We start from the raw sequence: 57,302 nt of genomic DNA, 5'->3' as shown, positions 1-57,302 counted from the left end.
CCGCGGCGCTGCGCTGCGGCTCGCGCTGCTTCTTGCGGTAGGAGTTGATGAAGGTGTTGGTCAGGATGCGGTACAGCCACGCCTTCAGGTTGGTGCCCTCGCGGAACTGGTGGAAGGACGCGTACGCCTTCGCGTACGTCTCCTGGACCAGGTCCTCGGCGTCGGCCGGATTGCGCGTCATGCGCAGCGCGGCCGAGTACATCTGGTCGAGGTAGCCGAGGGCATCCCTCTCGAAGCGCGCATTGCGCTCCGGGGTCGTCTCCTCCGCGTGGCCTTCGTCGGTCCCAGCGACAGGACCCACCTCCTCCGACTGCGTGGCGACTCCGAAAGCGGACCCGCTCGAATCGGAGAATAGTCGACCATCCCGGCCCTCCGCCGCCCGAAGCGGGCTGCGCTTGGGCCCGGGCAGCACTGTCCAGTCCAGGTCAGCGGCCTGCGGACGGTTCTGGCTGATGACCTGGGTCATGCGCTCCCTCTCCTCCGACGAGTTCCCTTACGTACCGACATCCGAGACAACAGAAGGGCCGGGCGGCGCATTCCCGTGCGGGAGACGGGTTCGCGGACCCGGCCGGGGTACGTCAGGTCGGGGGCTCCGGCGCGCCGGCACTCCGCTCCGGGAGCAGGCCCGGGCCGCTCCGCCCGCCGCCCCGGGCCGCGCACGGGGCGCGCCCGGCCCGGCCGTACCTCCTGCCGCTCTCGTCCGGGCCTCGTCCGGGGTTCGTCCGGGAGTCAGGCCTTTCGGGGTGTGCGGCGGATCACCGCCGGGCCGGTGAGCCATTCGGCGACCGCCTCGGTGATCATCGCGAGGGCTTCTTCCTGGGTCAGCTCCGCCTTCTTCGGCACCGCGAAGCCGTGGTCCCCGTACGGGATCTCCACCAGCGTGTGGCCGCCCCCGGGGAACTCCTCCGGGCGCCCGAACGGGTCCCTGGCGCCCTGGACCACGAGGGTGGGCCGCCCGGCCCCGGTGAGCTCCTCCGCCCGGGAGCGCTCCGGCTTGCCCGGCGGATGCAGCGGGAAGGCCAGCGCCAGCACCCCGGCCGCGTCCAGCTCGACCGCGGTCCGGCAGGCCACCCGGGCCCCGGCGCTGCGCCCGCCCGCGACCACCGGCAGCCCGGGCTCCGTGAGGGCCGGCCACAGCGCGCGCCAGCCCTCGTCGAGCACCTTGGGCGCGGCGGCGACCTTCTTGCCGGCCACCCGCCAGGGCTGCTCGACCAGGGCCACGGTGATCCCGCGGGCGGGCAGCGCCGCGGCCAGGGCCTGCAGGTCGCGGGCCTCGATGCCGCCGCCCGCGCCGTGGCTGACGGCGAGGACGAGCTTCGCCTCCGGGGCGGTGTGCCAGGTGATGCGGGCCTCGCCCGGCGGGGTCGGGACGCTCTCGGTACGCGTGGTCATGCCCTCATCGTGCCGCGCCGCCCGGTCAGAAGAGGGTGCCCTCCTCCGGCGCGGCGAGCTCCTCCAGGAGCTCCGGCCCGTTGTTGCGCACGTTGCTCACGGCGGTGGACACCGGGTAGGCGCGCATCAGCCCGCCCGGCGGCGGTGCCAGCAGCTCCCGCAGCGAGCCCTCGGTGTCGGTGTCCGCCGGGTCCAGCCAGGCGTCCCAGCGGTCCGGGGTGAGCATGAGCGGCATCCGGGGGTGGATGTCGGCGAGGGAGCGGGGCCCCTCGGCGGGGGCCGCCCCCAGCGGCCCGGTCTCGGCCTCGGTGGTGAGCACCGAGCAGGTGACCCGCCAGGCGAGCGGGTGCGCGTCGGGCAGGGTCCGGTCGCGCCAGAACTCGTATATCCCGGCCATCGCGAAGACGGAGCCGTCGGAGGGGAGCACGAAGTACGGCTGCTTGCGCGCCCGCTTCTTCTTCCCCTCGACCTCCAGCTGCCGCTCGTCGTGGGCGGTGACCCACTCGTAGTACCCGTCGGCGGGGACGATGCAGCGGCGCTGCGCGAAGGGGCGGCGGAAGGAGGGCTTCTCGGCCACGGTCTCGGACCGCGCGTTGATCATCCGGGCGGCGCCGTCGGGGTTCTGCGCCCAGGAGGGCACGAGGCCCCACCGCAGGACGCGCAGCTGGCGAACCGGACGCGGGTCCCGCGCGTCTTTCAGGGGACGGTCGAGGACGACGTGGACCTCTTTCGTCGGCGCCACGTTCCAGTCGGGGGCCAGGGACTCCTCCGGCTCCCACCGCTCGACGCCGAAGGCCTCCACCAGGTCCTCGGGCTTACGGCTCGCCGCATACCTTCCGCACATGGCTGCCACACTGCCATGGCACCCGACCACCACCGCAAGGAGTCCGCCACTTCATGGACAGCAGCACGACGGCCGGCCTCTGGGACCGGCTCACGGGCATACAGACCGCCCCCGAGCAGTGGCTGGTGATCGCGACGGGGCTGGTCGCACTGGCTGCCGTGGGGCCCCGCCCGCTGTGGCGGGTGTCGCGCAACGCGGTCACCATCGCGCACGAGGGCGGACACGGACTGCTGGCGCTGCTGACCGGGCGGCGCCTGGACGGGATACGGCTGCACTCCGACACCAGCGGGGTCACCGTCAGCCGCGGCCGGCCCACCGGGCTCGGGATGGTCCTGACCGCGGCCGCCGGCTACACGGCGCCCTCGCTGCTCGGGCTCGGCGGGGCGGTGCTGCTCTCGGCGCACCGGATCACCCTGCTGCTGTGGGCGGCCACCGCCCTGCTGGTGGCGATGCTGGTGATGATCCGCAACGCGTACGGGGCCCTGACGGTGGTGCTCACGGGCGGGACCTTCGTGCTGGTGAGCTGGCTGGCCCCGGCCGAGGTGCAGGCGGTGTTCGCGTACGCAGCGGTGTGGTTCCTGCTGCTGGGCGGCGTACGCCCGGTCTTCGAGCTCCAGGTCAAGCGGCGCCGGGGCGGAGCGCCCGACTCCGACGCGGACCAGCTCGGGCGGCTCACGGGCGTGCACCCGGTGGTGTGGCTGCTCCTCTTCCACGTCGTCGCACTGTGCTCGCTGATCGGCGGCGGACGCTGGCTGCTCGCTCTCTGAGACTGCGCACTGATCAAGATCTGTGGCCATGGGAAGCCACTAAAGTGGGGCCATGACCGAGACCCCCGCGCTCCACGCCCTCTGGCCCGCCCCCGTCGCCGACGCAGCCGTCACCGCCACCGTCACCGTGCCGGGGTCCAAGTCGGTCACCAACCGCGCTCTGGTGCTCGCCGCACTGGCCGCCGAGCCGGGCTGGGTACGCCGCCCGCTGCGCTCGCGCGACTCCCAGCTGATGTCGGACGCCCTGCGCGCGATGGGCGTGGGCATCGAGGAGACCGTCTCGTCCAGCTCCGCCCCGGCCGCCGACGGCTCGGTGGGCGGCGAGGCCTGGCGGATCATCCCGGCGGCCCTGCACGGCCCGACGACCGTGGACGTCGGCAACGCCGGAACGGTCATGCGCTTCCTGCCGCCCGTCGCCACCCTCGCCGACGGCGACATCCGTTTCGACGGCGACCCGCGCTCCTACGAGCGCCCGCTCGGCCAGGTCATCACCGCGCTGCGCACCCTCGGCGCCCGGATCGACGACGACGGCCGGGGCGCGCTGCCGCTGACCGTCCAGGGCGGCGGGGCCCTGGAGGGCGGCACGGTCGAGATCGACGCCAGCAACTCCTCGCAGTTCGTCTCGGCGCTGCTGCTCTCCGCCCCGCGCTTCAACCAGGGCGTCGAGGTCCGGCACGTGGGCGGCAACCTGCCGTCGATGCCGCACATCCGGATGACGGTGGAGATGCTGCGCGCGGCGGGCGCGCAGGTCGACACCCCCGAGGCGGGTGGCGAGAAGGACGTCTGGCGGGTCGCCCCCGGCGCACTGCTGGGCCGCGACATGGTGGTCGAGCCGGACCTCTCCAACGCGCAGCCCTTCCTGGCCGCCGCCCTGATCACCGGCGGCACGGTCACCATCCCGGACTGGCCGCGCCGCACCACGCAGCCCGGTGACGCGCTGCGCCGGATCTTCACGGAGATGGGCGGCTCCTGCGAGCTGACCGACGCCGGCCTGGTCTTCACCGGCACCGGCAAGATCCACGGCATCGACGTGGACCTGAGCGAGGTCGGCGAGCTCACCCCCGGCATCGCCGCGGTGGCGGCCCTGGCCGACTCGGAGTCGGTGCTGCGCGGGGTCGCGCACCTGCGGCTGCACGAGACGGACCGGCTGGCCGCGCTCACCAAGGAGATCAACGCGCTCGGCGGTGACGTGACGGAGACGGCGGACGGCCTGCACATCCGGCCGCGCCCGCTGCACGGCGGCACCTTCCACACGTACGACGACCACCGGATGGCCACCGCGGGCGCGGTGATCGGCCTGGCGGTGGAGGGCGTACTCATCGAGAACGTGGCGACCACCGCGAAGACCCTGCCGGACTTCCCCAAGATGTGGACGGACATGCTCTCGGGCGACGGCGGGGACCCGACGGCGCCCGAAGCGGGTGCGGGAGCGTAGGGCCCGTCATGCGCAGGTACGGCAAGCACACCGACGAGGACGACATCCGCCAGCGGCCCAACCCCAAGGGCAACCGGCCGCGGACCAACATCCGCCCCAAGCACGAGGACGCCTCCGAGGGTTTCGTCCTGACCGTCGACCGGGGCCGGCTGACCTGCCTCGTCGGGGACCGCACGGTCCACGCCATGAAGTCCAGGGAGCTGGGCCGCAAGGCGGCGGTCGTCGGCGACCGGGTGTGGATCGTCGGGGACCTGTCCGGCAAGAAGGACACCCTGGCCCGGATCGTGCGGATCGAGGAGCGCAAGTCCGTCCTGCGCCGCACCGCCGACGACGACGACCCCTACGAGCGCGTGGTCGTCGCCAACGCCGACCAGCTGGCCATCGTCACGGCCCTGGCCGACCCGGAGCCGCGGCCCCGGATGATCGACCGCTGCCTGGTGGCGGCGTACGACGCCGGGCTGGAGCCGCTGCTGGTGCTCACGAAGTCCGATCTGACCTCCGCCGACAAGATCCTGGAGATCTACTCCACGCTCGGCGTGAACTACGTGGTGACCAACCGCGAGGAGCTGGCCACGGGTGACGCGGCCGCCAAGGTGCGCGAGCGCCTGGAGGGCCGGATCACGGCGTTCGTAGGACACTCGGGCGTCGGCAAGACCACCCTCGTCAACTCCCTGGTGGCGCCGGACCGCAAGCGGGCGACAGGGGTGGTCAACGCGGTCACCGGGCGCGGGCGGCACACCACCACCTCGGCGCTGGCGCTGCCCCTGCCGGGGATGGAGGGCTGGGTCATCGACACCCCCGGCGTGCGCTCCTTCGGTCTGCACCACGTGGATCCGTCCCGGGTGATCCTCGCCTTCCCGGACCTGGTTCCGGGAACCGAGGAGTGCCCGCGCGCGTGCAGCCACGACGAGCCGGACTGCGCGCTCGACAAGTGGGTGGAGGACGGCCACGCGGACCCGGCGCGGCTGTATTCGCTGCGGCGGCTGCTGGAGACGCGGGAGCGGCGCGAGGGCGACTGACCGTCCGGCGCCGTGCGGCGGGGTTTGCGGAAGGCCGTGTCTGGTAAATGGATAGTCGCACCAAGTGGCGCGCAGGTTCAGGCCGGGAGTCGTCGGGCCCAGACCGTGTCACGTGACGCGGGGAGGCATTCGACATGGCGTGGCTGCTGGTCGTGGTCGCGGGAATCCTGGAGACCGGCTTCGCGGTCTGCCTCAAGCTGTCCCACGGCTTCACCCGGCTGTGGCCGACCATCGCCTTCGCGTGCTTCGCGCTCGGCAGCTTCGGTCTGCTGACGCTGGCGCTCAAGAAGCTGGACGTGGGTCCGGCGTACGCGGTGTGGACGGGCATCGGGGCGGCCGGGACGGCGATCTACGGCATGGTCTTCCTCGGCGACCTGGTCTCCACCCTCAAGCTCGTGTCGATCTCGCTGGTCATCCTGGGGGTCATCGGGCTCCAGCTGTCCGGGTCCGGCCACTGACCGGCCGCAGCAGCTCGGCGAGCGCGGGCCCGGCCGGGCCCTCCGGCGGGGCGATCACGTAGGAGAGCGCGAGCCGGACGGCGAGTTCGCACCGCTGCGCGCCCTCCTCCGGTGTGAGCGCGGCGGCCGCCCGGTCCCGTACCTCGCGGGCCAGCTGGCCGGGCCCGGGAGGCCCGGCGCCCGGCCGCGGCGGCAGCCCCGGGGCGGGCAGGCCGGTGTTCCAGGACCCGGTGAGCAGGGCCCGTACGAGGGGCTGCGCGCGGGCCGCCCGTACGGTCCACTCGGCGACGGCCAGCAGCCGGTCGGCGGTCGTGGCCGGGGCGCCCAGGGCCCGGTCGACCCCGTCGAGGTAGCGGTCGGCCTCGCGCCGGACCAGGGCCCGGCCCAGCCCGGCCTTGCCGCCGAACTCGTTGTAGAGGGTCTGCCGCGACACCCCGGCGGCGGCCGCGACGTCGACCATCCGCACGGCCGGCCAGGGGCGTGCGGCGAGCGCCGCTCCGGCCGCTTCCAGCAAGGACTCCCGGGCTGCCGGCATGGTCGCCTCCCCACTGGCCTGGCCGCTGGGCTTCCCCGCCAGAGTTGACGGGCCGACAGATCCTGTCAAGGGCGCCTCCCGGCCGCACTGTGGACCTCATTGGTGGGGGTGCGGGAGTCTCGATACTGTTCGGGCATGCCCGAGTATGACGATGACCTGCGCCTTGCCCTCGAACTCGCCGACGCGGCGGACGCCGTCACGATGCAGCGGTTCCGCGCCCTCGACCTGGCGGTCGAGACGAAGCCGGACATGACTCCGGTGAGCGAGGCGGACACGGCCGCCGAGGAGGTCATCCGGGCCGGCATCGCCGCCGCGCGGCCCGATGACGCGATCCTTGGCGAGGAGTACGGGCTCAAGGGCAGCGGCCCGCGCCGCTGGGTGGTGGACCCGATCGACGGCACGAAGAACTACGTGCGCGGGGTCCCGGTCTGGGCCACGCTGATCTCCCTGATGGCGGAAGGCGCGGACGGCGTCTTCGAACCGGTGGTCGGCGTGGTGTCGGCGCCGGCGCTGGGCCGCCGCTGGTGGGCCACGCGGGGCGGGGGCGCGTACGCGGGCGGGGCGCTGGGCGAGACCGCCGCGATCGGCGTGTCCAAGGTGGCCGGGCTGGGCGACGCCTCGTTCGCCTACTCCTCGCTGAGCGGCTGGGAGGAGCGGGGCCGGCTCGCCGGGTTCCTGGACCTGACCCGCGCGTGCTGGCGTACGCGCGGCTACGGCGACTTCTGGCCGTACATGATGGTGGCCGAGGGCTCGCTGGACCTGTGCGCCGAACCGGAGCTGAACCTGTGGGACATGGCGGCCATCGCGGTCGTGGTCCAGGAGGCGGGCGGCCGTTTCACCAGCCTGAACGGGGTGGACGGAGTGCACGGCGGGAACGCGGCGGCCTCCAACGGACTGCTGCACGCGCGGATGCTGGAGCACCTGCGGCCGCGCGCCTGACGTCCGGCCGGTGTGCGCCCGCGCGCCGGAAACGGTGAACACCCGTTCTCCCGCGCCTTCTTGCTGCCCTCCCGCGTCCGTGGGAATCTGAGAGTCCCCCCGCTTGTGCGCTTGTGAATGCCTTCTCAAGTGCACCCACCCAAGCGGCGGGACTCACCCAGGAGGTGGCTCTCTCCATGCTCGTCCGTGACGCCATGAGCACCGTGATCCTCACCCTCGGACCCGCGCACACCCTCCGGCAGGCGGCCTGCCTGATGTCCGGCCGGCGCGTCGGCGCGGCCGTCGTCCTCGACCCCGACCACAGCGGAATCGGCATCCTGACCGAGCGCGACATCCTCAACTCGATCGGCGCGGGCCACGACCCCGACCGGGAGTCCGTGGGCGCGCACACCACCAACAACGTGGTGTTCTGCACACCGGACGCCACCTTGCAGGACGCCGCCGAGGCCATGGCCCACGGCGGATTCCGGCATCTGATCGTGCTGGAGCACGGCGGCCCGGTGGGCATCGTCTCCGTACGCGACATCATCCGCTGCTGGGTCCCGGCCCGGCGCCCCTCCCCTGCCGGGCTGGCGAGCTGAAAGCGGGAGGGGCCGGACCCTCTGGACGAAGGTCCGGCCCCTCCCGTTCCGGCGAGCAGCCATCAATCGATGCACCCCTGGGGCGGGGCCACCACCTCCGCGAGAGCGGCGGCGGCGGTTCAGCCGCGAAGGGGAGGTCAGCCGCGAAGGGCCTGGACCGCGGCCTCCAGCCGCTTGCCGAAGTCACCGTCCGCCTGGCGGAAGTTGTTGATCGCACGCTCGACGATGTCGTCACGGGAGACCTTGGCGATGAAGCCGGACAGGTTCTCGATCAGACGCGACTTCTCGTCCTCGGAGTACAGGCGGTAGAGGTTGCCCGCCTGGACGAAGTCGTTGTCCTCGCTGTGCACCGGCGCGGCGTGGTTGCCCGTGCCGCCGGTGACCGGGGTGGAGACCCACAGCGGACGGTCCGTCTGGTGCGGGCCGCCGAAGCTGTTCGGCTCGTAGTTCTTCGCACCCTTGTGGCGGCCGTCGTACAGGTAGCCGTCACGGGAGTTGGTGCGCGCCTCGGTGGCGTGCGGGCGGTTCACCGGCAGGTGGTCGGCGTTGATGCCGACGCGGTAGCGGTGGGCGTCGCCGTATCCGAAGAGGCGGCCCTGGAGCATCTTGTCCGGGGAGGGACCGATGCCGGGGACGAAGTGGGCCGGGCTGAATATGCTCTGCTCGACCTCGGCGAAGACGTTCTCCGGGTTGCGGTTGAGCTCCAGCTTGCCGATCTCGATCGGCGGGTAGTCCTCGTGCGGCCACACCTTGGTGAGGTCGAACGGGTTGAAGCGGTACTGGGCCGCCTCGGCCGCCGGCATGATCTGGACCTGCACGGTCCAGCTCGGGAAGTCGCCGCGCTCGATGGACTCGCGCAGGTCGCGCTGGTGGGAGTCCGGGTCCTCGCCGGCGAGCTGGTTGGCCTCGGCCTGGGTGAGGTTCTTGATGCCCTGGTCGGTCTTGAAGTGGTACTTGACCCAGAAGACCTCGCCGGCCTCGTTGTTCCACTGGAACGTGTGCGAGCCGTAGCCGTTCATGTGACGGTAGGACGCCGGGATGCCGCGGTCACCGAAGAGCCAGGTCACCTGGTGGGTCGACTCGGGGCTCAGGCCCCAGAAGTCCCACACATTGTCGGCTTCCTGCGAGCCCGTGTACGGGTCGCGCTTCTGGGTGTGGATGAAGTCCGGGAACTTGATGGCGTCCTTGATGAAGAACACCGGGGTGTTGTTGCCGACGAGGTCGTAGTTGCCCTCTTCGGTGTAGAACTTCAGCGCCCAGCCGCGGGGGTCGCGCACCGCGTCGGCGCTGCCGAGGTTGCCCGCGACGGTGGAGAAGCGCAGGAACGTTTCGGTCTGCTTGCCGACCTCGGACAGGAACTTGGCCCGGGTCCACTGGGAGACGTCACGGGTCAGCGTGAAGGTGCCGTACGCACCGGCGCCGCGGGCGTGCACCACGCGCTCCGGGATGCGCTCGCGGTTGAAGTGGGCGAGCTTCTCCAGCAGCAGCTGGTCCTGGACGAGAACGGGCCCGCCGACGCCAGCGGTCTCGCTGTTCTGGTTGTCGGCGACCGGAGCCCCGGCCTCCGTGGTGAGCGGTCCCTGCGTCACGTGCGCCTCCTGCGTCATTCCTGCGAGTCCTGTCCTTGGCCTGTGCCGTATTCGATCCTACGATGGACTTTGTCTAAGTCAAGTAAGCATCCAAGTCCACACTCGTTCGGGAGTTACACGGAGTCCCCGCGCTGTTAGGCTGGCACCCATGAGTGACCTGCTGGAACGACTTCGCGGACGCGGATGGCGCATGACCGCACAGCGGCGCGTCGTGGCCGAGGTGCTCGACGGTGACCACGTTCACCTGACGGCGGACGAGGTGCACGCACGAGCGGTGGTCAAGCTCCCCGAGATCTCCCGGGCGACGGTGTACAACACGCTCGGAGAGCTCGTCTCGCTCGGCGAGGTCCTGGAAGTCGCGACCGATCGCCGGGCCAAGAGGTACGACCCGAACGCCCACCGGCCGCACCAGCACCTGGTCTGCGCCCAGTGCGGCGCGATCCGCGACGTCCACCCGGCGGGCAACCCGCTGGCCGACCTGCCCGACACCGAGCGCTTCGGCTTCGTGGTGTCGGCGGTCGAGGTGACGTACCGCGGGGTGTGCCCGAACTGCGCCGCCGCCTAGGGCGCGCCCGAGAAGACCTGACAAGAACGTAAGGCCGGGAGCCGAGGCTCCCGGCCTTACGCGTTCCCGCGCACCTGCTCGTTTTGGTACCGCAAACGACTCGAGGCCCGGATCCATGGGATCCGGGCCTCGGGCCTTCAGTAGCGGGGACAGGATTTGAACCTGCGACCTCTGGGTTATGAGCCCAGCGAGCTACCGAGCTGCTCCACCCCGCGTCGGTAAACCTGACTTTACGTGAGGGGGCACGGCAGATGCAAATCGCTTAACCGGCCGACCCCCTCCAGCCCCGCCGGCGCTTGGGGCGCAGGGTCCAGGGCGGAGCCCCGACCTCCAGCCCCGCCGGCGCTTGAGGCGCGGGGTCCGGGGCGGAGCCCCGACCTCCAGCCCCGCCGGCGCTTGAGGCGCGGGGTCCGGGGCGGAGCCCCAGCAACGGCGCCTCACCCGCAGGCACGGCGGAGCCCCGGCCCGGGAACCGGCGGAGCCCCCGACCAGGGGTCAGGCCGAGAGCTCCTCCGCCAGCGCCTCGCGCAACCTGGCCGCCCGCTCGGACACCTCCGCCGGCCCCAGCTCCATGGCCCGCACGCACCACTTCTGCCCCTCCGCCAGGTCACCGTGGCGCGCCGCCAGCAGGCCCAGCCGCAGGGCCGCGCGCCCGTGGCCCGCCACCGCAGCCCGGGTCCACCACAGCGCCGCCTCCGGCTCGCTGCCCTCGCGGGCCAGCAGCAGCCCGAGGTTGAAGGCACCGTTGCGGGACCCGGCCTCGGCCGCCTCCCGGTACCAGCGCGCGGCGACCGCCAGGTCTCCCCGGGCCGCCGCCAGCATGCCGACCCGGACCTGCGCCCGCCGGTGCCCCAGCTCGGCGGCCCGCTCGTACCACTCCTCGCTCTCGGTCCGCGGCGCGCCGCCCACCGGCTCGCCCAGCGCCACCGGCTCCGCGGGCGGGGCCAGCGACTCCAGCAGCGAGGCCAGCCGGAAGGCCGCCTCCGCGCTCCCGCCGCCCGCCGCGCACCGCAGGTGCCGTTCGGCGGCCCGCTCCTCGCCGTCCCGCACCAGCGCGATCCCGACCTGGAGGGCCGCGTCCGTGTGGCCCGCCGAAGCGGCCCGCTCGTACCACTTCAGCGCGGTCCGGTCCTCGTCGCGGCTGGCGAAGAGGATGCCGAGGTTGAAGGCGGCGTCCACGCTGCCCGCCTCGGCCGCCTTGGAGAACCACGGCTCCGCGCCCGCCGCGTCGCCGCCCTGGAGCAGCAGGATGGCGAGCGCGTTGGCCGCCTCCCGGTGTCCGGCGTAGGCCGCGCGCCGGTACCACTGCTCGGCCTGCGAGGTCCGGTCCTGTGCGACGCACAGCAGAGCAAGGTTGTACGCCCCGTTTTGGTCGCCCGCGTCCATGGCGGTCCGGTACCAGCGCTCCGCGGTCTGGGTCTCCCCGCGGGCGGCGTGCAGCGCGCCCAGGGCGTTGGCCGCGTTGGCGTCGCCGTCCTGGGCGGCCCGGTGCCACCACGCGGCCGCGTTGTCCTCGTCCCCGGCGTCGCGCAGCAGGAAGCCCAGCGCGCACGCGGCACGGGCCTCCCCCTGCTTGGCGGAGGTCAGGTACCAGCGCCCGGCCTCCTTGAGCTCCCCGCGCGCCTCCAGCAGGGCGCCCAGGTGCAGCGCGGCCCGGCGGTGTCCGCGCGCGGCGGCCTGCCGGTACCACTGCTCGGCCTCGGTGGGGTCGCCCTTCCGCAGGTGCCGTGCCAGCCGGTACGCGGCCTCGCGGTGCCCCTGCTCGGCGGCGGCGCGGAACCACCGCTCGACACCCTTGTCACCCCGGTGTTCCAGCAGGTCGGCCAGCCCGTACGCACCCAGGGCGTGGCCGGATTCCGCCGCCTGGCGGAGCCAGTACTCGGCGGCGGGCTCGTCGCCCCGCTCGCGGAAGTGGCGGCCCAGGGCGTGCGCGGCCGGAGCGGATCCGGCGACGGCGGCGACCCGCCACCAGCCGGCCGCCTCCTCGGGGTAGCCCCGCTGGTGCAGCAGCACGCCGAGGTTGTTCGCGGCGGCACGGTCCCCCTCGCCGGTGGCTCCGCGCAGGTACGGCTCGGCCCCGGACAGGTCGCCGCGGCGCAGCAGCAGCGCCCCGAGCACGCTCATGGCACCCGGGTCGCCCTTGTCGGCGGCCACCCGGTGCCGGGCTTCCAGCTCGGCGTCGCTCGCCGCGTCGGTCTCGGCGAACATCTCCTCCGCACTGTGCTTGTCCAAGAACTCCGCATCGGTCAGCACGGTCTGCGCGTTGACAAGGGGAGCCGTGTCACCGGCTCCCGTACCCGGCTCCGACTCCGCCCTCACAAACCGCCCTGTCTCCAGCAGAGTTGACCTGTCCCCCATAAATCCCATCGTCGCATCACCTGCTACCCGCGTACACCTGGTATGTCGCAGCCAGTGAGGTCACTACAGCGTTTTGTCGACATGCCCACAGAGAGATAAGTCAAACACGCTCCCGCCCCAACTCACCCTTCCCAGCTACCGTGTGTCCGCTCCGGACATGACGAAGGCCCGGATCCCATGGATCCGGGCCTTCATCTTCAGTAGCGGGGACAGGATTTGAACCTGCGACCTCTGGGTTATGAGCCCAGCGAGCTACCGAGCTGCTCCACCCCGCGTCGGTGAAACCACAGTATCACGACGCGGGAGGGAGCCTTTACCGACTGACGGCGCGGACGGCTAGCCTCCCGGCTTGGGCGCCGTCAGCTTCGCCTCCGCGTCGACCGCCCGCTTCAGCGCCGCCTTGATCTCGTCCTGCGCCTTGCCGAAGGCCGCCCAGTCTCCGGCCTGCCTGGCCTTCTCGGCGTCCTCGACGGCCTTCTGCGCGTCGGCGAGCGCCGCCTTGACCGTCGGGTCCGTGCTGGGCGGTGGCGTGGTGGTGCCCTCGCCCGGCGGGGTCGTCGGCGGGGTGGTGCTCGGCGCCTCGGCCCCGAAGACCACGTTCAGTGCCTTCTCCAGGGTGTCCTCGAAGGCGGTCTGCTCCCCATAGGTCACCAGGACCTTCTTGAGCAGCGGGTACTTCAGCCCGCCACCGCGCACGTAGACCGGCTCGACGTAGAGCATGCCCTTGTCGAGCGGGACCGCGAGCAGGTTGCCGTACTCCACCTGCGAGTCGCCCCGGCTCAGGATGTTGATCTCCGTGGCGATCTCCGGCTTGGAGTTGAACCGGGCCTGCACCAGCTTGGGTCCGTCCACCGGGTTGGTGGTGGGCAGCTTCAGCAATTTGATCTTGCCGTAGTCGGGTGTTCCGGGGTCGGCGTTGACCTGCATGAAGGCGCTGAGGTTGTCCCGGCCGTTCGGGGTCATCGTGGTGGTGAGCGAGAAGGCCTGGTTCGGCTCCTTCTGCCCCGGCATCTTCAGGGAGAGGTAGTACGGCGGGACCGCGTTCCCCTCCTTGTTCGTCGGGTCGTCCGGCACCGCCCAGACCTCGCTGCCGCTGAGGAAGGTCTGCGGGTCGGTGACGTGGTAGCGGGTCAGGAGCTCGCGCTGCACCTTGAACAGGTCCTGCGGGTAGCGCAGATGGTCCATCAGCGCCTGCGGGATCTCCTTCCGGGACTCGACCGTGCCGGGGAAGGCCTTCATCCAGGTCTTGAGCACCGGGTCCTGGGTGTCCCACTGGTACAGCTTCACCGTGCCGTCGTAGGCGTCGACGGTGGCCTTCACCGAGTTCCGGATGTAGTTGACCTGGTTCTCCTGCGCGACGACCGCGCGCTGGGAGTTGGTCAGCGAGTCCGCCGTGGTGTCCCCGAGCGTCGTACGGGAGGCATAGGGGTAGCCGTTGCTGGTGGTGTAGGCGTCCACGATCCACTGGATCCGGCCGTTGATCACCGCCGGGTAGGCGGCTCCGTCGATGGTCAGCCAGGGAGCGACCGCCTCGACCCGCTCCTTGGGCGTCCGGTTGTAAAGGATCTTGGAACCTTCGCCGATGGCTCCCGAGTAGAGGATCTGCGGCTCGCTGAAGGCGAGGGCGTAGGCGGCCCTGTTGACCGGGTTGCCGAGGCTCACGCCGCTGTCGCCCTTGTAGGTGGTCTCCTTCTCACCCTTGTCGTCGGCGTAGTCGAGCTCCTTCTGCGGGCCCCCGACGATCGAGTACTGCTTGGTCTGCTCGCCGTAGTAGATCCGCTGCTCGTACTCTCCGAGGTCACCGGTGGAGGGCAGGCCCGATTCGTTGAAGACGGGGGTGCCGTTCGCGGCGACCTCGGTGCCCTTGGCGGCAACCGCTCCGAAACCATGGGTGTAGCGGAAGTGGTCGTTGATCCAGTTGTTCTTCGGGATGCCCCCGAGGTTGAGTTCGCGGAGGCCGATGACCGTGTCCTGGCCCTTGTACCGGTCCACCGCAAGGGTGGACGGGAAGCCGTAGTAGCCCCGGTTCTGCTGGAGCTGCTGGAAGGCCGGGGAGACGATGTTCGGGTCGAGCAGCCGGACACTGGCTGTGGTGTTGGCGTCCTGGCGGAGCTTGTTCTTGTCCGCCTTGGGGTCCGGGATGCCCGCGTAGTCGCTGACCTCAGTCTTGTCGATGCCGTACGCGTCACGCGTCGCCGCGATGTTCTTCTGGACGTACGGCGATTCCTTCGCCTGCTCGTTCGGCTGGACCTGGAACTTCTGCACGATCGCCGGGTACAGCCCGCCGATCAGGATCGCCGAGAGCACCATCAGGCCGAAGCCGATGACCGGCAGCTGCCAGGTGCGGCGCCACAGCGTCGCGAAGAACAGCGCGGCGCAGATGGCGGCGATGGCGACGAGGATCGTCTTGGCCGGCAGGTACGCGTTGGCATCGACGTAGCGCAGGCCGGTCCAGTTGTCCGCCGCCTTGAAGTCGCTGGACTTCACGGCGAGGCCGTACCGGTCGAGCCAGTACGCGATCGCCTTGAGCGTGACGAAGAGGCCGAGCAGCACCGACAGGTGTCCGGTCGCCGCGGCGGTGGCCCGGGCGCCCGGGCTGGTCACGCGCAGTCCGCCGTACAGGTAGTGCACGACGGCCGCGGCGATCACCGAGAGCACGACCGCGGCGAAGCCGAAGCCGAGCAGGAAGCGGTACCAGGGCAGGTCGAACGCGTAGAAGGACACGTCCAGGTTGAACTGGGGGTCCTTCTGTCCGAAGGGCACCCCGTTGACCCACATCAGCCAGGTCTTCCACTGGCCGGCCGCGGAGGCCCCGGCGATCAGGCCGACCAGCACGGAGATACCGAGCAGCAGCCACTTCTTGTAAGGGGCGATGCTCATCCGGTAGCGGTCGAGGCTCTGCTGCTCCATCGACATCGCGCTGAGCGGCGGCCGCAGCCGGTACGCCAGCCAGATGTTCAGCCCGACGGCACCGGCCATCAGCAGACCGAAGACGGCGAACAGGCCGATCTTGGTCCACAGCGTGGTGGTGAAGACGGAGGAGTACTTCACGGAACGGAACCAGAGCCAGTCCGTCCAGAAGCCCGCGAACATGATGAAGAGCATGGCCAGGACGGCCAGCACGCCCAAGGTCATGAGGAGAGTGCGGGCTCGCCGGGACGGGCGGCCGACTCTCATCCGTGGCCCGGAAGGGCCTCCGCCGCGGTCCGGCATCTGGAAAGCCAAGGTGCGCACCTCGAAAGTCGCTGAGTCTGGTAATGAACGGGCCCCCGATCGTAGAGCCCACTCATGCAACTTACGGAGGCTTTAGTCAGTTCCCGGTATCCGGCGGAAAGGAGGCAGGATGTTGTCCATGTCCAACCTTTCGCCTTCCCCCGGCACGCCGATGGCGGCCAGCCCGCTGACCCGCGCCTGTCTCGAGATCGACGAGTACGCGGCCGGCCTCGGCTGGGACAAGCCCGCACGGCTGTTCGCCCTCGTCGACACCGCCCGGCTCAAGAAGCAGGAGCCTCGGCTGGCCGGCCAGCTCGGCCTCGACCAGGACGACGCCGGCAAGTCCTCCCTCACCCCGATCGAGCAGGACGAGGTCCCGGCCGGGACCCCGCTCGACAAGTTCCTGGGCACCATCGCCTGGCCCGACGCGGTCGTCGGCTGCGCGCTGACGGTGGAGCGGCTGATGCTGCCGCCGTCGGCGGAGGCCTCCGTACCGGAGGGGCTCAGCGACAAGCAGCTGGCGAAGTGGGTCGCCGGGCACCCCGAGCGGCAGGAGGTCCGCATCACGGTGGCCGTGCTGCGCGACGGCTCGCGCGAGTCGGCCGTACGGCTCCGCGAGAAGGACTCCTCGACCGAGGTCCTCACCGGCGGGGGCCTGGTGCCCGGGCTGGCGGAGGCGCTGGCCGCGACCTTCTCGTAGGGCCGGAGGGGTACGCCGGCCCGCGGGGCGGACGCGGGCCGGGGCCGGAGCCGGGGCGGAACGGTCAGGGCTTGCCGCACTGCGGCAGCCCGGCCGTGTCCCCCTTGCTGATCTTCTCCAGGGCCTTCGTGGCGTCGTCCATGGTGGAGACCTTCACCAGGGTCAGCCCGTCGGGCACGTCGGAGGCCGCGGCCGCGCAGTTCTCCGCGGGTGTCAGGAAGTACTCGGCGCCGGCTTGACGGGCGCCGATGGTCTTCATCTGGATGCCGCCGATCGGGCCGACCTTGCCCTTGTCGTCGATGGTGCCGGTACCGGCGACGAACTTGCCGCCGGTCAGGTCCTCGGGGGTGAGCTTGTCGACGATGCCGAGGGCGAACATCAGGCCGGCGCTGGGGCCGCCGACGTCGGCGAGCTTGATGTCGATCGTGAACGGGAAGGTGTGGTCGGTTCCGGCCCGGATCCCGACGATGGCGTGACCGTCGTCCTCCGCCTTGCCCGTGGTGATGGTGACCTTGGAGGAGCCGGTGGGCTCGCGCTGCGCCTTGGCCGCCTCGGCCGCCTCCGCGGCGGGGATGACCGTGAACTCGACCGGCTCGCCGGCCTTGTGCTTGGTGACGAGCTTGGCCACGTCCTCGGGGGCGGTGACGGGAGCGCCGTCCACGGCCTGGACGACGTCACCGGCGTGCAGCTTGCCCTCGGCGGGGCTGGCCTTGACCACGGAGGAGACGATCACGCGCGCGGTGACCGGGATGCCGAGCTGCCGCAGGGCCGCCACCTTGGCGCTCTGCTGCGACTGGCTGAACTCCTCGGCGTTCTCCTGCGTCGACTGCTCTTCCGTCTTGCCGTCCGGGTAGAGGTTCTCGTGCGGCACGACGATGTTGTCGCCCGCCAGCCACCCGTACACCGCTTCCAGCAGGTTCATGTCGTAGTCCGCCCCGGTGACGCGGACCGTCGTCATGTTGAGGTGGCCGCTGGTCGGGTACGTCTTGCGCCCTCCGATGTTGAGGACGGGCTCGCCGTGCGAATCACCGAGCGTGTTCACGGTCGGGCCCGGGCTCATCTCGGAGTACGGGACCTTGAGGAACACCCCTGCGCAGAGCAGCGCGAACAACATCAGGGTGGAGGCGAGCATCGTCGCAGTGCGGCGTGGCATGGATCCGACAGTACGGGACGGCCCTGGCGGGCGGCCCCTGGGGCCGGTCCGTACGGGGCCGTGCGCGGAAGTCTCAGTACCCCCGGCGGTCCGGGGGAGCCTCACGGGACGCGTCAGACGGCGTCAGAACCGGAGTGGGCCTCTGCTTTCGCCCTGCCCTGATCGGACCTGTCCATGGCTTCACGGAACCTTGCGTAGCCCGCGAGCTCGGATATGTCTCCTTGAGTACGGTCGCGTGCCGCCCAGCTGCCCCATATCGCCGCTCCGATCGCGGCGAACAGCGGAATCAGCAACCACGCCAATGACGCCATGCGCGTGCCTCCCTGCCCCGAAAGTACGTGTCGTCGGTGGCTTCAACGCTCGTGCCCGGAAGGGGGTTACGCAAATCGAGGGCGTGTTGCGCGGCCGAACGGGTGCGAGGCTACCCCCCTCCGGGGGCCACCTCGCACCCGGGGGTTCAGCAGGCCCCGACCCACTCCTCGGTGCCGTCCGCGAAGGTCTGGTGCTTCCAGATCGGGACCTCGTGCTTCAGGTCGTCGATCAGCATCCGGGAGGCCTCGAAGGCCTCGCCGCGGTGCGGGCAGGAGACGGCGACGACGACGGCCAGGTCGCCTACGGCCAGGTCCCCCACGCGGTGCACGGCGGCCAGGGCGCGGACGGGGTACTTCGCCACGACGCGCTCGGCCACGCGGCGCATCTCCGCCTCGGCCGTCGGGTGGCAGGAGTAGCCGAGCGAGTCGACGTCCGCCCCGCTGTCGTGGTCGCGCACCGTGCCGACGAAGAGCGTCGTACCGCCCGCCGCGTCGTCGCCGACGGCCTGGAAGACCTCGTCGATCGAGAGCGGGGTGTCACGGATCTGGAGCAGCCGGATCGGGTCCGGAGCGGCCTGCTCGCCGGGGTGGTCGAAGTGCGGTGCCATGCCTTCATCGTGCCCTAGTGGCTGACGAGGCGAAATAGCAGTTTCGCCCGTGCCGGACCCGCCCCCTTGGGAGCCTCCTACCAATCCGGCCCCGCGGGCACGATCCGGCCCCGCCGGCGTTTGAGGCACGGGGATCCGGGGGCAGCGCCCCCGGCAACGGCGGCGCACCGGACCGGACCGACAGCCGACCGCAGGTCAGATGCCGCGCCGCTTCCGCGCCCGGCGGACCGCGGCGGCCGCGCCCAGCAGCGCCACCGTCGCACCCGCGGCGCCGGCGGCCGTGGCGGCGTCCTTGCGGCCCAGGCGGCGGCCCGCGACCGTGTGGCGGCCCGCGACCTCCTGGAGGAGCTCGGCCAGCACCTCCTCGTTGGTCCAGCGGGGCCGCCAGCCCGCCGCGTGCAGCCCGCTGACGCTGACCACCCAGGGGTGCATCGTGTACGCGAGGTCCCCGGCCGGGGACGGGGTCAGGCCGATCCGGTGCAGCCGGGCCGCCGCGCCCAGCGCGACCGCCGAGGGGAGCTCCATGCGGCGGATGCCGCTCAGCTCCTCGACCTCCTCCTGCTCCAGCCAGCCCTCGCAGCCCACGGCCAGCTCGCCCTCGACCTTCTCCAGGGCGGCGTACTCCAGGGCGCTGACCAGGTCCTCCACGTGGCAGAACTGCCAGGTGGGCCGGGATCCGGCCACGACCAGCAGGCGCGGGGACTCGAAGTAGCGGGTCAGCGCGGTGTCCGTGCCGCCGACGAGGACCGCGGGGCGGACCACCGTCACGTTCAGGCCGGGGTGGGCCCGGGGGGCCCGCCGTCCCAGCCGCTCGATCTCCAGCAGGTCGCCCACGCCGGTGGCCTCGGCGGTGGCCCGCAGCTCGGAGTCCTCCGACAGCGGGATGTCGTTGTCCGGCAGCGCCCCGTAGACCATCGCTGAGGTGCACAGCACGACGCGGTGCACCCCGGCCGCCGCGGCGGCCGTCAGCACGGTCTGGGTGCCGCGCACGTTGTACGCCGTACGGGCCGCCGGGTCCGTCTCCAGGTCGAGGTCGAGCGCCAGGTGGACCACCACGTCCGCGCCGCGCAGCTTCTCGGCGATCGCGGGGTCCCGTACGTCCAGCACGTGCCACTGCGCGGCCGCGCAGTCCCCGCGCCGCTCGTCGATGGCCACGACCTGCTTGACCTCGTCGGATGCCGCCAGGCGGCTCACCAGGGCGGCGCCGACGCCCGACGCGGCGCCGGTCACGGCGATCACGGGGCCCCGCACCGCCGGGTTTCGCGGCTGGCGAACGCCGTCGGCGCTGTCGCCCTGGTTTTCGGCGTCGTGGGCCGCGGGGAAGTGCTTGTCCGAGCTGTGCTTGCCCAAAGCGTGCGGATCCGGGGAACTCACCAGGCGTCTCCAGCGGTTGTCTTCAGTAGGGACGCGCCGTGACGCGTACCCACCAGGTGATGTCCATCCTGCCGCAGCCCAGGAGTCGGCGGAGCACCGAGCCCGGAAGCGGGTCTGGTGTCTACGCTGGGTGGTGTTGTCGGACCATTGCCCGTCGGCACCCGCCGGCGGCCCTACGAGCCGAGGAAACCCGTGAGCGACACCCCATTCGGATTCGGCCTTCCGCCGGAGGAGCCGGAGAACGGCGACGATGGCAAGAGGAAGGGCGATCAGGGCGGTCAGGGCGGCCCGGCGAATCCGTTCGGGTTCCCGGGCATGGGCATGCCGGGCGGCCCCGGCGGCGCGGACAACCCGTTCGCCGCGATGTTCGGCTCGATGAACCCGAACGACCTCGGAGCGGCCTTCCAGCAGCTCGGCCAGATGCTCAGCTACGAGGGCGGTCCCGTGAACTGGGACATGGCCAAGGACATCGCCCGCCAGACCGTGGCGCAGGGCACGTCGGACGGCGTGAAGGACACCAGCGTCGGCATCGCCCAGAAGTCCGCGGTCGAGGAGGCCGTCCGCCTCGCCGACCTGTGGCTGGACGACGTGACCTCGCTGCCCTCGGGCGCCACCACGGCCGTGGCCTGGAGCCGCGCCGAGTGGGTCGAGGCGACCCTTCCGGTGTGGAAGGAGCTCGTGGACCCGGTCGCCGAGCGCGTCGGCGCGGCCATGGGCAGTGTCCTGCCGGAGGAGATGCAGGCCATGGCGGGCCCGCTGCTCGGCATGATGCGCTCCATGGGCGGTGCCATGTTCGGCCAGCAGATCGGCCAGGCCGTGGGCGTGCTCGCGGGCGAGGTCGTCGGCTCGACCGACATCGGGCTGCCGCTCGGCCCGGCCGGCAAGGCCGCGCTGCTGCCGCTGAACATCGAGAGCTTCGGCAAGGACCTGGGCGTCCCCTCGGACGAGGTGCGGCTGTACCTGGCCCTGCGCGAGGCGGCCCACGCCCGGCTCTTCGCGCACGTGCCGTGGCTGCGCTCGCACCTGTTCGGCGCGGTCGAGGGTTACGCCCGCGGCATCAAGGTCGACACCTCGAAGCTGGAGGACGTGGTCGGCCAGCTGGACCCGTCCAACCCGGAGCAGCTCCAGGAAGCGCTCCAGGGCGGTATGTTCCAGCCGCAGGACACCCCCGAGCAGAAGGCCGCCCTGGCCCGCCTGGAGACGGCCCTCGCGCTGGTCGAGGGCTGGGTCGACGCGGTGGTGCACGCGGCGGCCAAGCCCCGGCTGACCTCGGCGGACGCCATGCGCGAGACCATGCGCCGGCGGCGCGCCTCGGGCGGCCCGGCCGAGCAGACCTTCGCGACGCTGATCGGTCTGGAGCTGCGTCCGCGCCGGCTGCGGGACGCCTCGCGGCTGTGGGCCTCGCTCACCGACGCGCGCGGTGTGGACGGCCGGGACGGGCTGTGGGAGCACCCGGACATGCTGCCGACGGCCTCCGACCTGGACGACCCGGACGGGTTCGTGCACCGCGAGCAGCTGGACTTCTCCGAGATCGACAAGATGCTCGGCGAGGCCGCCCGCAAGCGGGACGACGAGGACGGCGAAGAGAAGAAGTGAGCCTGTACGACGACGCGGTCCTCGTCCTGAAGGGGTACGAGGACCAGCCCGAGCTGCGCGATCTCTACCTGGACCACCTGGCCGCGCATCCGGACGGGGTCTACAAGCCCTGTCAGGCCGGGCACATCACCGGCAGCGCGCTGGTGATCGACCCGGAGCGGGAGCGGGTCCTGCTGACCCTCCACAAGAAGCTCGGCATGTGGCTGCAGATGGGCGGCCACTGCGAGCCCGGTGACGCCACGCTCGCGGGGGCGGCGCTGCGGGAGGCCGTCGAGGAGTCGGGCATCGCCTCCGGGCTGACCCTGCTGCCGGGCGGCCCGGTGCGCCTGGACCGGCATCCGATCCCGGCGCCGTGCAACTGGCACCTGGACGTGCAGTACGCGGTGCTCGCACCGGCCGGAGCGGTGGCGGAGATCAGCGAGGAATCGCTCGACCTGCGCTGGTTCCCGTACGACGAGGTGGCGGCGGTGGCCGACGCCTCGGTGGTGCGGCTGGTGGAGGCGGCCAGGGCGCGGCTCGGCGGCTGAGCCACGGCGGACGTGACGAAGGGGCGGTCCCGGGTGGGGCCGCCCCTTCGCCGTGCCGGAAGTGTCGATTCCAGGCGTGTCAGTTCAGGCGTGTCAATTCCAGGCGTTGTTCTGGTTCTGCGCGTGCGCGCCGTGCTGGCCCATCCCGAACTGGGCGGCCGCGCCCTGGCCGAGCTGGGCGTTCTGCGGCGGCAGCACCTCGCTGGGCTGCACCAGCGCGAAGCCGGTGCCGAGGAAGCTCAGCTCCCAGCCCTCGCCGGTGTTCCCCCGGCGCCGCCAGACGCCGGTGGAGTGCGTCTGGGCCTGCATCTGCACGCGCAGCGAGGTGGACCAGGCGACGATGGCGTCCGCGTCGGCGTTGACGTACTTGTCGGGGGTGACCTGCATCATCAGCGGCTGCCCGGAGGTCATCAGCGCGACCTTGCCGCGGCCGGTGATGTTGAGCTGGTACTTGCCGGAGCCGGAGATCCCGTACTGGCTGTCCACCGCGATGGCCTCGGTGTGCAGGGTGGAGTCCAGGGCGAGGACGTAGCTGCTGTCGACCGTGAGGCCGTCCTGGTCGACGTCCACGACGTGGACGTACTGGGCCAGGTTGGCCAGGTAGACCGTGCCCTGCCCGGAGCAGCGCATGAGGTCGAGGCCCTCGCCGGTGCGGCGGCGGGCGTTGCGCTGGTTGCTGCTCTGGTACTCGCCGTCGAAGTCGATGAGGCCCTGGTAGGCGACCATCGCGCCCTTGCGGGCGAGCACGTCGTCGGAGCCGGCCAGGGTGACCCGTAGGAGCTGGGGGTTCTGGACGGTGTACCGGTCCTGGGACTGCGCTTCCGCGTAGCCGAAAAGTGCGCTCTGCATGATGTGTCCGCTCCCCCTCAGCCCCGGGCCCGGAGCCGGTCGGTGCTGTCCTCGCTGGGCTGTACGACGACGATCCCCTGGCCGGAGAAGGCCATCTGGTAGGCCTCCCCGCTGCCCCGGCCGATCATCGACGAGGCCTTGAAGCTGCGCTTCCCCTTGACCTTGAGGTTCGGGGACCAGGCGACGAGCGCGTCCGGGTCCACGTACGTCTCGTCCTCGCCGCGGCCGCAGTCGACCACGATGGGGGTGCCGCGGGAGGTGATCGCGACCCATCCGGTGCCGGCGATCTGCACGTTGAACAGGCCTTGGCCGGCGAACTTCGCCATGCCCTTGACCCGCTCGACGCCCCACTGGAGGTGCGCGTCGAAGGCGAGCAGGTTGGTCCCGTTGACGGAGAGGGCGTCGTTGTTGAGGTTGATGACGACGACGTCGGCGCCGTAGTCGGCGAGGTAGAGGAGCCCGTCGCCGGTGCACTTCATCAGCGGGGCGCCCTCGCCGGTGAGCCACTGCGAGGCCATCTGGCGGACGGCCGGCGGGTTGGGCTCGTACTGGACGAAGCCCTCGTAGGCGACCATCGAGCCGGTGCGGGCGAAGAGGTCCTGGCCGCTCTGCATGGCGACCTTGAGCATGGCCCGGCCGTGGTTCTCCATGCGGGCCGTGACGGGGGTCGGGGCGTAGCCCGCGAGCTGCTGGTTCATTGCGTTCATGTCGGGCTCCCTCAGACCTCGTACGGCTGGACGACGATGAAGTTGCCGGGAGCACCGCGGAACTGGAGGTTCACGGTCTCCCCGCTGTGGCCGGGGTAGGCGTTGCGCCGCAGCCGGACCTGGCTGGACAGGATCACCTGCGAGGCGGCCGACCACGCGACGATGGCGTTGCTGTCCGCGAAGGTGGTCGGGGTGACGGGCAGGACGACCGGGACGCCGTTGGTCTTGACGATCACCGTGCCGGAGCCCTGGAACTGCATGGTGAACAGGGCGCCGCCGGGGATGCCGTGGCCCTCGATCCGGCGGACCTCGTGCTGGAGCGACTCGTCGAAGGCGAGGACGTTCTCGGCGGAGACGCAGATGGCGTCGCCCTGGAGCTCGATGGCGTGCAGGTGGGCGCCGTTCTCCGCGAGGAAGACCTGGCCGCGGCCGGTGCAGCGCATGAGCTGCATCTCCTGGCCGGTGGCGTTGCCGACGATGCGGCCGGCGAAGCCCGCGCCCTTGTAGCTGAAGTCGACCTTGCCCTGGTAGAGGACCATGCTGCCCTGGCGGGCGAGGACGGCCTGGCCGCCCATCGAGAGGTCCACCCGCATGAGCTGCTGGTTCTGCGGGGTCCAGCGGGCGCCGGTGGGGGCTTCCTTGTACGGCTGGAGCGCTGCGGCGAGACCCGCCCCGGCGCCGGCCGCCTGGGGGGCGTAACCCGGCTGCTGGCCGGGGTACTGGCCCGGGGGCTGGCCTTGGCCCGGCTGCTGGCCGGGGAACTGGCCGGGGGGCTGGCCCGGGACCTGGCCGTAGCCCGGCTGCTGGCCGTACGGGGCCGGGGCCGGCGGGGGCACCTGGCCCGGGTACTGGCCGGGCACCTGCTGGCCGTACGAGGGCTGCGGGGCCTGCGGGGCCTGCGGCGGCTGGCCGTACGAGGGCTGCGGGGCCGGCGGGGCCTGCGGCGGCTGGCCGTACGGGGCCGCGGGAGCCGGCGGGGCCATCGGGGCGGCCATGGTGGGGGCCGCGTGCACCGGAGCGGGCGCGGCGGGCTGCTGGTACGGCTGCGGGGCCGGCGCGGGGGCGGGCGCGGGCGCGCCGAAGGACGGTGCGGGGGCCGGTGCCTGGGCCTGCGGGGCCGGGGCGCCGAAGGAGGGCGCGGGGGCCGGTGCCTGGGGCGGCGGGGCGAACCCGGGCGTGGCTCCGCCCTGGGCCGGGACCTGCTGCTCCGGCTGCGCCTCCTCGGCGACCTCGCCGCCGAAGTTCCTCAGCAGCGCGTCGAGACCGCCGTCGAAGCCCTGGCCGACGGCGGCGAAGCGCCACACGTCCTTGAGGTAGAAGTCGCCGAGCATCACGGCGCGCTCGGTGGTGAACTCCGAGCCGGTGAAGGCGTACCGCACCACTTCCTCGCCGCCCGCGACGATCCGGATGTAGCCCGGGCCGACCTGCGACATCTGTCCGGCGCCGTCGATGGTGGCGGTGAAGGACAGCTTGTGGATGGACGCCGGAATGCGGTCCAGTGTCACCCGGAAGGATTCGGTGTCACCGGCCTGCGCGCCGAGCTGCTGAATGGACTCTTCCGGCGACTTCGGCTGGTTGAAGAAGACGAAGTAGCGGTCGTCGGACAACTGCTCGTTCGCGTCGAGGCCGAAGCAGCTGATGTCGAAGGCGAGTCCGGGCCCGCTGATCTGCACACCCACGTACAGATCGGTGCCCGCCGTCAGATCACTGATCTTGGCCTTGTGGCCGCGTTGGAATTCCCTGGCCATACGTAACGACCGTCCCCCATCCCGACTGTGAATGCGTGCCGCTCAGGCTAACGGCAACTGCCGACATCCGGCCAAGTCGGTACCGACCCGGTACACATCACGGTCAGTGACATCACGGTCATTCGTCGCGCGCCGCGGGCACCTTCGGAAGACGCTCGGCCGCGACCACTCCCTCGAGGTACCCGCGCGCCCGCTCGGTCCGCGGGTAGGACTCCAGCAGCTCCCAGAAGCGCGGGCCGTGGCCGGGGACGAGGAGGTGGGCGAGCTCGTGAAGGAGCACGTAGTCGACGACGTACTCGGGCATGCCCTGGAGGCGGTGCGAGAGCCGGATGCTGCCCTCGGCCGGGGTGCAGGAGCCCCAGCGGGTGTTCTGGTTGGTCACCCAGCGGACCGAGCGGGGGCGTGCGCGGCCGCTGAAGTACTGCTCGGACAAACGCGCGGCGCGTTCGGTGAGTTCCGCGTCCCCGAGGGTGCGCTTGCTCTCCTGCGCGGCGAGCTTGTCGAGCATGACGCCCACCCAGCGCTGCTCCTCGGCCTCGGACATCCGGGCAGGGATGAGCACGACCGTACGGTCACCCTCGCGATAGGCGGATACGGTCCTGCGGCGGCGCGCGCTCCGGCGGACTTCTACGGCGCGCTGCGGGGGGTCGGCGGACACGCCACGACCGTACCCGGAAGGCGCGGCCGAAGTCGCGCCCCTCCAGGGTTCGAACATGATCGATTCACAGCCGGCACCCAAGGCATCCACTTTCTCCATCTCATATGCCTGATACCCCCTGCCTGTGGACAAATCCCCGCACCGAATCCGGCGGACGGGCACTGTTGCGGGAGAAGGAGAAAGAAGGCGGACGGGAAGCGGCACAGGAATCGGGGGGACGGCGATGTATCCGAAGGTGAAGCCTGCTCTGGCACGGGCCTGGCGGGACCGGGAGACGGTGCAGTTCGGGGTGACTCCCGCCCACGCGGTGGTGCTCGGCCCGGTGGACACGGCGACGGGGTCGTTCATCGACCGGATCGACGGGACGCGGGGGATGGAGCTGCTGAGGGCCGAGGCCTCGGCAATGGGGCTGCCGGAGGGTCAGGCCGACGCGCTGGTCCGGCGGCTGGCCGGGGCCGGTCTGATCGACGACGCCACCGCGGGCGGGCCCCGGGCCCAGGCCGTGCGCGGACGGCCGGAGACCCTGGAGCGGCTCGGTCCCGATCTGGGCTCCCTCTCCCTGGTGAACCGGGAGCCCGGCGGGGACTTGCGGGGCATCGCCGCGCGCCGGGCGATACGGGTCCAGGTGCGCGGGAGCGGCCGCGTCGGCGCCCTGGTCGCCGCGGTCCTGGCGGGAGCGGGCGTGGGCAGGGTCGAGGTGCTGGACGGGGGACGGGTGGAGGCGGCTGACGTGGCGCCGGGCGGGCTGGGGCCGGGGAGCGTGGGCCGGCTGCGGGCCGAGGCCGCGGGCAGGCTGGTGCGCGAGTCGGCCCCGGGGCGTGCGCCGCGGGCCGGGGATGGCGAGGGCCCGGAGCCCGGGCTGGCCCTGGTCGTGGTCGCGCCCCGGGACGGGTTGCAGGCCTGGGCCCCGGATCCGGACACCGCGGCCGACTGGGTCGCCACCGGCACCCCGCACCTGTACGCGGGGGTGCTGGAGGGCACGGGGCTGGTGGGGCCCCTGGTGCTGCCGGGCACCACGGCCTGCGCGGGCTGTATGGAGCGGGACCGGGTGGAGCGGGACCCGGCCTGGCCCAGGATGCTGGTGCAGTGGAGGTCGGCCCACCGCCGCCGCGCGGCGGGCGCCTGCGACCTCGGGCTGTCCACGGCGGTGGCGGGGCTGGCCGCCGCCCACGCGCTGTCCTTCCTCGACGGGGAGCTGCCCGCCTCCACCGCGTCCCGCTGGGAAGCCGCCCTTCCGGGCCTGCACTGGGAGCACCGCGCCGTGGCCGCGCACCCCGGCTGCCCCTGCGGCGCAGCCGTACCTCAGGTGCCGGAAGCGGCGGGACGAGGATCGGGCTCGGGGCGGGAGGGAGGGCCATGACAGGATGCCTCTGTCCGAGGGGCCACCCCAACCGCCGCTTGCGGCGCGCTGTCTGGGAAACGGAGGGGCGTATGTCTGATCTTCCCCGGAAGGCGGTCACGCGTACCGTCAAGCTCGCGGCGCTGCCGCTCGGCATAGCGGGCCGGGCCACGTGGGGACTCGGCAAGCGGATCGGCGGCAAGTCCGCGGAGATCGTGGCGCGCGAGCTCCAGCAGCGCACGGCCGATCAGCTCTTCCGCACGCTGGGCGAGTTGAAGGGCGGGGCCATGAAGTTCGGGCAGGCCCTGTCGGTCTTCGAGTCGGCCCTGCCCGAGGAACTGGCCGGGCCCTACCGGGCGGCACTGACCAAGCTTCAGGAGGCGGCCCCGCCGCTGCCCGCGGCGACGGTGCACAAGGTGCTGGCGGAGCGGCTGGGCGAGGACTGGCGGGACCTGTTCGAGGAGTTCGAGGACAAGCCGGCCGCGGCGGCCTCGATCGGGCAGGTGCACCGGGCGGTGTGGCACGACGGCCGCGAGGTCGCGGTCAAGGTCCAGTACCCCGGGGCCGGTGAGGCGCTGCTGTCGGACCTCAAGCAGTTGAGCAGGTTCGCGGGGCTGCTGGGGCCGCTGATGCCCGGCATGGAGATCAAGCCGGTGATCACGGAGCTGCGCGAGCGGGTCACGGAGGAGCTCGACTACGAGCTGGAGGCCGAGGCCCAGCGGTCGCACGCGGACGCCTTCGAGGGCGACGCGGACGTGGTCGTCCCGGATGTCGTGCACCAGGGGGACCAGGTGCTGGTGACCGAGTGGCTGGAGGGGACTCCGCTGTCGCAGGTGATAGCCGACGGCACCCAGGAGGAGCGCGACCGCGCCGGACAGCTGCTGGCCCGGTTCCTCTTCTCCGGTCCTGCGCGCACCGGACTGCTGCACGCGGACCCGCACCCGGGCAACTTCCGCCTGGTCTGCGGGGCGGACGGCAGGACGCGGCTGGGCGTGCTGGACTTCGGCACGGTCGACCGGCTGCCCGGTGGCTGGCCCAAGCCCATCGGCAGGTCCCTGCGGATGACGCTGGACGGTGACGCCGAGGGGGTCTACGGGCACCTGTGCGCCGAGGGCTTCGTGAAGAAGTCCATCGAACTCGACCCCGACGCGGTACTGGACTACCTGAAGCCGATCATCGAGCCCGCCGAGGCCGAGGAGTTCACCTTCACCCGGCCGTGGCTGCGCGGCCAGGCGGCGCGGATCGCCGATCCCCGCTCCCCCGCACACCAGTTGGGCCGGCAGATCAACCTGCCGCCTTCGTACGTGCTGATCCACCGGGTGACGCTGAGCACCATCGGAGTCCTGTGCCAGCTGGGCTCGACGGTGCGGCTGCGGGACGAACTCGAGGCCTGGCTGCCGGGGTTCCTGCCCGCGGAGTGACCGCCCGCGGGACGGCGGCCTGGACGGGGCTCCGGGGTTCGGGCGCAGCGTTCAGGCGCAGGGCTCAGGCTTCAGGGGTCAGGACTTCGGGTGGCAGGGCTTCGGGTGGCAGGGCTTCAGGGGGCAGGGCTTCAGGGCTCACCACCAGGACGAGTCGAGGCGACTCTCGATCGCTCTGAGGTTGGCTCGCGCGCAGACGACGCAGAAGTACTCTCGGGTCCCGTTCTCCACCGAACAGGTCCAGGTGGGCGGGGCGCCGTCGGGGGCCTGGGTGCCGCAGCGCGCGCAGACGACGGGCTGGGCCTCGGGTCCCGGCTGGGCGGGGTGGGGGGTCGGCTGGTCCACCTCCAGACGATATCCCCGCAGGGGGTGGCGGCGGTCCGCAACGCACCGGGGGGACCGGTCCGTTCGGACCGGTCCCCCCGGGTGGCTGTTCTCAGCTCTTAGTGCATGACGGCCATGGCCAGCGCGCGCCGGGCGCGCAGCGAGACGCGCTCGGCACGCCGCTGCATGCGGCGCGCGGCGACCAGGCGCGTGGCGTGACGCTCGGCGTCCGCCTCGCGCATGCGGTCGTCCATATGGGCACGAGCCAGGGCTTCTGGGATGAGTTGCATTTCGCGGGTCCTGTTCTGACGCGAGGTGATCGCGCCGGCGGTGATGAAGTCTGCGTGGGCGGCGCCGTGCGGCTGCGCGCTCGTGGTGGTGTCGGAGGTCATGAGGGCCTGCTTCAGGGGGTCGCGCGTCAGGGGGCGGTCGATGGTTCCCGCGGCGTTCATGCCGCGACCGGGTTCTTGCGCGGACGGCCACGCGGACGCTTGCGGGCTACGACGACACCCTGGACGAAGAGCTCGCCACCCCAGACGCCCCAGGGCTCGCGGCGCTCGGTCGCCCCGGCGAGGCAGGCCTCGACCAGCGGGCAGGTGCGGCAGAGCGACTTGGCGTACTCGACGTCGGCCGGGGACTCGGCGAAGAAGACCTCGGGGTCGAAGGTGCGGCAGGGGACGGGTACGCCGAGGTTCTCGATGGCGTCGTCGAGCGCGGTCAGCGCGGTGAGCGGGGTCAAGGTGTGGTCCTCCGGGACTGCGGGCGGGGAGATCGTTTGGGTCTGCGGTACGGACGGGGCGTGCGCTTCGAGTTGCACGGTGGTTTCTTCCTCGTCTTGTTCGGCTAGTCGTTCCGGCCGGTCGGCCGGGTTCGGCTGGGCTGCCTTCACACCGACTGGTTCTGCCAGTCCCGAGGCCCCTTCGCTCCGTCGTCCCCGTTCGGGGACAAACAGAAGGGCCGCGGATCCCGGGTGGGGTTCCGCGGCCCTGAAGGCGCCGGCCTGATCATGCGATCAGGCTGGATCACTCCAGGGTTCGAGCCCGCGGAAGGCCCACATCAGGTGGTGCTGCTGCTTCTTCGTCTGCTTCGTCTTGGATCCGGCACCGGCTGCGGCGGCGGGGACATAGGCGCCATGCGCCTTTGCTTCCGCTGCCAGTACTGCCACCGGTGCCTGGGTCGGTCGCTCATTGCGCTCGCTGACCGGAAGGGTCGCCAGCAGGGCGGGGCGGTCAGCGGAAATCGCGGACACACCGGTACCCAGGAGGGAGACGGAACCGAGCAGGCAGGAAGCGTCGACCGAGCGATCGGTCATCTTGGTGAAGGTCATGAAGCTGGTCACTGGTCTCGCCTCCTCTCGGCGTCTCGGGGACCTGGCCCTGAGGCCTGTCCCATACGTATTCGGATAAGTACAGCACGGATCAGGGGCTTCGGAGAAGCCACCGTTTCCGTTGCTAAGAACCTATGGGGATTCGCTGGGCATGTGCAAACTATTTTTCCGACGAGTTTCTACGCGTCGTCAGCTTCCTCGCCGCCAGGCTCTTGACCTGCACATATGGCCAGCACCTCGGCCCCGTACCGCTCAAGCTTACGGCCGCCGACTCCGGAGATCATCGAGAGCTCCCCTTCCTCGGTGGGCGCGGCCTCCGCGATCGCCATCAGCGTCTTGTCCGTGAAGACGCAGTAGGCGGGCAGTCCCTGCTCCTTCGACTGGACCGCGCGCCAGTCCCGCAGCCGCTCGTAGAGGCCTTCGTCCATGTCGGACGGGCAGTCTTCGCAGCGCATCAGCTTCAGCTCGCCGGCCTCGGTCAGGGTCTTGCCGCAGACCCGGCACAGCGACGGGCCGCGGCGCCCGCGCTTGCGGGTGCCCCGCTCGGCCGCCGGGCCGCCGACCGGGGCCACGGAGCCCGGACGCAGGCCGTTCAGGAAGCGGCTGGGCCGTCGGGAGGCCCGGCCCCCCGGAGCCCGGGAGAGGGCCCAGGAGAGGGTCAGGTGCAGCCTTGCCCGGGTGACGCCGACGTAGAGCAGCCGGCGCTCCTCCTCGACCTGTTCGTCGGTCTTGGCGTAGGTGATGGGCATCATGCCGTCGGTGAGGCCGGCGAGGAAGACCGCGTCCCACTCCAGGCCCTTCGCCGCGTGCAGCGAGGCGAGGGTGACGCCCTGGACGGTCGGGGCGTGCTGGGCGGCCTTGCGCTCCTCCAGCTCGATCGTCAGGTCCGCCAGCGTGGCGCCGGGCCGGGTTCGGGCGAAGTCCTCGGCGAGCCGGACCAGCGCGGCCACCGATTCCCACTGGTCGCGCACCGCCCCGGAGCCGGCGGGCGGTTCGGCCGTCCAGCCGGTGGAGCTGAGCACGGCCCGGACCTGGGAGCCGAGTTCGAGGACGTCCTCCAGCAGCGGGTCGTTGCCCCCGGAGCGGGCGGCTCCGCGCAGCGCGAGGATCGCCTTCTGGACCTCCTGGCGCTCGAAGAAGCGCTCGGCTCCGCGCAGCTGGTACGGGACTCCGGCGTCGGCGAGGGCCTGCTCGTAGACCTCGGACTGGGCGTTGATGCGGTAGAGCACGGCGATCTCGCCCGCCGGGACCCCGGCCGCGATGAGGTCGCGGATCCGGCCGGCGACCCCCTCGGCCTCGGCGGGCTCGTCGGGGTACTCGGCGTAGACCGGGTCGGGGCCGGTCTCGCGCTGGGAGATCAGCTCCAGCCGGTGCTCGGCGGCCCGGCCCTTGGCTTGATTCAGCAGCCCGTTGGCGAGGTGGACCACCTGGGGGGTGGAGCGGTAGTCGCGGACCAGCTTGACCACGGTGGCCTGCGGGTAGCGGGTGCGGAAGTTCAGCAGGTGGTCGGGGGTGGCCCCGGTGAAGGAGTAGATGGTCTGGCTGGCGTCGCCCACGACGCAGAGGCTGTCGCGCTCGCCGAGCCACAGGTCCAGCAGCCGCTGCTGGAGGGGGCTGACGTCCTGGTACTCGTCGACCACGAAGTGCTGGTACTGGGCGCGGATCTGCTCGGCGATGTCGTGGCGGTCCTGGAGGATGCCGACCGTGAGGAGCAGCACGTCCTCGAAGTCGATCATGCCGCGGTCGCGCTTGAGCTGTTCGTACGTCCCGTAGATCTGGGCGATCTCGGCCATGTCCCGGGGGGCCTCGCGGCCCGTCTTCAGGGCCGCGGCCGGGTAGTCGGCGGGCACGGTCTGGGTGACCTTGGCCCACTCGATCTCGCCGGTGACGTCGCGCAGCTCGCCCCGGTCGAGGCGGATGCGGCAGCGCGCGCCGGCCTCGGCGACGAACTGGATCTTGCGCTCCAGCAGCCGGGGCACGTCCCCGCCGACCGCCTTGGGCCAGAAGTACTGGAGCTGGCGCAGGGCGGCGGAGTGGAAGGTCCGGGCCTGGACGCCGCCCGCTCCGAGGCTGCGCAGCCGGCCGCGCATCTCTCCGGCGGCGCGGTTGGTGAAGGTGACGGCGAGCACACTGGCCGGCATCAGCTGGCCGGACCGGACTCCGTAGGCGATGCGGTGGGTGATGGCGCGGGTCTTGCCCGTGCCCGCGCCGGCCAGCACGCACACCGGGCCGCGCAGGGTCGTCGCGACCTCACGCTGCTCCGGGTCCAGGCCCAGGAGCACCGCGTCGGCCGAGTCGGCGTGGTCGGGGCCGGCCGGGAAGGATGAGGAGTGCGTTGCTGCTGTCACCCCGCCATGCTGCCAGGTCTCGAGTGCCGGGCGGGAAACTCGTCCACAGGCCGCACCTGTCCGTCGTACTTGGCAGACACTGCCCGATGGACGAGCCGTCGCCCCGCCCCGGGGGAATGGTGGAGCGGCCCCGTACGTTCGAGTACTCGGACCACCGAGACCCCACAGAGGAGAGCGCAGCATGCAGGACACGGGTTCCGTGACGATGTACAGCACGACCTGGTGCGGCTACTGCCGTCGGCTGAAGTCCCAGCTGGACCGGGAAGGCATCGCGTACAACGAGATCAACATCGAGCTGGACCCCGAGTCCGCCGCGTTCGTCGAGAAGGCCAACGGCGGCAACCAGACGGTTCCCACCGTCCTCGTGGTGTCCCCCACGGGCGGCGAGTCGGTCATGACGAACCCGAGCCTGGCCCAGGTCAAGCAGGCCCTCGCGGTCTGAGTGCGCCCCCGCGCGGCCCGTCCGCGCACAGAAAGGCCCCCGCCTCGGCGGGGGCCTTCTGCTGTGCCGGGCCGGCACTACGGCGCTACCGCCGCGCGCCGACAGGACGGCGTGCCGGTGTGCCGGTGTGCCGGTGTGCCGGTGTGCCGGTGTGCCGGTGTGCCGGTGTGCCGGTGTGCCGGTGTGACCAGGATTACAGCACCGGCCTCGGCAGGGGCTTGCCGTACCAGAGCTCGACCAGCCGGGCCGCGATGGAGATGCCCGAGGGCGGCAGCACCTCGCCCGTCTCGATCGCCGTGCGCAGGTCGTCGCGGGAGAACCAGCGGGCCTCCTGGATCTCCTCGCCGTCCACCGTGATCTCGGAGGAGGTGGCGCGGGCGGTGAAGCCCAGCATCAGGCTGTACGGGAACGGCCACGGCTGGCTGGCCACGTACTCGACCTCGCCGACCTTGACGCCCGCCTCCTCCCACACCTCGCGGATGACGGACTGCTCGATCGACTCGCCGGGCTCCACGAATCCGGCCAGCGTCGAGAAGCGGCCCTCCGGCCAGTGCACCTGGCGGCCCAGCAGCGCGCGGTCGTGCTCGTCCGTGACCAGCATGATCACGGCCGGGTCGGTGCGCGGGTAGTGCTCGGCGCCGCAGCCCGGGCAGCGGCGGATGTGCCCGGCTGCGGCGACCACCGTGCGCTCGCCGCAGCGGGAGCAGAAGCGGTGCATCCGCTGCCAGTTCTCCAGGGCCACGGCGTGCACCATCAGCCCGGCGTCGCGCGGGCCCAGCAGCAGCCCGGCCTCGCGCAGGCCGGCCGGGCGGGCCGACTGGTCCATCCGGCCCGGCAGCGAGTCCTTCTGGAGCGCGAAGTACCGTACGCCGTCCTCGTCGCTGCCCAGGAAGTAGCGGTGCGTCTCGGTGACCGGGGCCTCGAAGGCCGGGGTCATCACGATGGCGGTGCCGCCGTCGGGGGTGTCGTCGATCAGGACCTGGCCGCCGGAGACGACGAAGACACGGGTCGTCGGGTGGCTCCAGGCGGCGGCGAGCCACGCCTCGTCGAGGCGGTGGTGCGCGGCGCGGTCGATTCCGCTGGGCGCGGCGAGCGAGAGAGGGCGCTCGGTTTCGGTGCTCACAGGTACTTCCAACTCCCCCGGTGGTGGGACAGGCAGGCTGGGCAGGGCGGGTGCGTCAGGCGCGGCGGATCAGCGGTGGGCGGCCAGGTCTCCCCAGAGGTAGGCGGTGGTCTCGACGCCCTTGAGGAGGAGGTCCAGCTCGACCTTCTCGTTCGGCGAGTGCCAGCCGTCGGAGGGGACGGAGATGCCGAGGAACAGGACGGGGGCGTCGAGGACGTCCTGGAGGTCGGCCGCGGGTCCCGAGCCGCCCTCGCGGGTGAAGCGGACCTTCTCGCCGAAGGCACGGCCCATGGCCCGTACGACGGACTGCAGGGCCGGGTGGTCGAGCGGGGTCAGGCAGGGGCGGGTGGGCGCGCCGAAGGTGATGCTGTGCCGGATTCCGGCCGGGACCCGGGCCGCGACCCAGTCCTTGACGACGGCCTCGACCTCGTACGGGTCCTGCCCGGACACCAGGCGGAACGACAGCTTCAGGTGGGCGGAGGCGGGCACGATGGTCTTGCCGCCGGGCCCCTGGTAGCCGCCGCCGATGCCGTTGACCTCGGCGGTCGGGCGGGCCCAGACGCGCTCCAGGGTGGAGTAGCCGGCCTCGCCGGAGGCCGCGTGGGACTTGGCCGTACGGAGCCACTCGGACTCGTCGAAGGGGAGTTCGGCGATGAGCGCGCGCTCCGCGTCGGTGAGTTCGGCGATGTTGTCGTAGAAGCCGGGGAGGGTGACCCGCCCGTCCTCGTCGTGCAGGGCCGCGACCAGGCGGGCGGCGACGGTGGCCGGATTGGGCACGGCCCCGCCGAACGCGCCGGAGTGGATGTCCTGGTCCGGTCCGTGGAAGTCGATCTCGCAGTCGGCGACCCCGCGCATGCCGGTGCAGACGGTGGGGGTGGTCTCGGACCACATGCCGGTGTCGGAGACGATCACGACGTCGGCGGCGAGCTCGCGGGCGCGGGCCTCGACGAGGTCGCGGAAGTTCGGGGAGCCGGACTCCTCCTCGCCCTCGACGATCAGCTTGAGGTTCACGGCGGGGGCGGCTGCGCCGGTGGCGGCCAGGTGGGCACGGACCCCGAGGGTGTGGAAGAACACCTGGCCCTTGTCGTCGGCGGCGCCGCGCGCGTACATCCGGCCGTCCTTGACGACCGGCTCGAACGGGTCGGTGTGCCAGCCGTCGGCGAGGGCGGCGGGCTGCACGTCGTGGTGCCCGTAGACGAGGACGGTGGGGGCGTCCGGGTCCTCGCTCGGCCAGTGCGCGAAGACGGCGGGCGCGCCGGGGGTCTCCCAGATCTCGGCGACCGGGAAGCCGGTCTCCTTGAGCTTCGCGGCCAGCCATTCGGCGCTGCGGCGTACGTCGCCCGCGTGCTCGGGCTGCGCCGAGACGGAGGGGATGCGGAGCCACTCGGCGAGGTCGTCGAGGAAGGCGGCGCGGTGGGTGTCTATGTACGTACGGACGACGCTGTCCGGCGGGGTGTCGCTCATGCCCACGAGCCTAGCTGTCCACCTGATGGTCACCGTCAGTGTCCGATTTGCCTTGGAGGATCCGCTCAAGGCGGGCGCGGTCGGGGAGGTTGCGGGGGCGGATGACGCGGCCGCTGCGGACGTGCAGGAAGGCGGCGCCGACCTGTTCCAGGGGGGTGCCGGTGGCCTCCGACCAGGCCAGCCGGTAGACGGCGAGCTGGAGGGGGTCGGCCTCGGTGGTACGGCCGGTCTTCCAGTCGACGATCTCGTACGAGCCGTCCTGGTCGCGGTAGACCGCGTCGATCCGGCCGCGGATGACGCGGCCGGCGAGGGTCAGCTGGACCGGGGCCTCCATGCGGTACGGGGTCCGCTCGGCGTACGGGCTGCGCTCGAAGGCGGCCTTGAGGGAGTCCAGGTCGGCCTCGTCGGCGATCTCCTGGTCGGAGCCGGGCAGCTCGGTGGCGGGGTCCAGGACGTCGAGGAGCGGGAGCGGCAGCTCGTCGAAGCGGGACTCCACCCAGGCGTGGAAGCGCGTGCCCTGGCGCGCCGCGGGCTGGGGCGGCCGGGGCATGGGGCGGGCGAGGTCGCGGACGAAGCCCTGCTCGTCGGCGGCGAGCCGAAGCAGCTGGCTGGCGGAGAGGGCCGCGGGCAGTTCGACGTCGCGCACGGCCGCGCGGGCACGGCGGAGCTCGCCTTCGAGGGCTTCGAGGTCCCGGTCCCAGGAGGCGATGGCCCGGGCCTCCTCGGGGGTGAGCCGAGGTCCCTGGCCGGGCGCCGGGGCGGGGTGCCGGGCCCCCGCAGGGGTACGGTCCCCCGCGCCCGCGGGGGTGCGGTCCCCGGGCGCGGGTACGTCGCCCGGCGCCCACAGGTCGTCCTCCGGCCAGAGGTCGTCGGCGCGGGGAGCGGAGGGTGCGGGGCCGGGGCCGGGGTCCGCGTGCTCTTCCGGCCAGGGTTCGTCCTCGTAGGACGGGTCCTCGCAGTCCGGGGGCCAGAGGTAGGACTCGTCCTGCTCCGGGAACTCCAAGGGTTCCGGCGACTCCGGCTGCGGCGGCTCCGGCTGCGCGGTCGCCAGGTAGGACTCCACCAGGGCAGCCGCCGCGCGGCGCAGGGTGAGCGAGCCCGGGTCCAGGGGCAGCGGCCAGGACCGGTCGGCCGTGGCGTCCTCGGACAGGGCCGGGTTCTCCGCGTCCGGCTCGGGCTCCTCGGCCCAGGCCTCGATCTCGCCGTACCCGGCCGCGCAGTGCTCGTACAGGGCGGTCAGGAAGGCGGACGGGCCGCGGCGCCTCTTCTGGGTCGGGCCCCACCAGTGGCCCGAGGCCAGCAGCAGGGAACGCGGCCGGGTGAAGGTCACGTACCCGAGGCGGAGTTCCTCCGTCTCCTTGTGCTCCTTCAGGGCGGCCTTGAAGGACTTCAGGCCGGCCGAGGTCCAGGCCGGGTCCCCCGGGAGGGTGGGCGCGTCGCCGCGCAGCGCGTACGGGAGCACCTTCGCGTACGAGGTCCAGGACTCCGGCGGCTTCTCCTTCGGGAAGGCCCCCGCACACAGGTCGGGCACGACGACCACGTCCCACTCCAGGCCCTTGGACTTGTGGGCCGTCAGGACCTTGACCGTGTTCTCCCCGCCGGGCAGGGCGTGGTCGAGCCCCTTCTCGTACTGGGCGGCCGTGCGCAGGAAGGCCAGGAAGGCCAGGAGCGAGGCCTCGCCGTCCAGCGCCGCGAAACCGGCCGCGACGTCCATGAAGTTCGACAGGGTCTCGCGGCGGCGGGCGGCCAGCGCGTGCGGGGAGGCGGACAGTTCCACTTCCAGGCCGGTGGCGGACAGCACCCGGTGCAGCACGTCCATCAGCGGATCGGCCAGCGAGCGGCGCAGGTCGCGCAGCTCCTGGGCGAGGTGCGCGAAGCGGACCCGGGCCTCCGCGGAGAAGGGCAGGTCGTCCGGGGCCTTCCCGGCGCCGTCGAGGAAGGTCTCCAGGGCGTCGGCCAGGGACACGATCTCCGCCGGGTCCACGCCTTCGACGGCCGCCGCGAGCCGTTCGTCGGAGTCAGCCGCGTCCGCCGGGGAACGGCCGATCAGCAGCCGGGCCCGGCGGCCCAGCAGGGCCAGGTCGCGGGCGCCGATCCGCCAGCGCGGGCCGATGAGCAGACGGACGAGGGAGGCATTGGCCCCGGGGTCCTGGAGGACCTCGCAGACGGCGACGAGGTCCGCGACCTCGGGCAGGTGCAGCAGCCCGGACAGGCCGACGACCTCCACCGGCACGTCCCGGGCCACCAGTACGGCCTGGATCCGCGCGAAGTCCCCGGCGGACCGGCACAGTACGGCGATCTCCCGCGGCTCCGTCCCGGTGCGGACCAGGTGGGCGACCGAGTCGGCGAGCCACTCCAGCTCCTCGGCGTGGGTCGGGAGCAGGGCGCACCGTACGGAGCCGGCGCCTTCCGCGCCGGGCGCCGGGCGCAGTGCCTCCACCCCCTCGTGCATGGCGCGCAGCGGGGCGGCGAGTCCGTTGGCCAGGTCCAGGAGGCGGCCGCCGCTGCGCCGGTTCTCGCTGAGCGAAAGGCGCGTGGCCGGGGTGCCGTCGGCGTACGGGAAGTGCTCGGGGAAGTCGTCGAGGTTGGCGACGGAGGCGCCGCGCCAGCCGTAGATGGCCTGGCAGGGGTCCCCGACGGCGGTCACGGCGTGTCCGCTGCCCGCGCCGAAGAGCCCGGACAGCAGCAGCCGCTGCGCGACGGAGGTGTCCTGGTACTCGTCGAGCAGGACCACCCGGAACTCCTCGCGCAGCAGCGCCCCCACCTCGGGCCGGGTGGTGGCGAGCTGCGCGGAGAGGGCTATCTGGTCGCTGAAGTCGAGGAGGTCGCGGGAGCGTTTGGCTGCGCGGTAGCGGCTGACGAGCTCCAGCAGTTCGAGGCGGCCGCGCACGGCTTCGGGGACCTTGCGCAGGTCCTCGTTGGTGAGCTTGGTGCCGGAGAGGGTGTGCAGCAGCTCGGTGTCGTAGGCGCGCAGCGCGGCCGGTTCGACGAGGTGCTCGGAGAGCTCCGCGTCGAGCGCGAGCAGGTCGCTGACCAGGTCGGGGACGGACTTGGTGAGCGACGGGTAGGGGCCGGGGGCCTCGCGCAGCACCTTCGCGGCGAGCTGGAAGCGGGTGGCGTCGGCGAGGAGCCGGGAGCTGGGCTCCAGCCCGATGCGCATGCCGTGGTCCGTCAGGAGCTGGCCGGCGAAGGCGTGGTACGTGGAGATCCGCGGCTCGCCGCCGGCCGCGTCGGCCTCGGCCGGGGAGGGGTCCGGGTCGGTGATCCCGGCCCGCGCGAGGGCCTTGCGCACCCGCTCGGCGAGCTCCCCGGCGGCCTTGTTGGTGAAGGTCAGGCCGAGGACCTGTTCGGGGGCGACCGCACCGGTGCCCACCAGCCAGACCACCCGGGCGGCCATGACGGTGGTCTTGCCGGATCCGGCGCCGGCGACGACGACCTGCGGGGCGGGCGGGGCCGTGACGCAGGCCATCTGTTCGGGCGTGAAAGGGATGCCGAGGAGCTCCTTGAGCTGCTCGGGGTCGGTGAGGACGGACGGACGCGCGGACACGTCGAAAAGGCTAGCCGTACCCACCGACACTCCCGGCCGGCGTCTCATTCCACGGTCTGGCGGCCCTCCGGGCGGGCGCTGCACGAGCTGCGGAAGGAGCAGTGGTCGCAGTGCCGGCCCGCGGCGGGCGCGAAGCGTTCGTCCAGGACGCGGCCCGCGGCGGTGGCGAGCAGGTCCCCGACCCACTCCCCGTCCAGCGGCTGCTGGGCCTGGATCCTGGGGACCTCCTCGCCGCCCTCCTTCTTGGGCGCGCCCTGCCGGAGCTGGACGAGCTCGGCGCCGCCCGGCGCCGGGCGCACGCCGTCGAAGACCTCGTCGAGGGCGCCTTCGCGCACCGCGAGCTGGTAGACGGCGAGCTGGGGGTGGCGGGCGACCTCGTCCTTCGTGGGCGAGGCCTTGCCGGTCTTGAAGTCGACGACGTACGCGCGCCCCTGCGGGTCCGCCTCGACCCGGTCCATGGAGCCGCGGATGCGGACGGCGACGTCGCCCGCTTCGAGGGTGACGTCGAACTCGTGCTCCGTGGCCACTGCCTCCCGGCCGCCCCTGTCGGTGGTGTGCCAGCGCAGGAAGCGTTCCAGGGCGGCGCGGGCGTTCTCCTTCTCCTGGGCCGATTTCCAGGGCGCGTCGAAGGCGAGGGCGTCCCACACGGAGTCGAGGCGTTCCATGAGGACGGCCAGGTCGGCGGGGGTGCGGCCGGAGGCGACCTCGTCGGCGAGGACGTGGACGACGTTGCCGAAGCCCTGGGCGGCGGTGGAGGGGGCGTCGGCCTTGACCTCGCGGCCCAGGAACCACTGGAGGGAGCAGGTGTTGGCCAGCTGGTCCAGGGCGCTGCCGGACAGGGCCACGGGCCGGTCCCGGTCGCGCAGCGGGACGCTGCTGCGGGTGGGCTCGTACAGGCCCCACCAGCGCTGCGGGTGCGCGGCGGGGACCATCGGGCGGTCCTCGTCGTCGGTGAGCGCGGCGAGGCGGGCCAGGCGGCGGGCGGCGGCGTCGCGCAGTGCGGGCGAGGCGTCCGGGTCGACGGTGGTGGCGCGCAGCTCGGCGACGAGTGCCGGGACGGCGAGGGGGCGGCGGGGGCGGCCGGTGACGTCGCGCGGGGGGACGCCGAGTTCGGTGAGGAAGCGGGAGGGCTGGTCGCCGTCTTCGGCGGGGGCCTTGACGGCGGTGACGACGAGGCGGTCGCGGGCGCGGGTGGCCGCGACGTAGAACAGCCTGCGCTCCTCGGCGAGGAGCGCGCCGGGGGTGAGGGGTTCGGCGAGGCCGTCGCGGCCGATGCGGTCGGCCTCCAGGAGGGAGCCGCGGCGGCGCAGGTCGGGCCAGAGCCCCTCCTGGACCCCGGCGACGACGACGAGGGACCACTCCAGGCCCTTGGAGCGGTGCGCGGTCATCAGCCGGACGGCGTCGGAGCGGGTGGCGCGGGCGGTGAGGGTGTCGGCGGCGATGTCCTCCGCTTCCAGCTGTTCCAGGAAGTTGAGGGCGCCGCGGCCGCCGGTACGGTCCTCCGCGCGGGCGGCGGTGTCGAAGAGGGCGCAGACGGCGTCGAGGTCGCGGTCGGCGTTGCGGCCGGCCGCGCCGCCGCGGCGGGCGCCGCGCTCCAGCCGCTGGGGCCAGGGGGTGCCGTCCCACAGGGTCCACAGGGCCTCTTCGGCGGTGCCGCCGCCCTGCAGGAGCTCGCGGGCCTTGCGAAGGAGCAGGCCGAGGCGCTGCGCGCCGCGGGCGTAGGCGGGGTCGTGGGCGGTGAGCCGCTCCGGCTCGGCGAGGGCGCGGGCGAGCAGCACGTCGGAGGGCGCGGGCACCTTGACGCCTGCGGCGCGCTCCTCGTCGCGCAGGGCCCGGCCGAGGCGGCGCAGATCGGCGGCGTCCATCCCGCCGAGGGGCGAGGCGAGCAGCTCGAGGCACGCGTCGACCCCGATCCAGCCGTCGCCGGCGGGGTCGCCTGCGGGGTCGCCTGCGGCGGGCTCGGCGGGGCCGCCTGCGGCGGGCTCGGCGGGCTCCGCTCCGGCCTGGACGGCGTCGGCCGCGGCTTCGGCGGGGCCGGGGGAGGTTTCCCGCCCGCCCACCCCGGTTCCGCGAGCAAGCTCGCCCACCCCGTCGCCTGCGGCGGCCGGGCCCCCGGCCCCGGCGGAGCCGAGGGCAGCCGGATCCGCGCCTGCGGCGACGGCCAGAACCGCCTCCGGCGCAGCCGGGCCGGCCGAGTCGGTACCCGCGCCTTCCCCCGCAGCGGAGCCCGTCCCGTCGCCTGCGGCAGCCGGGCCCCCGGCCCCGGCGGAGCCGAGGGCAGCCGGATCCGCGCCTGCGGCGACGGCCAGGACCGCCTCCGGCGCAGCCGGGTCAGCACCCGCGGCTGCGGGCTCGGCGGGGTCCGGTCCGGTCTGGCCGGCGGCGGACAGGGCTGTGATGCGGAGGGCCGTCAGGAGGGGGGCGACGGCCGGTTCGTGGCGGAGGGGGGTGTCCGTGCCGTCCGTCTCGGCCGGGACGCCCGCCGCGATGAGGGCGCGGCGCATCGCCGGGAGGGTGCGGCCGCCGGAGCGGACCAGGACGGCCATGTCCTGCCACGGCACGCCGTCCTCCAGGTGCGCCCGCCGCAGTACGTCGGCGATGTTGTCGAGCTCGGCTCCGGCCGTGGGGTAGGTGTACACCTCCACCTGCCCGCCGTCCCGCGCGGCCTTGAGGTCGCGGTGGGCCCGTACCGCGGCGGACGGCAGCCGCGGGACCGGCATGCGGGCCGTGAGCAGGCGGGTGGCGGCCAGCAGGGCGGCGCCCGAGCGGCGGCCCACGGTCAGCGCCTTGACCGCCGCGCCGGGGAAGGAGGTCTCGAAGTCCAGGATGTTGTTGATGTCGGCGCCGCGGAAGGCGTAGATCGACTGGTCCGGGTCGCCGAAGGCGACCAGCGTGCCGCCCGGGCCGGTCAGCGCCCGCAGCAGCCGCAGCTGGGAGGCGTCCGTGTCCTGGTACTCGTCCACGAAGATCGCGTCGTAGGCGGCGGACAGCGCCGGGGTGCGCTCCCCCAGCAGCACCGCGCGGTGGACGAGTTCGGCGTAGTCCAGCGTGCCCTGCATGTCCAGGACGTCGAGGTACTCGGAGAGGAAGGCCGCCGCCGCCCTCCAGTCCGGGCGGCCGATCCGGGTCGCGAAGGAGTCGAGCGCCGCCGGCCCCAGGCCGAGCTCGCGGGCGCGGGCGAGCACCGCCCGGACCTCGTCCGCGAAGCCGCGGGTGGTCAGGGCCGCGCGCAGGTCGTCCGGCCAGCGGATGGAGCGGATCCGGCGCTGGCCCTCCAGCAGGGTGCGGACCATCACGTCCTGCTCGGGGCCGGACAGCAGCCGCAGCGGGTCCGCGAACAGGTCGGTGTCCTGGTGGGCGCGGACCAGGCCGTAGCAGAAGGAGTGGAACGTGGTGGCCTGCGGAGCCCGCGCGCCGCCGAGGCGCAGGGCGGCGCGGTCGCGCAGTTCCACCGCCGCCTTGCGGCTGAAGGTGAGGATGAGGATCCGGGCGGGGTCCGTACCCGCTTCGACCCGGGCGGCGACGGCTTCGACCAGCGTGGTCGTCTTCCCGGTGCCCGGTCCGGCCAGGACCAGCAGAGGTCCGGTGGTGTGATCAACCACCGCGCGCTGCGCTGCGTCCAGCACAGGGGGATCCACCCGTTCCGGCCCGGTGCGTACGAGGCGGTACGCGTCCGGGGTCCGCGTACGCCGCGCGGAGCGGTCGGAGGGAGAGGTGATCACGTGAGCTGCCGGTCCTGGTGGGTCTGCGGGTCGTACGGGGGCTGCGGGCCCTGTGGGTCCTACAGGGTCTACGGGTCCTGCGGGGCTTGCGATGCCTGCGAGTCCTACAGGCCTTACGGGTCTTGCGGGGCTTGCGGGTCCTACGGGTCTTGCGGGTCCTGCGCGGCTCCGCGCGACGGCCGCGGCACACGCCGCGGCCGGAGCCGAAGAGGCAACGCTACGGCAACCGGCCGACGCCGCGCAGTTCTCCCGCGTCCCCCGTACGGGCCTTCGCACGGACGCTCGACCGCCCGCCCGGGCGGCCCATGGCGGAAGCTGTCAGGTGTGAGCCTCGTCGCGCCCGTCCTCCGCTCCACTGCCGTCCCAGCGTGCCCGGCGCATGTCCAGCCGCGGCTCGCCGCCGGCCGTCAGGCGCAGCGGGGTGGCCTCGGCCCGGTAGTGCTCCAGGGCCCGCCGCTCGCTGCCCGGCAGCGGAACCCCGTCGGCCCGCACCACGCGCCACCAGGGCACGGCCCCTCCGTAGAGGGCCATCACGCGCCCCACTTGGCGTGGCCCGCCCTCACCGAGCCACTCGGCCACGTCTCCGTACGTCATCACCCGCCCGGGCGGAATACGCTCGGCCAGCTCCAGTACGTGCTCCGCGTACGCGGGCAGCTCCTCGCTCATTCGGCACATGGTGCAGCACGCCGGCCGGGGTCCGGTGGAAGCTTCGGTTCCATACCGGCGCGCACCCTGCTGCCCCGATCGCCCGTCGGTCCGTGCCACCATCTTCCGGGCGGTGACTGGTGATACGTGATCAAGAAGAGACGGAAGTGACGACGAAGGAGCAGGGTGTGAGCCCTCCGGACGGTGCGGCCAGGGACGACGGCGCGCGGCCGGACGACGGCCGCGGCGCACGCCCCGGCCTGCCCTCCGACGGTGCCCGCCCACCCTCCGACGGACCCCGCCCGCCCGCCGCCACCCCCGGCATCCCCGGCACCCCGGACGGCCCCGACGGCCCGCACGGCCACGCGCCCACCGACGCCGACCGGGTCGAGGTCGACGAACCGCTGCTCGCCGCCCGCGTGCACCGCCCCTCCGACCTCGTACGCCTGCTCGTCGGCATCCTCGGCATCGCCGTCGTCCTCGCCATCGCCGCCTTCGCCCACGGCACCACCGTCGGCCTGGAAGAGGACATCAACAAGGGCACCGGCGCGGCGCCCGACCTGCTGATCAAGGTCGCCGCGCTGGTGTCGAGCATCGCGGTGCTGCTGCTCCCCGTCGCCTTCGCCATCGAGCGGCTGATCAAACGCGACGGGCTGCGCATCGCCGACGGCGTGCTCGCCGCCGTCCTCGCGCACGGGGTCACCCTCGCCACCGACCTGTGGGTCTCCCAGGCCGCCCCCGACACCATCCAGGAAGCCCTCACCCGGTCCGCCGGGGCGGGCGGGGCCCTCACCGATCCGGTGCACGGCTACCTCGCGCCCGTGATCGCGTACATGTGCGCCGTCGGGATGACCCGCAGACCGCACTGGCGCGTCGCGCTGTGGGTGGTCCTGCTGCTCGACGCGTTCACGATGCTGGTCAGCGGCTACACCACCCCCTTCTCGATCATCCTCACCGTGCTGATCGGCTGGAGCGTCGCGTACGGGACCCTGTACGCCGTCGGCTCGCCCAATGTGCGCCCCACCGGGCAGACCCTCCTCGCGGGACTGCGCCGGGTCGGCTTCCGGCCGGTCAGCGCGATGCGCGCCGAGGTCACCGAGGGCGGCCCGGAGGCCTCCGAGGTCAGCGACCGGGGCCGCCGCTACCACGTCACCCTGGAGGACGGCCCGCCGCTCGACGTCACCGTCGTCGACCGCGAGCAGCAGGCCCAGGGCTTCTTCTACCGGGTCTGGCGCCGGCTCACCCTGCGCGGCATCACCACCCGGCGCAGCCTCCAGTCGCTGCGCCAGGCGCTGGAGCAGGAGGCGCTGCTGGCGTACGCGGCCATCGCGGCCGGGGCCAACGCGCCGAAGCTGATCGCCACCTCCGAGCTCGGCCCGGACGCCGTGATGCTCGTGTACGAGCACCTGGGCGGCCGGACCCTGGACTCCCTCGCCGACGAGGAGATCACCGACGAGCTGAGCCGCAACGCGTGGGAGCAGGTACGGGCCCTCCAGTCGCGGCGGATCGCGCACCGCAGGCTCACCGGGGACGCCCTGGTGGTGGATCGTTCCGGCAGCGTCACCCTCACCGACCTGCGGGGCGGTGAGATCGCGGCCGGCGATCTGGTGCTGCGGATGGACATCGCGCAACTGCTGGTCACGCTCGGCCTGCGGGTCGGCGCGGAGCGGTCGGTGGCCTCGGCCCTGTCGGTGCTCGGCCCGGACGCGGTGGCGGACTGCCTGCCGCTGCTCCAGCCGATCGCGCTGAGCCGTTCCACGCGGGCGACGCTGCGCAAGCTGGCCCGGGAGCGGGCGGACCGGCAGCGGGAGGCCGTACTGGAGTCCTCGCGGGCGGCGAAGGCCGCGCGGGAGGCGGACGCCTCGGCTCCGGTGACGGGCACCGCGGCCTCCGCCGCCGAGCGGAAGGCCGAGAAGAAGGCGCTGGACGACGCCCTGGACGGGGCCCGCGAGGAGGACCTGCTGAGCCAGATCCGCCAGCAGGTGCTCCTGATCCGCCCGCAGGCGCCGGTGGAACCGGCCCGGCTGGAGCGGATCCGGCCGCGCACGCTGGTCTCCTTCATCGCGGGCGCGTTCGGCGCGTACTTCCTGCTCACGCAGCTCGCGCACGTGGACTTCGCGACGATCATCGGCGAGGCCCAGTGGGGCTGGGTCGGAGCGGCCCTCGCCTTCTCGGCGCTCAGCTACGTCGCGGCGGCCATGAGCCTGCTGGGCTTCGTACCGGAGCGGGTGCCGTTCCCGCGGACCGTGGTCGCGCAGGTGGCCGGCTCCTTCGTGAAGCTGGTCGCGCCGGCGGCGGTCGGCGGTGTCGCGCTGAACACGCGGTTCCTCCAGCGGGCGGGGGTCCGGCCGGGGCTCGCGGTGGCGAGCGTGGGCGCCTCGCAGCTCTTCGGACTGGCCAGCCACATCCTGCTGCTGCTCTCCTTCGGCTACCTGACCGGCACCGAGAAGACCCCGGAGATGACCCCGTCCCGGACGGTCATCGCGGGTCTGCTGACGGTGGCGGTGCTGGTGCTGGTGGTGACGGCGGTCCCGTTCATGCGGAAGTTCGTGGTGACCCGGGTCCGGGCGCTGTTCGCGGGCGTGGTGCCGCGCATGCTGGACGTGCTCCAGCGGCCGCAGAAGCTGGTGACCGGCATCGGCGGGATGCTGCTGCTGACCGGCTGCTTCGTGATGTGTCTGGACGCGTCGATCCGGGCGTTCGGGGGTGGCGAGGCCATCAGCTACGCGAGCATCGCGGTGGTGTTCCTGGCGGGCAACGCGCTGGGGTCGGCGGCCCCGACGCCGGGCGGCATGGGCGCGGTGGAGACCACCTTGACCCTGGGTCTGATCGCGGCCGGGCTGGAGAAGGAGGTCGCCATCTCGGCGGTGCTGCTGTTCCGCCTGGTGACGTTCTGGCTGCCGGTGCTGCCGGGTTGGATCTCGTTCAACTTCCTGACCCGCAAGGAAGCGATCTAGCCTCCGGCTCGGGTGTACGGGTCCTGGGTCCGGGTCCGGCTGCGCCGGCGGCCCCGGGCTGCGCCCGACCCTTTGGGGCTCCGCCCGGGCCCGGTGCTCTAGGTTCGGCTGCGCCCGGCCCTTTGGAGCTCCGCCCGGGCCCGGTGCTCTAGGTTCGGCTGCGCCCGGCCTTCTGGGGCTCCGCCCCAGACCCCGCGCCTCAAACGCCGGCGGGGCTGGAATTGGCTGCTGCCGTCCGCCTGGCGCAGCTGGATTAGGCTACGCCCGCCCGCCTGGCGCAGCTGGATTTGGCCGCGGCCGCCCGCCTGGCTCGGCCGAATTTGGCTACGCCCGCCCGCCTGGCGCAGCTGGATTTGGCTGCTGCCGACCGCTCAACCCAGCCCCGCCGGCGTTTGAGGCGCGGGGGGTCGGGGGCAGGGCCCCCGACCGCGGCGGCGCGCCGTCAGAACACCAGCAGCAGCGTCACCAGCAGCGCCACCGCGGCGGCGAGTTCGATCGCGCCGACCACGGGGACGCGCAGGCCACGGCCCGGGAGGGCGGCGGCGCGGGCCAGGTAGGCGGCGAAGGGGAGGGCCAGCCAGGGCGAGAGGCAGGCGGCCGCCGCCAGGGCCGCCACATGGTAGGCCACCGAACCGGCCCGGTACCCCAGGGAGTTCCGCTCGCGGATCATCGTCTTCACGTACGGCACCGTCCCCGCGAAGTACAGCAGGCAGGCCAGCGCCGGCGCCCACGCCGAGGAGGCCTCGCCACCGCCCAGCCGCACCGCCACCAGCAGCATCCCGCAGGCAGGAACCACCGCCGCCAGGCCGTTGGCCAGGGCCCGCTCCCGGCTCCGCCAGGCGTAGTACGTGTTCACCGCCACGAACGGCGCCGCGAGCAGCGCGGCCGCCACCAGCCAGGGGTGCAGCACCGCCGGCGGGACACCCGCCACCGCGAAGGCCGCCCCGAAGACCACCGCCGGCCGCGCGTGCCGCCGCGCCGACCGCAGCCCGCGCGCGTGCAACCGGAGCCACTGCTGGGCGTGGAAGACGGCGGCGTACCCGAGCAGCCAGGCGGCGAACAGCACCGCGTGCGCCCAGCCGGGACGGGGCGCCAGGAACGCCCCCGCGAGGAACGGCACCGCCAGCATCGCCCACGCCCCGTGCTGGTCCGGAATCCATTTCCGCACCTGCTTCACCCGGCCCACCCGATCCTCCCGGCCCTTAATCGGCATTCCGGCACGTAATTTCCGTCCCCTCCGGCGAAGTTGACGTTCCTCCAGCGTGGCAGACCCTCGGCCCGCGAAATACCGGAAAGAGGTCACGCCCGCACGGGACCTTTGTCACCGCATTTGCCTTTTCCGCAGGCGTAGCGTCGAAACGCACCATTCATTTCGGCCTGGAGGGTCGCTTTGCAGGAGCGTCAGGGACATCAGGACCCCGCCGATTCACTCATCAGGGCGGGCAGCTTCTTCACCCGGGCCGAGGTGTCCGAAGACCTGCGCACCGTCCATCACACGGGCGGGCGCGCGGCGGAGGCCTTCTACCGGGACCGGTGGAGCCACGACAAGGTCGTCCACTCCACGCACGGCGTCAACTGCACCGGTTCCTGCCGGTGGAAGGTGTACGTCAAGGACGGGATCATCACCTGGGAGACCCAGGCCACCGACTACCCGTCGGTCGGCCCGGACCGGCCCGAGTACGAGCCCCGCGGCTGCCCGCGCGGCGCCTCCTTCTCCTGGTACTCCTACTCCCCCACCCGCGTCCGCCACCCGTACGTGCGCGGCGCCCTGCTGGAGATGTACCGCGAGGCCAAGGCCCGCCTCGGCGACCCCGTCGAGGCCTGGGCCGACGTCCAGGGCGATCCCGAGCGCCGCCGCCGCTACCAGCGGGCCCGAGGCAAGGGCGGGCTGGTGCGGGCCTCGTGGGAGGAGGCCACCGAGATCGTCGCCGCCGCGCACGTGCACACCATCAAGGAGCACGGGCCGGACCGGGTCGCGGGATTCTCCCCGATCCCCGCGATGTCGATGGCCTCGCACGCGGCCGGTGCCCGGTTCCACTCCCTCATCGGCGCGCCGATGCTGTCCTTCTACGACTGGTACGCCGACCTCCCGGTGGCCTCCCCGCAGGTGTTCGGCGACCAGACCGACGTGCCGGAGTCGGGCGACTGGTGGGACGCCGCCTACCTGATGATGTGGGGCTCCAACGTCCCCGTCACCCGCACCCCCGACGCGCACTGGATGGCCGAGGCCCGCTACCGCGGACAGAAGGTCGTCACCGTCTCCCCGGATTTCGCGGACAACACGAAGTTCGCCGACGAATGGATGCATCCGCACCCCGGTACGGACGGCGCGCTCGCCCTCGCTATGGGCCATGTGATCCTTAAGGAATTCTTCGTGGAGAAGGAGACCCCCTTCTTCACGGATTACGTCCGCACGTACACCGACCTGCCTTTCCTCGTCTCCCTGAAGGAGACGGAACATGGTCTGGTGCCGGGCAAGTTCGTCACCGCCGCCGATCTCGGGCAGGACACCGAGAACGCCGAGTGGAAGACCGTACTCGTCGACGACGTGACCGGCGCGCCCGTCGTCCCGAACGGCACCCTGGGGCACCGCTGGGGACGGAGCGAGACCCCCGAGTGGAACCTCGACCTCGGCGACACCGTGCCCCGGCTCTCCCTCCTCGGGGAGGGCCTGAGCGCCGAGGTCCTCCTGCCCCGGTTCGAGGACGAGGAGCGGACGGCCGGACAGGGCGGCACCGTGCGGCGCGGGGTCCCCGTGCGCCGCCTCGGGGACCGGCTGGTCACCACCGTCTTCGACCTGATGCTGGCCCAGTACGGGGTCGGCCGCGAGGGCCTGCCCGGCGAGTGGCCCGCCTCGTACGAGGACGCCTCGCAGCCCGGCACCCCGGGCTGGCAGGAGTCCTTGACCTCCGTCCCCGCGGCCCAGGCCGCCCGCGTGGCCCGGGAGTTCGCGCGGACCGCCGAGGAGTCGCGGGGCCGCTGCATGATCCTGATGGGCGCGGGGACCAACCACTGGTTCCACTCCGAGACCATCTACCGGGCCTTCCTCGCCCTGCTCACCCTGACCGGCTGCCAGGGCCGCAACGGCGGCGGCTGGGGCCACTACGTCGGCCAGGAGAAGTGCCGTCCGGTCACCGGCTGGGCCACCCTCGCGGCCGCCTCGGACTGGTCGCGCCCGCCGCGCCAGATGATCGGCGCGGCCTGGTTCTACCTGCACACCGACCAGTGGTGCTACGACACCCTCCCCGCCGATGCGCTGGCCTCCCCGCTGGGCACGGGTGCCTTCGAGGGCATGACGGGATCCGACTGCCTGGCGGCGAGCGCCCGGATGGGCTGGATGCCCTCCTACCCGACCTTCGACCGCAACCCCCTCGACCTGGGCGAGGCCGCCGACCCCGTTGCCGAAACGATTCGGCAGCTCAAGGACGGCACCCTCGGCTTCGCTGGCGAGGACCCGGACGCACCGCGCAACTGGCCGCGCGTGCTCAACGTATGGCGGGCCAACCTCCTCGGCTCCAGCTCCAAGGGCAACGAGTACTTCCTCAAGCACCTCCTCGGCACCCACTCCAACCTGCCCGAGGACGGCCCGCGCTGCACGCCCAGGGACGTCACGTACCGGGAGGAGGACGTCGAGGGGAAGCTGGACCTCCTCATGTCCATGGACTTCCGGATGACGTCCACCACCCTCCTGTCCGACGTGGTCCTCCCGGCGGCGACCTGGTACGAGAAGCACGACCTGTCCTCCACGGACATGCACCCCTTCCTGCACGCCTTCACCCCGGCCGTGGACCCGCCCTGGCAGGCCCGCTCCGACTACGACGCCTTCCGCGGCCTCGCCGAACGCTTCGGCGAGCTCGCCCGGACCCACCTCGGCGTGCGCAAGGACCTGGTGGCGACGGCCCTCCAGCACGACACCCCGGGCGGCGAGATGGCCCAGCCCGGCGGGGTCGCGCTGGACTGGTCCAAGGGCGAGTGCGAGCCCGTACCGGGCAGGACCATGTACAACCTGGCGGTGGTGGAGCGGGACTACGGGGCCGTCGGGGAGAAGTTCGCCGCGCTCGGCCCGCTCGTCGACACCCTCGGCGTGACCACCAAGGCGATCACCTACGACGTGGCCGAGGAGGTCGCGTACCTCGGTGAGAAGAACGGCCTGGTCCGCGGCGGCGCGGCCGACGGCCGTCCCCGGCTGGACACCGCGCAGCGGGCCTGCGAGGCGATCCTGTCCCTCTCCGGGACGAGCAACGGCCGCCTCGCCACCCAGGGTTTCGCGACCCTGGAGAAGCAGGTCGGCACGCACATGGCCCATCTGGCCGCCGAGGCCGAGGGCAAGCGGATCACCTTCGCCGACACCCAGGCCCGCCCCGTCCCGGTGATCACCTCGCCCGAGTGGTCGGGCTCCGAGGCGGGCGGGCGCCGGTACACGGCCTTCACGGTCAACACCGAGCACCTCAAGCCCTGGCACACGCTCACCGGCCGCCAGCACTTCTTCATCGACCACGACTGGCTGCACGAGGTCGGGGAGTCGCTGCCCGTCTACAAGCCGCCGCTGAACATGCACACCCTGTACGGCGAGCCGGAGCTGGGCGTCGTAGACCAGAAGTCGGTCGCCGTGCGGTACCTGACCCCGCACAACAAGTGGGCGATCCACAGCCAGTACCAGGACAACCTCTACATGATGACCCTCGGCCGCGGCGGCCAGACGGTGTGGATGTCCCCGCAGGACGCGGAGGCGATCGGGGTCGCGGACAACGACTGGATCGAGGCGGTCAACCGCAACGGCGTGGTCACCGCCCGCGCGATCGTCTCCCACAAGATGCCGCCCGGCACGGTCTACATGAACCACGCGCAGGAGCGGACGGTCGGCGTCCCCAAGACCGAGAAGACCGGCCGCCGCGGCGGCATCCACAACTCCCTGACCCGGGTGATGCTCAAGCCCACCCACCTCATCGGCGGCTACGCCCAGCTCACCTGGGCCTTCAACTACCTCGGCCCGACCGGCAACCAGCGCGACGAGGTGACGGTCATCCGCCGCCGCGACCAGAAGGTGGAGTACTAGGACATGACCCGTCGCGAAGCGACTGTCGGACGAGTGATGGCACAGGTCGCGATGGTCATGAACCTCGACAAGTGCATCGGCTGCCACACCTGTTCGGTCACCTGCAAGCAGGCGTGGACCAACCGGCAGGGCACCGAGTACGTCTGGTTCAACAACGTCGAGACCCTCCCCGGCCAGGGCTACCCGCGCCGCTGGGAGGACCAGGAGAAGTGGAAGGGCGGCTGGGAGCGCACCCGCTCGGGCCGGCTCCGCCTCAAGGCGGGCGGCCGGCTCGCCAAGCTGGGCCAGATCTTCGCCAACCCGCACCTGCCGGAGATCGACGACTACTACCAGCCCTGGACCTACGAGTACAAGAACCTCACCGAGGCCCCGGCGGGCGACGACCTGCCCACCGCCCGGCCCGTCTCCCAGCTCACCGGCGAGCCGATCGACAGGATCGAGTGGGGCCCGAACTGGGACGACAACCTCGGCGGCGCCCCCGCCCACGCGCCGAAGGACCCGATCGTGGAGAAGATCCGCGACGAGGTGGGCGAGAAGATCCGCTTCGAGTTCGAGCAGAGCTTCATGTTCTACCTGCCGAGGGTCTGCGAGCACTGCCTGAACCCGGCCTGCGTCTCGTCCTGCCCCTCGGGCGCGATGTACAAGCGCGAGGAGGACGGCATCGTCCTCGTCGACCAGGACCGGTGCCGCGGCTGGCGCATGTGCGTGACCGGCTGCCCCTACAAGAAGGTGTACTTCAACCACCGGACCGGCAAGGCCGAGAAGTGCACCTTCTGCTTCCCGCGCATCGAGGTCGGCATGCCGACCGTGTGCTCGGAGACCTGCGTGGGCCGGATGCGCTACCTCGGCGTGATGCTCTACGACGCCGACAAGGTCGCCGAGGCCGCGGCCGTGGAGGACGAGCACGACCTCTACCCCGCGCAGGTGGAGTGCTTCCTCGACCCGAACGATCCGGCGGTGGCCGCCGCCGCCCGGCGCTCGGGGATCACCCACGAGTGGATCGAGGCGGCCCGCCGCTCGCCCGTCTACGACCTGATCGCCACCTACCAGGTCGCGCTGCCCCTCCACCCGGAGTACCGGACCATGCCGATGGTCTGGTACGTGCCCCCGCTCTCCCCCGTCGTCGAGGCGGTCGCCGCCACCGGCAGCGACGGCGAGGACACGGGCAATCTCTTCGGGGCGATCGACGCCCTGCGCATCCCCGTCGAGTACCTGGCGGCGATCCTCACGGCCGGCGACACCTACCCGGTCGAGGCGGTGCTGCGGCGGATGGCGGCCATGCGCGGCTACATGCGGAAGATCAACCTCGGTGAGGAGCGGGACGAGTCGATCGCCGAGGCGGTGGGCCTGACCGGCGTGGAGATGGAGGACATGTTCCGCCTCCTCGCCGTCGCCAAGGCCGAGGACCGCTTCGTGGTGCCCACCGCCGCGCGCGCCGACGCCGACGCGCTCGCCGCCACGCATCCGCTGGACGCCGAATGCCCCGTGGGGGATGCCCCCGGGCCGCGCGTGATGCTCAACCTCAGCCCCACAAGGAGGAGTCCGTGAACCCGGATGCCCTGGTACGCCTCGTCGCGGGCTGTGTCCTGCAGTACCCCGGCGACCACTTCCACGACGAACTCCCCCGGCTGCGCGCGGCCCTCGCCGGGGCGCCCGCCGAACCGGCCGCACTGCTCGGCGCGTTCCTCGACCACGCCGAGTCCCTGGACCCGATCGGGCTGTGCGCCGAGTACACCTCCACCTTCGACACCCGCAACCGGCGCTGCCTCTACCTCACCTGGTGGGTGGACGGCGACACCCGCCGCCGCGGGCTGTCCCTGGTCCGCCTGAAGCGGATCTACCGGGACTTCGGGCTGGAGTTCGCCGGTGAGGAGCTGCCGGACTTCCTCCCCGTGGCCCTGGAGTTCGCGGCGCTGCGCGAGGAGGCCGGCACCGAGCTGCTCCAGGAGCACCGGGCGGGGCTGGAGCTGCTGCGCCTCGCGCTCACCGAGTCCGGGTTCCCGTACGGGCGGGTGCTGGAGGCGGTCTGTGCCACCCTGCCCGGCCCCTCCCCCGAGACCAGGGCGGAGGCGAAGGCGCTCGCGCGCAGCGGGCCGCCGCAGGAGCTGGTGGGCGCGGGCTCGCCGCTCGAACCGTTCGAACCGTTCGGCCCGGGCATCGACCTGCCGGCCGATCTCCCGTGGCCCACGACACCCGAAAGGCGAACGGCCTGATGGACCTCCTCCTGTGGGGCGTGCTCCCGTACGTCTCGGTCGCCCTGCTGGTCGCGGGCACGCTCTGGCGGGCCCGGTACGACACGTTCGGCTGGACCACCCGTTCCTCGCAGCTGCACGAGTCGCGGCTGCTGCGCATCGGCTCGCCGCTGTTCCACTTCGGCATGCTGTTCGTGGTGCTGGGGCACGTCGTGGGGCTGCTGATCCCGATGAGCTGGACGGACGCGGTGGGCCTCAGTGACCACGCGTACCACCTGCTGGCGGTCTCCACCGGCGCGGTGGCGGGGGTGGCGGCCGCCGCCGGGATCGGGATCCTGGTCCACCGGCGCTTCACGGTCCCGGCCGTGCGCAAGGCGACCCTGCGCAGCGACCACCTGATGTACGCCGTCCTGCTGGGGGCGATGGTGCTCGGCCTGACGGCCACCGTCCTCAACTCCACCGGGCAGACCGGCGGCTACAACTACCGCGAGGGCGTCTCGGTGTGGTTCCGCAGCCTGTTCGCCCTCAGCCCGGACTACCGGCTGATGGCGGGCGCCCCGCTCGCCTTCAAGCTGCACGTCCTGTTCGGCTTCGCCCTCTTCGCCCTGATCCCGTACTCGCGGCTGGTCCACATGTTCTCGGCGCCGCTGAAGTACCTGGTCCGGCCGTACGTGGTGTACCGGCGCCGGGATCCGGAGCAGCTGGCCGACCGCCCGGCCAGGCGCGGCTGGGAGCGGGTCTCGTGAAGCCGCCCACCGTCGTACGCCGCCCGCGGCACGCCGTCTCCGAGCGGCCGTTCATCGTCATCTGGGAGGCCACCCGGGCCTGTCCGCTGGTCTGTCTGCACTGCCGGGCCGAGGCGCAGACCGCCCGCCACCCCGAGGAGCTCGACGGGGCCGACGCCCGCCGGGTCATGGACCAGAGCGCCGCCTTCGGCCGGCCCGGCCCGCTGTTCGTGATCACCGGCGGGGACCCCTTCCAGCGGGCCGACCTCACCGAGCTGATCGCCTACGGGACCTCGCTCGGCCTGCGCGTCGCGGTCTCCCCCTCCGGTACGCCGACGCTGACGCGGGCCGCCCTGGCCGCGGTGCGCGACGCCGGCGCCGTGGCCCTGTCCCTCTCCCTCGACGGTTCGACGGCCGAGCGGCACGACTCCTTCCGCGGTGTGCCCGGGGTCTACGACCGGACCCTGGACGGCTGGCGGGCCGCCCGGGAGCTGGGGCTCAAGGTGCAGATCAACACCACCGTGACCCGGCACAGCCTGGCGGACCTCGCCGACGTGGCCGCGCTGGTGCGCCGCGAGGGCGCGATGCTGTGGTCCGGCTTCCTGCTCGTGCCGACGGGCCGCGGCGGGCAGCTGGACTCCCTGGCGCCCGCCGAGACCGAGGACGTCCTGCACTTCCTCTACGACTGCGGCTCCGTGCTGGCCACCAAGACCACCGAGGGCCACCACTTCCGGCGGGTGGCGCTCCAGCGCCGGATCCTCGACGCGCGCGGGGAGCGGCCCCGGCTGGGGCCGCTGTACGAGCGCCTGCGCGAGCGGGCCGCGGAGCTGGGGCTCTTCGACGGCGAGCGGCGGGCGGTGCGCCGTCCGCCGATGGACGTGTCCTCGGGCCGCGGGTTCGTCTTCGTCTCGCACACCGGCGAGGTGCACCCCAGCGGCTTCCTGCCGGTGCCGGCGGGCAACGTGAAGCGGCGGGCGCTGACCGCGATCTACCGGGACTCGGAGCTGTTCACCTCGCTGCGCGACCCTTCGCTGCTGCGCGGCAGGTGCGGGCGGTGCGAGTTCAAGGCGGTGTGCGGAGGGTCGCGCTCGCGGGCGTACGGATGCACGGGCGACGTGCTGGAGGCGGACCCGTACTGCGCGTACGAGCCGGGCAGCTTCCCGTACCAGGAGGAGCTGAAAGCGCTGACCGAGAGAAAGCTCTGACCGAAAGCACGAGGCGCCGGCCCTCACAGGTCCCCTACGTTTCGTAGGGGCACATACCGGCCGCGGGAGAAGACAATGCGTTCAGTGATCGTCATCGGTGGCGGCATCAGCGGTCTGGCCGCCGCGTGGCAGTTGCGCGGCCGGGCAGACGTCACCGTGCTGGAGAGCCACACCAAGGTCGGCGGCAAACTCCGTACCGGCACCGTCGCCGGAGTCACCGTGGACGAGGGCGCGGAATCCCTCATGGCGCTGCGGCCGGAGGCCGTGGAGCTGGCCGCCGCGGTCGGACTCGGCGACGCCCTGTGCGACCCGGCCGAGGCCCCCACCACCGTCTGGACCCACGGCGCGCTGCGCGCCCTGCCGCCCGGGCACGTCATGGGCGTCCCGGCCGACCCCTCGGCGCTGGCCGGCACCGGCCTGCTCACGCCCGAGGGCCTGGCCCGGGTAGCAGCCGAGGAGAGCCTCCCGGCGACCCCGCTGGCCGGGGACTGCTCGGTGGCCCAGTACCTTTCGGGCCGCTTCGGCCAGGAGGCCGTCGACCGGCTCGTCGAACCGCTGCTCGGCGGGGTGTACGCGGGCCGCGCCGACCGGCTCTCGCTGCGGGCGACCATGCCGCGCATCGCCGCCCTGGCGGAACAGGGCGCGCCACTGCTGCCCGCGCTGCGGCGGATGCGGGCGCCGGGAGCGCCGCGCCCGGCGGCCGTGGCCGTCCAGGGCTTGGCCGGCGGCACCGGGCGCTTCCCGCAGGCGGTCGCCGCGGCCTGCGGGGCCCGCATCCTCACCGGGACCACCGCCCGCGCCCTCCAGCGGATCCCGGGCGACCGGTGGCGGGTCCAGGCCATGACGGGTGACGGCGCGCTGACCATGGAGGCGGACGCGGTGGTCCTCGCGCTGCCGGCCTTCGCGGCGGCGGAGCTGCTGCGCCCGCACTCCCCGCTCGCCGAGGCGGAACTCTCGGCCATCCCGCACGCCTCGACGGCCGTCATCACGATGGCCTTCTCCCGGACGCGGGCCCATTTCCTGCCGGAGGGCAACGGGTTCCTGGTCCCGCCGGTGGACGGGCACACCCTGAAGGCCGCGTCCTTCCTGTCCAACAAGTGGCCGTGGCTGCACGCGGCGGCCCCGGACACCTTCGTCCTGCGGGCCTCGGTCGGCCGGATCGGCGAGGACGAGCTCCTCGGCCGCCCCGACCGGCACCTGGTCCGCTCGGCGATCGCCGAACTCCACCGGGCGGTGGGCCCCATGGGCGAGCCCCTCGCCGCGCGCGTGACGCGCTGGGACCGAGGCCTGCCCCAGTACGGGGTCGGCCACCGCGAGCGGGTCGCGCGGATCCGCGGGGCCGCGTCGAAGCTCCCGGGCCTCGCCCTGTGCGGAGCCGCGTACGAGGGCGTGGGCGTGGCCGCCTGCGTGGCCACGGGCCGGGCCGCCGCCAAGCGGCTCCTGGCCGCGTTCCGCCTCGCCGGCGTTTGAGGCGCGGGTCCGGCAGAGCCCGGTGCCCGCACCATCCAGCCTCGCCGGCGTTTGAGGCGCGGGGTCTGG

Annotated in this window: 46 protein-coding genes and 2 tRNA genes (1 of these 48 running past the window's edge); 20 read left to right on the top strand and 28 right to left on the bottom strand. The window is 72.7% G+C overall.

All coding sequences use genetic code 11. From position 1 onward, the window contains the following. The 3 genes from AB0D94_RS15710 to AB0D94_RS15700 form a co-directional block, all read right to left on the bottom strand. Nucleotides 1-301, bottom strand: the 5' portion of a protein-coding gene (locus AB0D94_RS15710; protein WP_030709911.1) for a sigma-70 family RNA polymerase sigma factor. It extends 344 nt beyond the left edge of the window; 301 of the gene's 645 nt are visible here — the first part of the coding sequence; the start codon lies at nt 299-301; its stop codon lies beyond the left edge, outside the window. Nucleotides 302-729: 428 nt separating this feature from the next. Then, the gene (locus AB0D94_RS15705; protein ID WP_362051484.1) at nt 730-1,392 is read right to left on the bottom strand and encodes an alpha/beta family hydrolase; all 663 of its coding nucleotides are present in this window, start codon (nt 1,390-1,392) and stop codon (nt 730-732) included. A gap of 25 nt (nt 1,393-1,417) precedes the next feature. Beyond that, entirely contained in the window at nt 1,418-2,236 is an 819-nt protein-coding gene (locus tag AB0D94_RS15700; protein WP_362051482.1) for an SOS response-associated peptidase, read from the bottom strand. 53 nt (nt 2,237-2,289) lie between these two features. Here AB0D94_RS15700 and AB0D94_RS15695 point away from each other — a divergent pair, with 53 nt between their 5' ends. From AB0D94_RS15695 to AB0D94_RS15680, 4 genes are all read left to right on the top strand, one after another. Then, entirely contained in the window at nt 2,290-3,003 is a 714-nt protein-coding gene (locus AB0D94_RS15695; protein WP_362051481.1) for a M50 family metallopeptidase, read from the top strand. Between the two features lie 52 nt (nt 3,004-3,055). Next, nucleotides 3,056-4,438: a 3-phosphoshikimate 1-carboxyvinyltransferase gene (gene aroA, locus AB0D94_RS15690; RefSeq protein ID WP_362051479.1), complete on the top strand. Its 1,383-nt coding sequence runs from the start codon at nt 3,056-3,058 to the stop codon at nt 4,436-4,438. 8 nt (nt 4,439-4,446) lie between these two features. After that, nucleotides 4,447-5,457, top strand: a complete 1,011-nt coding sequence (rsgA, locus tag AB0D94_RS15685; protein ID WP_362051477.1) for a ribosome small subunit-dependent GTPase A — start codon at nt 4,447-4,449, stop codon at nt 5,455-5,457. A 134-nt stretch (nt 5,458-5,591) separates the two neighbouring features. Beyond that, a complete protein-coding gene (locus AB0D94_RS15680; protein WP_267718032.1) occupies nt 5,592-5,915 on the top strand; it encodes a multidrug efflux SMR transporter in 324 nt (107 codons plus the stop codon). Here the strand turns inward: AB0D94_RS15680 and AB0D94_RS15675 are convergent. Next, a complete protein-coding gene (locus AB0D94_RS15675; protein WP_362051474.1) occupies nt 5,881-6,450 on the bottom strand; it encodes a TetR/AcrR family transcriptional regulator in 570 nt (189 codons plus the stop codon). The two genes, AB0D94_RS15680 and AB0D94_RS15675, sit on opposite strands and share 35 nt — an antisense overlap. A 135-nt stretch (nt 6,451-6,585) precedes the next feature. Here AB0D94_RS15675 and hisN point away from each other — a divergent pair, with 135 nt between their 5' ends. Both hisN and AB0D94_RS15665 read left to right on the top strand, forming a co-directional pair. Next, on the top strand, nt 6,586-7,389 hold the full coding sequence (hisN, locus tag AB0D94_RS15670; protein ID WP_362051472.1) for a histidinol-phosphatase: 804 nt from the start codon (nt 6,586-6,588) through the stop codon (nt 7,387-7,389). A 176-nt stretch (nt 7,390-7,565) separates the two neighbouring features. Then, a complete protein-coding gene (locus AB0D94_RS15665; RefSeq protein WP_362051469.1) occupies nt 7,566-7,970 on the top strand; it encodes a CBS domain-containing protein in 405 nt (134 codons plus the stop codon). A 137-nt stretch (nt 7,971-8,107) separates the two neighbouring features. Here AB0D94_RS15665 and AB0D94_RS15660 read toward each other — a convergent pair whose 3' ends face one another. After that, on the bottom strand, nt 8,108-9,577 hold the full coding sequence (locus AB0D94_RS15660) for a catalase (protein WP_362051467.1): 1,470 nt from the start codon (nt 9,575-9,577) through the stop codon (nt 8,108-8,110). A 130-nt stretch (nt 9,578-9,707) separates the two neighbouring features. Between AB0D94_RS15660 and AB0D94_RS15655 the strand changes: the two genes are divergently transcribed. After that, nucleotides 9,708-10,124: a Fur family transcriptional regulator gene (locus tag AB0D94_RS15655; RefSeq protein ID WP_362051465.1), complete on the top strand. Its 417-nt coding sequence runs from the start codon at nt 9,708-9,710 to the stop codon at nt 10,122-10,124. 141 nt (nt 10,125-10,265) lie between these two features. Here the strand turns inward: AB0D94_RS15655 and AB0D94_RS15650 are convergent. The 4 genes from AB0D94_RS15650 to AB0D94_RS15635 form a co-directional block, all read right to left on the bottom strand. Beyond that, a tRNA-Met gene (locus AB0D94_RS15650) sits at nt 10,266-10,339 on the bottom strand. Between the two features lie 280 nt (nt 10,340-10,619). After that, nucleotides 10,620-12,491, bottom strand: coding sequence for a tetratricopeptide repeat protein (locus tag AB0D94_RS15645; protein ID WP_362051463.1), 1,872 nt, complete (start codon nt 12,489-12,491; stop codon nt 10,620-10,622). A 192-nt stretch (nt 12,492-12,683) separates the two neighbouring features. Continuing rightward, nucleotides 12,684-12,757: transfer RNA gene (locus AB0D94_RS15640), tRNA-Met, on the bottom strand. 61 nt (nt 12,758-12,818) lie between these two features. Beyond that, complete coding sequence (locus AB0D94_RS15635; RefSeq protein ID WP_362051461.1) at nt 12,819-15,716, bottom strand: UPF0182 family protein; 2,898 nt, start codon at nt 15,714-15,716, stop codon at nt 12,819-12,821. Between the two features lie 109 nt (nt 15,717-15,825). Between AB0D94_RS15635 and AB0D94_RS15630 the strand changes: the two genes are divergently transcribed. Further along, nucleotides 15,826-16,395, top strand: a complete 570-nt coding sequence (locus AB0D94_RS15630; RefSeq protein ID WP_362051459.1) for a PPA1309 family protein — start codon at nt 15,826-15,828, stop codon at nt 16,393-16,395. Between the two features lie 64 nt (nt 16,396-16,459). Here the strand turns inward: AB0D94_RS15630 and AB0D94_RS15625 are convergent, their stop codons facing one another. The 4 genes from AB0D94_RS15625 to AB0D94_RS15610 all read right to left on the bottom strand — a co-directional run bounded on the left by AB0D94_RS15625 (nt 16,460) and on the right by AB0D94_RS15610 (nt 19,718). Then, on the bottom strand, nt 16,460-17,548 hold the full coding sequence (locus AB0D94_RS15625) for a PDZ domain-containing protein (RefSeq protein WP_362051457.1): 1,089 nt from the start codon (nt 17,546-17,548) through the stop codon (nt 16,460-16,462). 113 nt (nt 17,549-17,661) lie between these two features. After that, nucleotides 17,662-17,859 carry a hypothetical protein gene (locus tag AB0D94_RS15620; protein WP_362051455.1) on the bottom strand — a complete coding sequence of 66 codons (198 nt, stop codon included), beginning with the start codon at nt 17,857-17,859 and terminating at the stop codon, nt 17,662-17,664. Nucleotides 17,860-18,005: 146 nt separating this feature from the next. Continuing rightward, nucleotides 18,006-18,467 carry a molybdenum cofactor biosynthesis protein MoaE gene (locus AB0D94_RS15615; RefSeq protein WP_362051453.1) on the bottom strand — a complete coding sequence of 154 codons (462 nt, stop codon included), beginning with the start codon at nt 18,465-18,467 and terminating at the stop codon, nt 18,006-18,008. 195 nt (nt 18,468-18,662) lie between these two features. Then, nucleotides 18,663-19,718 carry an SDR family oxidoreductase gene (locus AB0D94_RS15610; RefSeq protein ID WP_362051641.1) on the bottom strand — a complete coding sequence of 352 codons (1,056 nt, stop codon included), beginning with the start codon at nt 19,716-19,718 and terminating at the stop codon, nt 18,663-18,665. A gap of 315 nt (nt 19,719-20,033) precedes the next feature. On the opposite strand from AB0D94_RS15610, the gene AB0D94_RS15605 reads away from it, so the two are divergent. Continuing rightward, nucleotides 20,034-21,437, top strand: a complete 1,404-nt coding sequence (locus AB0D94_RS15605; protein ID WP_362051451.1) for a zinc-dependent metalloprotease — start codon at nt 20,034-20,036, stop codon at nt 21,435-21,437. Continuing rightward, a complete protein-coding gene (locus AB0D94_RS15600; RefSeq protein ID WP_362051449.1) occupies nt 21,434-21,964 on the top strand; it encodes an NUDIX hydrolase in 531 nt (176 codons plus the stop codon). Before AB0D94_RS15605 ends, AB0D94_RS15600 begins: the two co-directional genes overlap by 4 nt. 93 nt (nt 21,965-22,057) lie before the next feature. On the opposite strand, the gene AB0D94_RS15595 is transcribed toward AB0D94_RS15600, so the two are convergent. The 4 genes from AB0D94_RS15595 to AB0D94_RS15580 all read right to left on the bottom strand — a co-directional run bounded on the left by AB0D94_RS15595 (nt 22,058) and on the right by AB0D94_RS15580 (nt 25,983). Next, the gene (locus AB0D94_RS15595; RefSeq protein WP_362051447.1) at nt 22,058-22,813 is read right to left on the bottom strand and encodes an AIM24 family protein; all 756 of its coding nucleotides are present in this window, start codon (nt 22,811-22,813) and stop codon (nt 22,058-22,060) included. A gap of 17 nt (nt 22,814-22,830) precedes the next feature. Further along, on the bottom strand, nt 22,831-23,511 hold the full coding sequence (locus AB0D94_RS15590) for an AIM24 family protein (protein ID WP_362051639.1): 681 nt from the start codon (nt 23,509-23,511) through the stop codon (nt 22,831-22,833). 20 nt (nt 23,512-23,531) lie between these two features. After that, entirely contained in the window at nt 23,532-25,268 is a 1,737-nt protein-coding gene (locus AB0D94_RS15585; protein WP_362051445.1) for a TerD family protein, read from the bottom strand. 118 nt (nt 25,269-25,386) lie between these two features. Further along, a complete protein-coding gene (locus AB0D94_RS15580) occupies nt 25,387-25,983 on the bottom strand; it encodes a M48 family metallopeptidase (RefSeq protein ID WP_362051443.1) in 597 nt (198 codons plus the stop codon). Between the two features lie 166 nt (nt 25,984-26,149). Here AB0D94_RS15580 and AB0D94_RS15575 point away from each other — a divergent pair, with 166 nt between their 5' ends. Together AB0D94_RS15575 and AB0D94_RS15570 are read left to right on the top strand one after the other, a co-directional pair. Continuing rightward, nucleotides 26,150-27,286, top strand: a complete 1,137-nt coding sequence (locus AB0D94_RS15575; RefSeq protein ID WP_362051441.1) for a ThiF family adenylyltransferase — start codon at nt 26,150-26,152, stop codon at nt 27,284-27,286. 71 nt (nt 27,287-27,357) lie between these two features. Beyond that, nucleotides 27,358-28,686: an AarF/ABC1/UbiB kinase family protein gene (locus AB0D94_RS15570; protein ID WP_362051439.1), complete on the top strand. Its 1,329-nt coding sequence runs from the start codon at nt 27,358-27,360 to the stop codon at nt 28,684-28,686. A 138-nt stretch (nt 28,687-28,824) separates the two neighbouring features. Here the strand turns inward: AB0D94_RS15570 and AB0D94_RS15565 are convergent, their stop codons facing one another. The 5 genes from AB0D94_RS15565 to AB0D94_RS15545 all read right to left on the bottom strand — a co-directional run bounded on the left by AB0D94_RS15565 (nt 28,825) and on the right by AB0D94_RS15545 (nt 32,685). Continuing rightward, entirely contained in the window at nt 28,825-29,031 is a 207-nt protein-coding gene (locus tag AB0D94_RS15565) for a hypothetical protein (protein WP_078903702.1), read from the bottom strand. 98 nt (nt 29,032-29,129) lie between these two features. Next, the gene (locus AB0D94_RS15560) at nt 29,130-29,462 is read right to left on the bottom strand and encodes a hypothetical protein (protein ID WP_362051436.1); all 333 of its coding nucleotides are present in this window, start codon (nt 29,460-29,462) and stop codon (nt 29,130-29,132) included. Then, nucleotides 29,459-29,827, bottom strand: a complete 369-nt coding sequence (locus AB0D94_RS15555) for a WhiB family transcriptional regulator (RefSeq protein WP_362051434.1) — start codon at nt 29,825-29,827, stop codon at nt 29,459-29,461. Before AB0D94_RS15555 ends, AB0D94_RS15560 begins: the two co-directional genes overlap by 4 nt. A 195-nt stretch (nt 29,828-30,022) precedes the next feature. Then, nucleotides 30,023-30,337 (bottom strand): hypothetical protein, encoded by a 315-nt coding sequence (locus AB0D94_RS15550; protein ID WP_362051637.1) that lies wholly within the window; start codon nt 30,335-30,337, stop codon nt 30,023-30,025. 179 nt (nt 30,338-30,516) lie between these two features. Further along, nucleotides 30,517-32,685, bottom strand: a complete 2,169-nt coding sequence (locus AB0D94_RS15545) for an ATP-dependent DNA helicase UvrD2 (RefSeq protein ID WP_362051432.1) — start codon at nt 32,683-32,685, stop codon at nt 30,517-30,519. A gap of 181 nt (nt 32,686-32,866) precedes the next feature. On the opposite strand from AB0D94_RS15545, the gene AB0D94_RS15540 reads away from it, so the two are divergent. Further along, nucleotides 32,867-33,127: a mycoredoxin gene (locus tag AB0D94_RS15540; protein ID WP_031144916.1), complete on the top strand. Its 261-nt coding sequence runs from the start codon at nt 32,867-32,869 to the stop codon at nt 33,125-33,127. Nucleotides 33,128-33,320: 193 nt separating this feature from the next. Here the strand turns inward: AB0D94_RS15540 and nudC are convergent, their stop codons facing one another. From nudC to AB0D94_RS15515, 5 genes are all read right to left on the bottom strand, one after another. Beyond that, entirely contained in the window at nt 33,321-34,262 is a 942-nt protein-coding gene (gene nudC / locus AB0D94_RS15535; protein WP_362051429.1) for an NAD(+) diphosphatase, read from the bottom strand. 57 nt (nt 34,263-34,319) lie between these two features. After that, nucleotides 34,320-35,714 (bottom strand): dipeptidase, encoded by a 1,395-nt coding sequence (locus AB0D94_RS15530; protein WP_362051427.1) that lies wholly within the window; start codon nt 35,712-35,714, stop codon nt 34,320-34,322. Nucleotides 35,715-35,724: 10 nt separating this feature from the next. Beyond that, complete coding sequence (locus tag AB0D94_RS15525) at nt 35,725-39,261, bottom strand: ATP-dependent DNA helicase (RefSeq protein WP_362051425.1); 3,537 nt, start codon at nt 39,259-39,261, stop codon at nt 35,725-35,727. 44 nt (nt 39,262-39,305) lie between these two features. After that, nucleotides 39,306-42,899, bottom strand: a complete 3,594-nt coding sequence (locus AB0D94_RS15520; RefSeq protein WP_362051635.1) for an ATP-dependent DNA helicase — start codon at nt 42,897-42,899, stop codon at nt 39,306-39,308. A 402-nt stretch (nt 42,900-43,301) separates the two neighbouring features. Then, nucleotides 43,302-43,649 (bottom strand): MGMT family protein, encoded by a 348-nt coding sequence (locus tag AB0D94_RS15515; protein WP_362051423.1) that lies wholly within the window; start codon nt 43,647-43,649, stop codon nt 43,302-43,304. Between the two features lie 119 nt (nt 43,650-43,768). Between AB0D94_RS15515 and AB0D94_RS15510 the strand changes: the two genes are divergently transcribed. Continuing rightward, on the top strand, nt 43,769-46,585 hold the full coding sequence (locus tag AB0D94_RS15510; RefSeq protein WP_362051421.1) for a lysylphosphatidylglycerol synthase domain-containing protein: 2,817 nt from the start codon (nt 43,769-43,771) through the stop codon (nt 46,583-46,585). 442 nt (nt 46,586-47,027) lie between these two features. Here AB0D94_RS15510 and AB0D94_RS15505 read toward each other — a convergent pair whose 3' ends face one another. Beyond that, nucleotides 47,028-47,762, bottom strand: coding sequence for a YwiC-like family protein (locus AB0D94_RS15505; protein ID WP_362051419.1), 735 nt, complete (start codon nt 47,760-47,762; stop codon nt 47,028-47,030). A gap of 213 nt (nt 47,763-47,975) precedes the next feature. Between AB0D94_RS15505 and AB0D94_RS15500 the strand changes: the two genes are divergently transcribed. The 6 genes from AB0D94_RS15500 (at nt 47,976) to hemG (ending at nt 57,233) form a co-directional block, all read left to right on the top strand. Continuing rightward, nucleotides 47,976-51,641: a nitrate reductase subunit alpha gene (locus AB0D94_RS15500; RefSeq protein WP_362051417.1), complete on the top strand. Its 3,666-nt coding sequence runs from the start codon at nt 47,976-47,978 to the stop codon at nt 51,639-51,641. A 3-nt stretch (nt 51,642-51,644) separates the two neighbouring features. Then, nucleotides 51,645-53,189, top strand: coding sequence for a nitrate reductase subunit beta (gene narH, locus AB0D94_RS15495; protein ID WP_362051415.1), 1,545 nt, complete (start codon nt 51,645-51,647; stop codon nt 53,187-53,189). Continuing rightward, on the top strand, nt 53,186-53,854 hold the full coding sequence (gene narJ, locus AB0D94_RS15490) for a nitrate reductase molybdenum cofactor assembly chaperone (protein WP_362051412.1): 669 nt from the start codon (nt 53,186-53,188) through the stop codon (nt 53,852-53,854). The genes narH and narJ overlap by 4 nt, the downstream gene beginning before the upstream one ends. Then, complete coding sequence (gene narI / locus AB0D94_RS15485) at nt 53,854-54,579, top strand: respiratory nitrate reductase subunit gamma (protein WP_362051410.1); 726 nt, start codon at nt 53,854-53,856, stop codon at nt 54,577-54,579. The genes narJ and narI overlap by 1 nt, the downstream gene beginning before the upstream one ends. After that, the gene (locus tag AB0D94_RS15480; RefSeq protein ID WP_362051408.1) at nt 54,576-55,763 is read left to right on the top strand and encodes a TIGR04053 family radical SAM/SPASM domain-containing protein; all 1,188 of its coding nucleotides are present in this window, start codon (nt 54,576-54,578) and stop codon (nt 55,761-55,763) included. Before narI ends, AB0D94_RS15480 begins: the two co-directional genes overlap by 4 nt. 75 nt (nt 55,764-55,838) lie before the next feature. Next, the gene (hemG, locus tag AB0D94_RS15475; protein ID WP_362051406.1) at nt 55,839-57,233 is read left to right on the top strand and encodes a protoporphyrinogen oxidase; all 1,395 of its coding nucleotides are present in this window, start codon (nt 55,839-55,841) and stop codon (nt 57,231-57,233) included. The last annotated feature ends 69 nt before the right edge of the window (nt 57,234-57,302 follow it).

The sequence above is a fragment of the Streptomyces sp. NPDC048255 genome, assembly GCF_040652415.1.
In the GTDB taxonomy this organism is placed as follows: Bacteria; Actinomycetota; Actinomycetes; order Streptomycetales; family Streptomycetaceae; genus Streptomyces.
The sequence above is the reverse complement of the archived record's forward strand: the minus strand, read 5'-3'. Positions and strand labels throughout refer to the sequence as shown.

Bases quoted from the DNA above. Each gene is read 5' to 3' on its own strand.
- AB0D94_RS15705 (WP_362051484.1), bottom strand. From the start codon at position 1,392: ATGACCACGCGTACCGAGAGCGTCCCGACCCCGCCGGGCGAGGCCCGC.
- AB0D94_RS15700 (WP_362051482.1), bottom strand. From the start codon at position 2,236: ATGTGCGGAAGGTATGCGGCGAGCCGTAAGCCCGAGGACCTGGTGGAG.
- AB0D94_RS15695 (WP_362051481.1), top strand. From the start codon at position 2,290: ATGGACAGCAGCACGACGGCCGGCCTCTGGGACCGGCTCACGGGCATA.
- aroA (WP_362051479.1), top strand. From the start codon at position 3,056: ATGACCGAGACCCCCGCGCTCCACGCCCTCTGGCCCGCCCCCGTCGCC.
- rsgA (WP_362051477.1), top strand. From the start codon at position 4,447: ATGCGCAGGTACGGCAAGCACACCGACGAGGACGACATCCGCCAGCGG.
- AB0D94_RS15680 (WP_267718032.1), top strand. From the start codon at position 5,592: ATGGCGTGGCTGCTGGTCGTGGTCGCGGGAATCCTGGAGACCGGCTTC.
- AB0D94_RS15675 (WP_362051474.1), bottom strand. From the start codon at position 6,450: ATGCCGGCAGCCCGGGAGTCCTTGCTGGAAGCGGCCGGAGCGGCGCTC.
- hisN (WP_362051472.1), top strand. From the start codon at position 6,586: ATGCCCGAGTATGACGATGACCTGCGCCTTGCCCTCGAACTCGCCGAC.
- AB0D94_RS15665 (WP_362051469.1), top strand. From the start codon at position 7,566: ATGCTCGTCCGTGACGCCATGAGCACCGTGATCCTCACCCTCGGACCC.
- AB0D94_RS15660 (WP_362051467.1), bottom strand. From the start codon at position 9,577: ATGACGCAGGAGGCGCACGTGACGCAGGGACCGCTCACCACGGAGGCC.
- AB0D94_RS15655 (WP_362051465.1), top strand. From the start codon at position 9,708: ATGAGTGACCTGCTGGAACGACTTCGCGGACGCGGATGGCGCATGACC.
- AB0D94_RS15645 (WP_362051463.1), bottom strand. From the start codon at position 12,491: ATGGGATTTATGGGGGACAGGTCAACTCTGCTGGAGACAGGGCGGTTT.
- AB0D94_RS15630 (WP_362051459.1), top strand. From the start codon at position 15,826: ATGTTGTCCATGTCCAACCTTTCGCCTTCCCCCGGCACGCCGATGGCG.
- AB0D94_RS15625 (WP_362051457.1), bottom strand. From the start codon at position 17,548: ATGCCACGCCGCACTGCGACGATGCTCGCCTCCACCCTGATGTTGTTC.
- AB0D94_RS15620 (WP_362051455.1), bottom strand. From the start codon at position 17,859: ATGGCGTCATTGGCGTGGTTGCTGATTCCGCTGTTCGCCGCGATCGGA.
- AB0D94_RS15615 (WP_362051453.1), bottom strand. From the start codon at position 18,467: ATGGCACCGCACTTCGACCACCCCGGCGAGCAGGCCGCTCCGGACCCG.
- AB0D94_RS15595 (WP_362051447.1), bottom strand. From the start codon at position 22,813: ATGCAGAGCGCACTTTTCGGCTACGCGGAAGCGCAGTCCCAGGACCGG.
- AB0D94_RS15590 (WP_362051639.1), bottom strand. From the start codon at position 23,511: ATGAACCAGCAGCTCGCGGGCTACGCCCCGACCCCCGTCACGGCCCGC.
- AB0D94_RS15585 (WP_362051445.1), bottom strand. From the start codon at position 25,268: ATGGCCAGGGAATTCCAACGCGGCCACAAGGCCAAGATCAGTGATCTG.
- AB0D94_RS15580 (WP_362051443.1), bottom strand. From the start codon at position 25,983: ATGTTCGAACCCTGGAGGGGCGCGACTTCGGCCGCGCCTTCCGGGTAC.
- AB0D94_RS15575 (WP_362051441.1), top strand. From the start codon at position 26,150: ATGTATCCGAAGGTGAAGCCTGCTCTGGCACGGGCCTGGCGGGACCGG.
- AB0D94_RS15570 (WP_362051439.1), top strand. From the start codon at position 27,358: ATGTCTGATCTTCCCCGGAAGGCGGTCACGCGTACCGTCAAGCTCGCG.
- AB0D94_RS15560 (WP_362051436.1), bottom strand. From the start codon at position 29,462: ATGAACGCCGCGGGAACCATCGACCGCCCCCTGACGCGCGACCCCCTG.
- AB0D94_RS15550 (WP_362051637.1), bottom strand. From the start codon at position 30,337: ATGACCTTCACCAAGATGACCGATCGCTCGGTCGACGCTTCCTGCCTG.
- AB0D94_RS15540 (WP_031144916.1), top strand. From the start codon at position 32,867: ATGCAGGACACGGGTTCCGTGACGATGTACAGCACGACCTGGTGCGGC.
- AB0D94_RS15530 (WP_362051427.1), bottom strand. From the start codon at position 35,714: ATGAGCGACACCCCGCCGGACAGCGTCGTCCGTACGTACATAGACACC.
- AB0D94_RS15515 (WP_362051423.1), bottom strand. From the start codon at position 43,649: ATGAGCGAGGAGCTGCCCGCGTACGCGGAGCACGTACTGGAGCTGGCC.
- narH (WP_362051415.1), top strand. From the start codon at position 51,645: ATGACCCGTCGCGAAGCGACTGTCGGACGAGTGATGGCACAGGTCGCG.
- narI (WP_362051410.1), top strand. From the start codon at position 53,854: ATGGACCTCCTCCTGTGGGGCGTGCTCCCGTACGTCTCGGTCGCCCTG.
- hemG (WP_362051406.1), top strand. From the start codon at position 55,839: ATGCGTTCAGTGATCGTCATCGGTGGCGGCATCAGCGGTCTGGCCGCC.